This window comes from Mariprofundus sp. EBB-1 (assembly GCF_003665155.1).
In the GTDB taxonomy this organism is placed as follows: Bacteria; Pseudomonadota; Zetaproteobacteria; order Mariprofundales; family Mariprofundaceae; genus Mariprofundus.
Window position 1 is genome coordinate 1 of the sequence record NZ_RCFQ01000007.1, and the last position, 57,671, is coordinate 57,671.

The following is a 57,671-nucleotide window of genomic DNA, read 5'->3' on the forward strand; positions in this document are numbered from 1 at the left end:
CCATCGGCACTTGCTCCTTCTCGCTACGATCCCCATAAGTCCGACAGACTCCTAGTGGGTAGATAAAACGTATTCATCAATAGCATTTATCCCAGTACCATTGTTAAACCTGATTGTTATATCTGAAAATCGGGATGGAAAATCCCTTGCAGTACCTGGCTTAGTTTTTTGACATTAAAGGGCTTTCTAAGCACAACATCGCCATTCCTCGAGATCTGCTTTTTCAATCTATCCCTCACATCGAAACCGGTGATAAACATTATTTTCACATGCGTATTGATCGCACGTATTGCCAGTGCTGCATCAATGCCGCCCATGACAGGCATCACCACATCCAACATCACCAGATCAATATCTGACTGGCTTTCCTGATACCGCTCTAAAGCCTCTTTACCATTTGTAGCAAGCAATACCTCATATCCAAGCCGTTTAAGTACCTTACATGCCGTATCTAGCACCATAACGTCATCATCAACGAGTAAAATGGTTTCACCTTCCCCACGAATAATGCCATTATTTTCTATCTCCAGCCCGGATGGTATATGCTCAAGGTCAGGGAAATACAGATGAACAGATGTGCCAACAGTTTCCCTGCTCACCACCTCAATCGCTCCCCCATATGATTTCATTGCACCATAGGCCATGGATAAGCCCAGCCCCGGACCATCACCAACAGCTTTGGTTGTATAAAAGGGGTCGAAGATATACTCCAAATGTTCATCAGAAATACCGCAGCCATTATCCAACACGGTCAACTTCACCAGATTTATAGATATCAGATCAGGGTGCCTGACCATAAAATGTTCATCAGCCACATATCTGTCCACACTGATAGTGATTTCAGGAAGTTCCACCTGCTCTGTTGCATCAACTGCATTGGTGATCAGGTTTATCAATATCTGAAACAACTGGTTCTCATCCACCTCAACGGTAAAAGCATCTGCTGATGCATGCATGGTCAACTGCACCTGTTTTGATAACGCCTGTCGCTGTGTATCGATGGCCTGTGAAATAACCGGTAGCATATCTATCTTTTGCTTAGAGATAATATCCTGGCTGGTAAAGGCAAGTAGCCTGCGAATAATATCGGCAGCCCTGAAAGCAATTGTTTCAACAACCGTCAATCGATCTATGATCTTGGGAGAAACATCAGGCTCTGATCTGACCAAATAGAGATTACCGGTTATACCAGCCAGCATATTATTGAATTCATGTGCTATACCACCAACCAGCGTATGCAGCGATTGCATTTTATTGAGTTCATGAGCCTGTTGCTCAATCAATTCTGCCTCACTCACATCAGAAAAGATGCCAATATAATTTGTAACATCTGCATGCTCACCCTTGATTGCCGTGATAGACAAGCGCTCCGGATAAAGCTCCCCATTTTTACGCTTGTTTACTATCCGGCCATGCCAGGCACCAGTCTCATTTATCGATTGCCACAACGCCGCATAAAAATGTTTATCCTGACAGTTTGACTGTAAAATATTCGGATTCTTTCCTAAAACCTCTTCTCTACTAAAACCGGTCACACGTTCAAAGGCCCTGTTCACATCGACAATCAGACCACGCTTATCCGTAATCATAATGCCCTCAACCGTATTCGCTAAGGCTTCACTGGATAATTTAAGCCTGAATTCGGCAAGATCACGTGCTTTTTCAGCTTTCAAGATAACCAGACATAACAGCGCAACGATGATAGAAATAACGATCATCAACACCGCCAGCATCAAGTACATACCTTGACGGGAATTTAAATACGCTGTCGATATATCCACCTGCAATAACAGCCTGCCAATTTCATCACCGGATGCATCAATGAATGGGATATCAATCATGCCATATGTGACACCTTGATCATCTTCCACATATAGCCGTTCGTCTGTTGATCTGTTCAAATAGCTCGTGATGATGCGGGTATTCACATCATTTGCCTTGGTGGGGTAAGCAATGACATCATGATCCAGAAGACTCCAATCATTGTTTCGAGCCAATATTTTCTGCCCATCTTGCCAGTCAGTGCTGTTAAATAGTTCTTTTTTTAATATAAGAAAGATATTGAAATCATTATTTGATGCCACAACCTGCAGAATATCTTCTAATTCTATGCCCATCTCCATATAACCGATGCGCTTTCCCTGATAGATCCACGGCATCACAACGCGCAATGTTAATGTGCCCAAAGGGCCTAGTTCCACGCCGGAAGAAACAGCGCCAGTTGCTTCCGCCTCTTTGGCACTACCCCTCTCAATCACATCACCAAAGCGCGCAGGCTGATGCATGCGTAATACCACAGTGCGCTGCATATCCAAAAAATACATATGGGTGATCTTATTTCTCTGTTTCAGCCCCAGATAAAAGTGTTCTGCCGCCTGATAAAGCCTGTTGCGGTCCCGCTGGAGAAACGACTGCGCATATGTTTCAGCATCTCCACTACGTTGAACATGTTCAAACATGCTTATCATCCAAGTTGTTCTTATCGATATGTTGGAGGATATCTCTTTAGTGATCATTTCAGCGTTATTACCAATCGCACTAATCAGTTCCTGAGACTGTTGCCGCTGCATAGCATAATAAAAACAGGCAACAAGAATAATGAAACCGGCGACGGTAGCCGCGACCACTTTTTTTAAAATAGAGTGATTATGTTCAAGCTGCATTGACCCTACCAACCTTCACAAGCCTTCTAATTTGCGAGCTGACTTCCTCGCCAGTCCCACCCCGCTTTTGGTATAAGCATACATCAAGCCAATGATCAAAACAAATATTCATGACTGACACAAACGCGAAGTGGAGGAACAGATCCCCTCAAAATGGCTAACTATCCAGCTGCTGACGAATCAACATACTCAGCTCTTCAATGGCATAGGGTTTATGAATCACCAAATCGTCCAGTAGCTTATTATCTCCTTCATCAGAAAATGTTTTATCATCATAACCGGTTACAAACATCAGCTTAACGGCAGGGTTCATGGTTTTCATTTTGCGTGCGGCTAACGCACCGCCCATTTGAGGCATCACGATATCAAGGAGTACAAGGTCTATCTTATCTTGATGGGATTCATATATATCAACGGCCTGCTGACCATCCATGGCGGTATATACCTGATACCCCAGACTTTCCAACACTTCGCAGGTTGCAGTCAGAAGACTCTCTTCATCATCAGCCAGCAATATACATTCACCATGACCGGATGCGGGACTGTTTTTTACAGCGTCATCAGCGGTCATAACTATATCGATCAGAGGCAGATAGATGTGCATGTGCGTGCCTGCAGGTGTGGATTCGACTTCAATCACCCCTTTCTGGCTGGTGATTGACCCATACACCATGGCCAGGCCAAGGCCGGTACCTTTGCCTACCTCTTTGGTGGTATAGAAGGGTTCAAAAATATGAGGCAGATCTGATTCAGAGATGCCTCGCCCATTATCGCTCACACTAATTCTGGCAAATGCATTGGCGCTGCTCTCATGGCGCTGGTGAAACAATGCATCTGCATTGTAACTTGCTACAGAAATCATAATTTTTTGTTCGGGTAAACCTTCGGTGGCATGAAACGCATTATTGATCAAATTCAGCAACACCTGATGCAATTGAGAAGGGTCACCGTTAACCACCATGTCTTGCTCGGCCACATCATAGTCCAGTTTCACACTTTCAGGCACGGATACCCTGTTCAACTTGATGGCCTCTTTAATAAAAGGGCCAAGCAGTAGAGGCATTGCCTCCACCCTGGTTTTGTGGGCAAAGGTAAGCAGGTTTTTGACAGTCTCGGCGGATCGCAAGGATAATTTTTCAATCCGTTCAAGTCTCTCGATCACATCAGGCTGGGCCAGGGCAGCCTGTTTGGCCAGATAAAGATTGCCATTAATGCCTGCCAGCGTGTTATTGAAGTCGTGAGCTATACCTCCCACCAGTGTGCCGATTGCTTCCATCTTTTGAGCCTGATGAAACTGCTTTTCCATCGATAGGTGCGCTTGATTACTCTCTTCATAACATTTCGCCAGAATGGCTACCTCATCAGGCAAGTGACTTATCAACGCATCTTTATCTTCCGTGCTTAACTCGTCATGCATAATATGTCTGACTTCATCGATCGGCTCAATCAGATGTTTGCGTAAGGAAAAATGCAGCACCAGTATTGAGATGGTCAAAAAGATTAAGAGTACTAACCCCGTCCAGGCCGTTGACGTATAAATAGCACTTAGTAGCGGTGCCTTATCGAGAATTAATACCAGCGACCCCGGATGACCGGGAATCCGTGCTTCAAACAGTGTTAGATTACTTTGCGCATTTACAGCTTCCCTGAGCTGCTGTGCATCCATACCGGATGAGATATTAAGACTGGGAGGTTTTCCATCTCTGAGTGCAATTTGAGCGAGCAGGCCCGATGCATCCACCAGTATAATGCCGGTAATGGCTCCATCCTGAACCAGCGCATCTGATTCTTCGGTGATACTGGTTTGATCTCCCTGAGTCATGTGCTTGGAAAACTCTGCAATCTGATAACGCATACGGGTCTCAGCCATTTCAGTAATCATATAATTTACCAGATTATCCAGTGTGAGAAAGAATATGATAGCAAGCACGCTTAGAAAATATCCAGACCAAATGAGCACATCTTTAATCAGATCTCTACGCAGTGTGTGATGTAACGGTATTTGACGCATGAATCAAATCTCCTTTATCTACGATAAGAGATTTATCCGAAACAGTCAAACCTCTTGATCAGGAGTAACTGAGAAAATGCCCGCCGTTCCCTCTTCAGAATCAGGAAACATGCATCCATGATTAAAGCAGTTTAGCGATGGGAGCGAAAGATTTACGATGAATCGGGCATGGGCCATGAGCCTGTAGCGCATCCATATGCACTTTGGTGCCATAGCCTTTGTGTTTGCCAAATTGATAGCCCGGGTACTGCACATCGTACATAGCCATCATCCGATCACGCACGACCTTGGCGATAATGGAGGCTGCTGCAATTTGCTGCACCGAATCATCACCGCCAATGATTGCTTCTGCCGGCATCGGCAAATCCGGAATACGATTACCATCCACCAACACGCTTGCAGGGCTTACACGTAAGGCCTGCACAGAACGACGCATGGATAACATCGTTGCATGCAGAATATTGAGCTGATCAATCTCTTCAAGCGTTGCCATGCTCACCGAATAGGCCACAGCATGACGTCGAATATGGTGGTATAGCTTCAAGCGCTTCTTCTCTGCTACTTTTTTGGAGTCTCTGTATTGGCCCAGATAGGGATCATCAGGTGATAAAATCACAGCTGCGGTGACCACAGGACCGGCCAGAGGCCCACGTCCTACTTCATCCACACCCGCTACATACGCCAGATCATTTACCATATTCAGCGCCATTTCTTGCATAGTGTTTCTGCCACCGCGACCGCATCAACCAGAAAAACAGTAGCACTTCAGCAACTGCAATCACAAGGCCAACGGCTCCTGCATCTTTGCCCGGCAGCAGCACCATCCTGACCACATCCATATTCAGTGCTGAGAGAATCAATGGCAGCAGGGTATAAGAGATTGTCAGGTACAGCATGGCAGCAAGATCCGGCCGTTTCAGTTGCGATGAAAGGTTCAGCCACAACACAAAACAGATATCCCTGAATACAAACAATATTGCAGTCCACACCAGCATAGGTGATACATAGTCCAAAGCCTGCCCCAGTGGGGCTATCGACACATATGCAGATGGCTTTCCAAGCAAAACCAAGACCAGCCCGGCAGGCACCATCAATAGCATACTCATCAGCCAGCAAGGCATCACCAGCTGTAGCTGAGACCAATCTTTCTTCATCAAAACACGTAACAGATTCCCCATCGCAACAGGATCCTTCGACTCACTAAACAGCATCGAATAGGTCATCAGCATACTTACACTTAATGCAATATAAGGCAGCACAGCCACCACTTCTGAGAGAGGCACAAACCCGGTCAGGTAAATGATGCACCAGAGCACAAAAGCAAACCACATCCAAATCTTATTCGGCGTCTGCAATTCTGAGCGCATCAATTGATGACATCCTACCCATGTCCATATCAGCCATGCCATCAAGCTGATCAGCGTGAATTCCAGCGTGAAAAAAGTGTAGCCGAACCAGTTAAGTGTGCCCGCCCCCTTGCCTGAAACAGCAATAAATTGCCAGGCCGTGAAAGCTGAAATCAGTGTGAAAAATAGTGTATGCGAACGCTGCAAACTAATCTTTTTACGAATATACAATAGTGCCAACAGCATACTCGTTGCCTGAGCCAACAGACCAGCCATAAGATAGAGAAGCATCATTTTTACAGCATGCATGGCATCGAAATCGTTCACGGCAATAAAAAGCAAAAAACAGATGGATGCGCCATACCAGCTGAACAGACTGCTACCCAGCAGTTTACCCCACACCAATCGCCATGCCGGCATAGCCGACATGCGCTGTGCATCCCAGGTATTATCACGCACTTCAGACAACACAGATTCAGCTGTCATATGCGCGCCCCAAACCAGCGTCAGCAGTGCAGAAATGGATAGTGCCTGCATCGCATCAGCATGATTAAACTGATAATCACCCATAACAAACAACAGAAAGAAATAAGCGCCCAACAGCAGCGGCATACTCATCAAACGATGCGGAGTCATCTCCAGCCAGATATTGCGTAAGAGTTCAGGGTTACGGATCATCATGCCTCTTGCCCCTTATGATCCGGGCCGATATTTTGCTCAACATCTTTCGTTTGAACATCTCTCTCCTGTTGCTGCACCTTATCGAGATATTGTCTGTGCATATCTGTTTGTCGTGGTTTGAACGAGACCACAGCCACACCTTGGTCTATCAATTCTTTAAGCAACAGATGTTGTTTTAAAGCATCATCCGGAGCACTAAAACAGATACATTGATCATCACTATATCGTACATCCAGAACGCCATCACAGGCTGATAACAAAGCCATCACGCCATCATCATCAACCACCGTAAGTTGCATGTCACAGCGATCATTCTCTGCCTGCCCCACACCATCTTCGGCAATCAACTTACCATGCCGCAACATCAGCATATGCGAGCAATACTCTTCCAGCTCCGTTAAAATATGGGAGGATACTAGCAGGGTCATGCCCTGGTCACGTAACTGGCAAAATAGTGTTGCCAATGCATGACGTGCTTCAGGATCAAGACCCGAGGCAGGCTCATCAAGCAACAAAATTTTAGGTTCATGTACAATCGCCTGCGCAATCGCCAAGCGCTGCCGTAAACCGCGTGATAGCTCTTTAGCTTTTTGATGCAAGCGATCATCCAAGCCCAGACGCCGGGCGGCGCGCTCTACCGTAGCCGCTATATCTTCACTGTTGATACCATGCGAGCCGGCATGAAAGCGTAAACACTGCGCTACCGTCAGCTCTTCATAGAGGCCAAAGAAATCAGACAAATAGCCAAGCTTTTGATGCACTTCGCGTGGATTTTCGCTGATATCTTTACCATCAAGCAGAATCTGACCCGACACCGGTTGATCCAACGCTGCCAACGTGCGTAACAGGGTAGTTTTCCCCGCTCCATTGGGGCCAACCAGCGCTACAATATTGCCCGCTTTTATATCAAAAGAGACATCATCAAGTGCACGTGTGCCCGGATAATCGAAACATAAATCTCTTACCTTTATCATTCGGGCTCCTGGTCGCAAAAGCTTGCTGGAGAGGGCTGTATCAAGCTCTCAGCATAGCCCCGAAACGTTTATCCATAGCAGCAATAATCGCTTGTGAAGCTGTATCTGAATCTTCCTGCGTGAGCGTACGCTTACCATCCTGCAACGCAAAGCGGATACCCAGACTGACAAACCCATCCGGCACACCTTTACCATCATAACGATCGAAAATGCGTGCATCCGTTAACATTTTTCCTGCCGCACTCTTTACTGCATTGAGGATCGCTTCTGAAGAGACCGTCCGTTCAAACAGGAACACCAAATCACGTTCCACTCCCGGAAATTCCGGCAGTGGTACAAATTTGGCTTGTTTGCCTGTAGTCAATGCATCCAGGTTAATCTCGGCAACAAATACCGGCGTATCGATATCCAGACTTGAAGCAATATCACCATCAACACGTCCAATGCGGCCTGCTTCCGCTCTGCCAACCAGAATTTTTGCACTCTGGCCTGCCTGCAATCCCTGCATGCTGTCATCGGCAATAAAACGCCCTGTCAGTCCACGCAAGGTTAACCATGCATTCACCGCACCTTTCAGGTCAAAGAAATCAGCCTGTCTGGCATTACCAAACCAGTCATCCTGCTCAACATCACCACTCATCAACCACGCAATGACGTTGATTTCATCATGACTATTTTCAGCCTTCTGATTCTTCAGATAGACACGCCCCTGCTCTACCAGCGACACACCGGATTGCTGACGGTTCATATTATAACGCGCTGTATTCAACAACCCCGGCCATACCGAACGCCGCATCACACTCATGGCATCTGAAATCGGATTTTCCAAAGCAATATCCAGATCATCCTGTGGCACAAACAGACGCTGCTCTGAAGCGGAAATAAAGGCGTAATTAATTACCTGTAAAAAACCGGCGCCAACCGCATCATGCACCGATCGATCCTGCCGGGCAGGAGCTGTGGTTGCCAAGGGCGGCAATAGTTCAGGAATTTTATCAAAACCAATCACCCGCGCATACTCTTCGGAAATATCTTCCGGAATCGATACATCATGACGGAAACTAGGCACGCTCACTGTCAGAGCATCACCATTTCGCTGCAATGCAAATCCCATACGCACCAACACATCATCTACAGCCACCGGAATTTCAATGCCCAAACGCGTTTCTATGCGCGATACCGAGGCATTTACCTTTCGGCTTGCACCAGATGCATCGGCATTAACGTTGCCTGCATCGCCACACACGGTGACTGCACTGGCCGAACCACCAAACAGATCGATGATCATATTGGTGGCGCGCTGCATAGCCACTGCCACCATGGCCGGATCAACACCGCGTTCAAAGCGCATCGATGCTTCACTCACCATGGCATACACACGACGCGTTTCACTGATACGGGCTGGACGGAAGAAAGCTGATTCCAATACGATGTTGGTAGTGGTTTCACGTACACCGGTCGGCTCTGAGCCCATAATGCCGGCTAAAGCAATCACACTGGCGTTATCGGAAACCAGCAGATCACCGGCGTTCAATGTCAGTTCACGTCCATCCAGCGCAGAAAATGGTTCACCACCCTGAGCAGAACTCACTGTGATAGATCCTGAAAGTGTGTCTGCATCAAAGGCATGCATAGGCTGACCAAGATCAAGCATAATGGTATTGAGCACATCCACCACACCATTGACCGGACGCTGGCCGGCCTGAATCAGTTTTGCCTGCATCCATGCCGGTGAATCGGCCACAGTGATGCCTTGGATACGTCTGGCCATATAGACAGGACAATCCTGTTCAGCCGAGACCGTAACAACCGCATCAGCGAGTGAAGCATCCAGCGCAACCGCATGCAGGTCGAGATCGTTCAGTGGTAAACCGGCATCAGCAGCCAGATCACGCGCAATACCGCGCACATTCATACAGTCACCACGGTTCGGTGTGATCGAGAGATCAAATACTGCTTCTTCAAGCTCAAGGTAATCGCCTACTTCAGCACCAACCGGAGCATCTGCCGGTAGAATCAATAGCCCGGCCGAGTCTTCAGCCAGTCCAAGTTCAGTTTCAGAACAGCACATACCACAGCTGGTTTCACCGCGAATCTTGCCCTTCTTGATTTTCAAACCATTCGGCAAAACAGTGCCAAGCGTAGCAACAGGGATTTTATCACCCTCATCCATATTGGATGCACCGCAGACAATATCCAATGCTTCCGCATCACCCACATCCACTTTGAGAAGACTCAGTTTATCTGCATCCGGATGAGGCTGTTTTGAAGCAATCAAACCAACACGCACACCAACAACGGCAGCACGCGGCATTTCAACCGCTTCCACTTCATGACCCAAACGCACCAGATCATCGGCAATTTGCATTGGCGTTGCAGTCAACGCCACATGTTCTTTCAACCAGGAAAAAGGAATTTTCATTTGTTCACCCCCATCCGGGACAAGAATCGCACATCATTTTCAAAGAACAGTCTCAGATCCGGTATGCCTTGTTTCAGCATCACCAAACGCTCCACACCCAATCCAAAGGCAAAACCGGAGAACTCTTCGGAATCAATACCGACCGATTGCAATACATTGGGATGAATCATGCCGCTACCCAGCACCTCAATCCAACCACTGCCTTTACAGATTCGACAGCCTTTACCAGCACAGAAAACACAGCCGATATCTACTTCGGCAGAGGGTTCGGTGAACGGGAAATAGTGCGGACGCAGGCGAATCGCCACATCTTTTTCAAAATAGGTAGAGAGGAAATGTTTCAACACACCTTTGAGATGTGCCATCGATACATCGCGATCCACTTTGAATACTTCCACCTGATGAAACATCGGTGAATGGGTAACATCATAATCACAACGGTAAACGCGACCCGGTGCAACAACAGCCAATGGTGGTTCACCACCCTCAGCCAGAAAACGTTTCATGGTGCGAATTTGAACAGGCGAGGTGTGGGTGCGTAGCAACATCGGTTCAGATTTTTCGCCATTGCCCATCTCTTTGACAAAGAAGGTATCGTGCATTGCACGAGCAGGATGTTCAGGCGGAATATTCAGTGCATCGAAGTTATGAAATTCATCTTCAATTTCCGGTCCTTCTGCCACCACAAAACCCATCTGCGAAAAGATCGTTGAAATCTCATCCAGACCGTTCTGTACAGGGTGCAAAGCCCCTTTACCCTTAGTGCGACCAGGTAAGCTCACATCAATGCGCTCTGCTTCAATGCGGGCGATTTTTTCTTTCTCCGCCAGCGTTGTTTCACAGGCATCGAGTCCTGCCGCCAAAGCTGATTTGGTGGCATTCACATGCTGACCAATGACAGGGCGATCTGCCGGGGGCAATTTTCCGACCCCTTTCAATACTTCGGTCAAAGCACCCTTTTTACCCAGGTACTGGACACGCAATTGTTGTAATGCATTCAGATTCTCAGCTGCTGCAAATGCATTCAACGCATCCGCCTGCAATGATTCCAGCTGAGCCTTCAGCGAATCAATCTCACTCATGAGCTAACCCCTCTATCACCGCGGAGGACGCAGAGGACGCAGAGTAAAAGAGATAAAGAAAAATGATTTGACGCTTCAGCCAGCTAGACAAGCAGATGGCCTGGTCAACCCTTTACTTCACTCCTGTATCCCTCTGCGTCCTCTGCGTCCTCCGCGGTAAAAGCCTTTGATTTTTTTCAAGCAAAAAGGCAGGGCTGCGAACAGCCCTGCCTTCGAATTCATTACACTGCTGTTCTAACGCGTAGAACCTCCGATCGAAACCGGAGCGTGCTATTTACTGAATCTGTGCGCGAGCTGTAGCTACCAGCGTCGCAAAACCTTCAGCATCATGTACGGCAATATCTGCCAACACTTTACGATCCAGTTCAACACCAGCCAATTTCAGGCCGTGCATCAAGCTGGAATAGTTAGAACCATTCTGCTTGGCTGCTGCATTGATACGAACAATCCACAGGCTGCGGAAGTCACGTTTTTTAACCTTACGGTCGCGATAAGCATATTGACGTGCTTTATCGACCGCCTGGGTCGCTACACGGAAACAACTTTTACGACGGCCACGGTATCCCTTGGCTGCCTTGATAACACTCTTATGGCGCGCATGCGCCTGAACTCCGGATTTAACGCGGGGCATATTTCTCTCCTAACCTTACTAAACTTTTAATTAACCGCGGCCTGGAACTAAACGTTCCAATGCCTTTGAATCTGCCTGCGAAACTAACTCAGTTCCACGCATATTGCGCTTACGCTTAGGCGACTTCTTCGTCAAAATATGACTAGCAAAAGCCTTGTTACGCTTCCATTTGCCACTACCTGTTTTGGTAAAACGCTTGGCAGCACCGCTGTTTGATTTCATCTTAGGCATTGTATTCTTCCTTAAGTACTAAACTTTAAAACTAAAACTATTTTTTATGCGGGGCGACAATCATAATCATCTGTCGACCTTCCATGTTCGGCATCTTTTCAGGTTTACCAAACTCTTCCAAAAAACCGGCAACATTCTTCATCTGCTCACGTCCGCGATCAGTATGTGCCATTTCACGGCCACGAAAACGCAATGAAACTTTAACCTTGTTGCCCTGTTCCAAAAACTTCTTGGCGTTCCTCATCTTCACTTCCATGTCATGCACGTCGGTATTCGCCCCGACCTTCACTTCTTTAATCTGCATCACATGCTGACGTTTCTTCGCGAGGTTCGCTTTCTTGCTCTGCTCGTATTTATATTTGCCATAATCCATGATCTTACAGACCGGCGGATTACTTTTCGCAGCCATCAGCACAAGGTCAAGACCCTTAGCTGAAGCTCTGGCGACAGCTTCATTCAGTGATAAAACACCTAGCTGTTCACCCGTTGTATCATCAACTACGCGCACCTCTTTGGCGGTAATATCGTGATTGAGTGGCAAATCCTTTTTAATACAAGACTCCCTTTTGTTACCTAACTATTCACGCTACTCGTGATTCTCAAGCTTTTTCTGCATCTCTGCAATCCAGTCATCGATACTAAATGTACCAATATTCTGACCACTTAAGTCACGTACACTGATCGTTCCTTCGTCACGTTCCCGATCTCCGGCAACAAGAATGAACGGCACCCGTGTCAGCGTGTGGGCGCGCACTTTATAGCCGACCTTTTCGTTTCGCAAGTCCGCATCTACTCTAAAGCCCGCTTTTTTCATCCGATTGCAACATTCGGTCACATATTCTGACTGTGAATCGGTAATATTACACATCACAACCTGCACCGGAGCCAGCCAGAACGGGAACTTACCTGCATGATGTTCAATCAGAATGCCGATGAAGCGCTCCATCGAACCCAAGATAGCACGATGCAGCATCACAGGTGTCTGACGCGATGAATCTTCGGCCACATACTGCGCACCAAGTCGCCCGGGCATGGAGAAATCGACCTGAATGGTACCGCACTGCCAAACACGACCCAGACAATCCTTCAGAGAGAATTCAATCTTAGGTCCGTAAAACGCACCCTCACCCTTATTCTCACCATACTCGATGTTTTTCGACTGCAGGGCCTGATGTAGAGAAGATTCGGCTTTATCCCACTGTTCATCTGTGCCCACACGGTTATCCGGACGATCAGACAAGAAGATAATCACATCTTCAAAACCAAAACGTTTATAGACATCATAGGTCAGGTCGATGAACGCACACACTTCATCCTGAATCTGCGCTTCGGTACAGAAAATATGCGCATCATCCTGCACAAAGTTCCGCAGACGCATCAGACCATGCAAGGTACCGGATGGTTCATTGCGATGGCAGGAACCGAATTCGGCCAGACGCAGCGGCAGATCGCGATAAGAGTGCAAGTTCTGATTAAATACCTGAATATGACATGGGCAGTTCATTGGCTTGATCGCATATTCACGGTTATCGGTATTGGTGGTGAACATATCATCACGGAACTTGTCCCAATGACCGGATTTTTCCCACAGCTTACGATCCACTACCTGCGGTGTCTTGATCTCCTGATAACCATTGTCGCGCATCACGGCACGAATCTCGTTCTCGACACTTTGCCATACCGACCACCCCTTCGGATGCCAGAAGATCATCCCCGGCGCCTCTTCCTGCAGATGGAACAGGTCCAGTGACTTGGCCAGTTTACGGTGATCGCGTTTCTCAGCCTCTTCCAGTCGGATCAGATAATCTTTCAGATCACCCTTGGCAGGCCAGGCCGTGCCATAAATACGCTGCAGCTGCTCATTATCGGAATTACCTTCCCAATATGCGCCAGCCACCTTCATTAATTTAAAATGTTTGAGGAAGCTGGTGTTCGGCACATGCGGGCCACGACAGAGATCAGACCACTCGCCCTGTTTATACAGGCTTACTGTTTCACCGGCAGGGATACGACCAATCAGCTTGGCTTTATATATTTCGCCAATACCCTCGAAATGCGCAATCGCATCATCACGCTCCCACTCTTCACGCGTAATTGCCAACTTCTGATTGGAAAGCTGACGCATTTTTTCTTCAATCTTCTTCAAATCTTCCGGCGTAAAGGCGCGCTCAAAAGCAAAATCGTAATAGAAACCGTCTTCAATCACCGGCCCTATGGTCACCTGCGCTGTCGGGAACACACCCTGCACAGCCATAGCCATCAAATGCGATGTGGAGTGACGGATAATATCCAGCCCCTCTTCTGATTTCAGCGTAATCAGAGAAACCTGATCACCGTCATTCAACAGATGCGACACATCTACCTGCGTACCATTCACTGAAGCAGCAATGGTGGCACGCGCCAAACCTTCACCGATATCGGCAGCTAAATCGTATGCAGTTGCGCCCTCTGCAAGGGTGCGGCTTGAGCCGTCAGGCAGTTGAATATTCATGGCGATGGTGTTCCTCCGTACTTGTAGGCGCTGCATCCTAGCGAAGTAACCGCCCACGCCAAGGCTCCTGTAAAAAAAGAGGCCGAACTATGAAAAGTCCGGCCTCAATCTAAATCGACAAATTATTTAATCTGGTAGGCTCGGGCGGTTTCGAACCGCCGACCCCCACCATGTCAAGGTGGTGCTCTACCCCTGAGCTACGAGCCTATGTGGGTAATCCTCTTGCGAGGGCGGCGAACAGTATTCAACCCTCTTCCCCCGGTCAAGATAGTAAACCAAAATAGTATATCTCATTGCCTGCATTTGAAGGTGCAACAGCCTGCTACTTTAGTTTTGTAGATTTCAGCATGGGAATCAACACAAATCAGAGCGCTCTTCTTCGCCAACAGCTTTATTTATCTTTCAGGTTCCAGACACCATCCCAGTCGCGATTGTAAGGGGATTGGGAGAGTGTGTCACAACGGGCAGCCATAACCTTTCCGATGCCCAGGCCAAATTTATCGTACACCTTCTGAAAACCTTCTTTTGCCAGCGACCAATCACGCTGACAGTAAGCTGCATACGCTTCGCTATAATAGGGGATTGAATCAATTTTCTTGCCAAACCGGGGATCATTATCGACCAACAGCTCATAAAGGGTGATCGGCTCATGGAAATTCTTCAAAAAGACTCTGTCGATAAAACGATACGAAAATCGCTCATCCTCATTAATATAGGTCTCCGCTTCTTTAAAAAAATGTTCGGAAACCAGAATACGGGCGTCATAATACTTGGACTTACCTTCGATACGGGCAGCTTCGTGTACCCCCATGCCAATTGGATGCTTGCGACTATCCAGATAATAATAGACCAACGCGATATCACCGGTGGTGATACCAAAACCAATATCTATGCTGGGCCGGCACTTACCCGCACAGGTCGTCTCGTTATAAGCACGCATCCGGTCGGTTAGCCGATAGATATTTTCCATAATATATTTGGTATTGTCTTCCGGGAAAATGGCCATCAAGCCATCCCCGTAAATCTCAGTATGCGTTTTTTTATGGCCCAGATACAGATATTCATAGGAGGTCTTATGCACATCAAAAATAAATTGATCGTAGGTCACTTCTTGCTCGGACTCACCCTCAAGACGATATCTTCCCTGTTCAAAGTTCATCAGAATTTCGGTGGAGTCTCTTAGATCACAGAACATAATGATCCGCTTAGATTTTTCAGCAGCCAACTCATGACCAGACTGAGCCAGCATATCTTCACTGCCTGATATTTCCCCTGCGCCTTCGCTCATTTCACCCATTCAATCAGCTCCCCTGCGACCTTAATCAGCCGCAGCGCAATCTACTACAGTGCCAAAGGTGTACCAAAATCAGCACATACACCAGTATATGATCATCAGTGATAACCCGATGCATCCGACAATGCCAAGATACCCATAAACAGAGCTTACCATCGCAGCAGGCCTGCAGGCAATGAGGATAGCTCCTATAGTCTCTTTTCGTCACATTATGCGGTTCAGAAATTGTTTCTTCAGACTTTTATACGCCCTGACATAAAAACTTTTGATATGCTAGCAGATCACCTTCAGCAGATCACCTTCAGGGCAATCATTGATCAATGCCAATTGTCATGAGCATGATCACACGCCGGATCATAGCAACGTCACGGCATTCAGAATGTCTTCGATTACGCTATTTTAAGCACGTTTACGCTGCAGCCAATCATAAACAGGCATACTTGATGAGATAAGGTGATTAGGGATTTTGCCTTTAATCTGCTCATGCAACTCAGGCAAACGGGACCAGTGCAATCCTTGTTTATGGTGATGGGCAGTGTGATAACCCAGATTACCTGTGGTGATATTATAAAAGCGATTGAGATTATTTCTCGATGCCTCAAATTCATTATCGGTACTAAGACCGGAGTGATGTTTATATGTCGCCCAAGATGTAAGCAGTATTCCGCAAACCATGGGCAACACGAACAGAAACAGTGCTTGCATCGGCTTAAACCAAATTAATATACCGACCACCAAAAGCGTTAACAGGGTATAAAAAACAAATTCCTTCTGAAGTTTTGGAAAGCGTTTCCCTACAAAGAAACTGCGCAGATGAGCTGTAAGCGCCACATTGAATGTGTATTCAATTTTCCCCATTACTTTGCCTGATCTTCGTTTCCAGCGGCTTTCATCCTTGTGTTGATCCAAAAAATTCAAGTGATGCCCTAACACATGATGCTGTACCCACAGGTTAGTTGTGGCTCCGGTATGCAAGGCATAGCAGAACTCCAGCAGACGGTTTAAAGGCCTCTTTTTAAAGGTTGGTGTATGTTGGTGATGGTGGTTCCATGCTCCGATTTTACCTTTTGGTATTATCATCAACAGCCAGAAAGCAACCAGCAACCAGCTTTGCTCCAGCTGAAAATAGAGCGCAAAATCAAGACATGTAAGCGCAACAATAATAGTTACAGGCAGCCGGTCAGCAGGATATCTAAACACAGAGGTAAGTCCTTTACTTCAGTTTTAACGCGACACATTAGCGGTAATTCTCTGCATTGAACAATGATTTAAATTTAACATACACACAATAAGTATAGGTATATCAGTAATTTATAGCTTCTCAACAACGTCCAGCACTGAAAAAACAAACGCTTAAAGTCATTTCAGCGATAGCCACTTATCGACAATGCGTGAGCAAATAATGAGAATCGCCACAATATTTTTTCACTCGGAGTATACTATGAACATTCTAAACCTAATTCTTTCCATCATCCTGCCACCGGTCGGTGCCTTTCTTCAGGTTGGTGCGACTAAGCACTTTTTCATCAATATCGTATTAACCCTGCTTGGTTTCCTGCCAGGCGTGCTGCATGCCCTATGGCTGGTTGCAAGCGACAAAAAATCGTAATCAGGGCAACACCACCCCTGTGGAAAAGACTCTATGAACGGTTCCAGTCAAAAGCTGAGAACTGCTCTGCTACTGCTTCTGCTCAGCGCTCTGTTTTTCGGTGCGTCTTACATCAAACTGCCTGGCGTTGACCGGATTGCAGACGCTTACTTTAGCGAGTCAATCAAAGCAGCAACGATAGCTTATGGCACCACCCGCGGTGTCAATGCTGTAGTCTCGGTGGTCAAAGAGTCTCATTTGGAACTCGCTCCAGCAGGTGTAGGTGTCACCATCGCTGCTGGCCAGATCCTTGATCCGATTGATGACATGACAGAGCGCCTCTCTTCTGTTCTGGTTGCAGCCATCGCCTCTCTTGGCATCCAGAAACTAGGCTTTGAGGTCTCAGAAGCGATCTCCTTTAAGGCCATCTCAATCCTGTTGCTGCTCACCATCCCTCTGCTCTGGACGGGAAGCTCAAGCACGCCACTCATTCAGACCGCCATCAAATTCAGCCTGATCCTGCTGCTCTTGCGTTTTATGCTGCCAGCTTCGGCCATCATCAGTGATGCATTGTATAGCAACTGGTTACAGCCGGACATAGAACATTCGATGCAGAAGCTCTCCGTGATTTCTGATAATTATGATGAGATGAGCAGCATGACGCCTGAAAAAAGTCGGGGCTTCTTCTCATCTTTGACCGCAGGCGCATCAGATAATGTGGAGATGACCCGTCAGGCGTTTCTGAATACGGTAGAGAATGCTGAAAATATTATCGCATCCCTGCTTAATCTGATGACCGCTTATCTGACGATTTTTATCGTACAGGTGCTGCTGTTACCACTATTCATGCTCTGGTTGCTTGTCGCCCTGTTCAAAAGCAGAACATTGGATGCGTTCACAACATCTCTGGCCTGCAGACTTGTGCCCACTCAACAGCAACCCACCAGCTGATTGTAACACTGAAATGAGCCAGAAAGCTCAGTGCTTTATCTCCACCTGCCATTCATAAAAATAACAACGCAAAGCACCCGACCTTACCTTCTCATGACACTCAGACACGAACTCAGCCTCACCACTTTTTGGTGGTGCTTATAATAATGTTTATTGATCGTTTATCGATTGGAAAAGCCGGAATATCCACACCTGACAACAAGACCACTTCACGATGCCATGGCTTGCTTGAGTTCGGTAGATACTGAAAAAAAACATTGCTTCATGAAAGATCTCTATTTAATGCACCAAGCCTGCTAAAGAATGATGCCCATTCTGTATAAATCCATCCCGTCATCCTCATCGGCAAGCGCACACCAAGCCACACGCCCGATCATTTCAATATGCGCCCTACCCCGTTTAAATCCCATGCGAATTTTCTCTCCCTGCTGCAAGCAAGCATTGGATTTCAAGCCAACACCGTTAGCGGAAATATCACATACCTTCTCTACTCTGAAGTATTGACCTGAAATGAGGTGATAAAGCTCTCCGGTTGAAATACCGCGTGTAACATGGCGCTTTTCTGTTCGCATTTCATTTTCCATGACGACCCCTCCTGGAAATTCAGAAACCGACCTTCATCACTAACAAGGTCAGCAGATGCAGTCGAAAAAGACTTCCATGCTATTCGTTGTGCCGCATCGTCCGATCCTCCATGGATCCCAATAACTTTATACTGCGCCCGTTTCTCCAAGTTGTATATCCTAAACTTATAGCCTGTAAAATGACTGCGTCAGCAATCATTCTTCAAAATAAGGTCTAGCACACTTCATGATCTAAAAGAATTCCCATCAACATCCACGCAAAAGGGCCCAGCCATACATGATGGCCGGGCCCTTGATATCCATAAACAATGATAGAACTGAAACCATCCAGGTTTCAGCCCGAAGTAATGCTAGCTGTTATTAGCCTTGGTTCTTTGCAAAGTCATGCATATAAGAGACCAGCGCATCTACACCTGCTTCCGGCATCGCATTATAAATACTGGCACGCATACCGCCGACAGAACGATGACCTTTCAGCGTAATCAGACCGCGTTCTGCTGCGCCTTTTAGAAACGCTGCATCCATATCAGCATCTGGCAGGGTAAATGGTACATTCATCCACGAGCGACCATTCTTAGCCACCGGACTACCATAGAAATCTCCACCATCAATCACGGCATAAAGCTTCTCGGCTTTGCGCTGGTTAATTTCACCCATTGCCGCTAATCCACCTTGCTCTTTAATCCATTCAAATACCAATCCGGCCACATACCAACTGTAAGTTGCAGGCGTATTGTACATTGAATCATTGCTGGCCTGGGTTTCAAGATTGAATACTGCTGGCGTACTGGCTGATGCCTTGCCCAACAGATCCTCACGGATAATCACGATACAGAGGCCGGCAGGGCCAATATTCTTCTGTGCGCCGGCATAGATCATACCGAATTTGGATACATCAATCGGACGCGAAAGAATGGTGGAAGACATGTCGGCAATCAGCGGCACATCACCCGTTTCCGGAATATAGTCGAATTCAACGCCACCAATCGTCTCATTAGGCGTATAGTGCACATAGGCTGCATCGGGATTCAACTGCAGCGATTCCTGTGTAGGCACAGTAGAAAATCCGCCTTCGGAAGTATCCGCAACAACATTCACCGTGCAGTAACGCTTCGCTTCAGCAATCGCTTTTTTCGACCACACACCGGTATTGATATAATCGGCACTATCCTTGTCACCCAGCAGGTTCAACGGAATCATGGTAAATTGAGCAGAGGCACCACCTTGCAAAAATAACACTTTATAATTATCCGGAATCGACATCACGTCGCGCAGGTCTTTCTCAGCCTTATCCGCGATAGACATATATTCCTTACCGCGATGACTCATTTCCATCACAGACATACCTGAGCCATGCCAATCCAGCATCTCCTGCTGCGCACGTTCAATAACGGCCGTTGGTAACATCGCAGGCCCTGCACTAAAATTATAATGTCTTGTCATGGTTATACATCCTGATGATCTGTTATTATTAAAAGACTATGCCTTCAATGACTCTGTCTAAGAAAACGCATGCATGGTAGCGACAGAAGATCAGATGCTCAACCCACGTTTAACTTTCAACAACGCAACCGGATATAAACACCTATACGTTTATCAATTCATTCGGATCATATTCAGTTCTTGCATGAACAATTGTATCGGCCTCTTTATCCCTTCGAATATGCAAACCGGACAATTTATCTTTATCCCATAGCCTTTTCATCAGGGTAATTTGATGTGCAATACCGTTCAGGTCTTTTTCAACAACCAGAGTCTGAATAGCTTTCATCTCACGCCTTGAAGCTCCAGTCATCTTTATGCCACGATTAAATACCAGCGAAAGCAGCATCGACTGAGCGTCGGCAGGCAGCAGCTCTACCCCCGGATATGCCTTTTTTGTTTTCTCAGCATATTTCGGTAACGTTGCCGAGCAATGAACATCACTCGCTACAGCTAGTGGAACGGTGACCGATTTCACAGATGAAAGCGCTACATGCGCTGATTCACCTTTAAGCCCTGCTACATCGATCAGTTTATCTAATTCAACATCGGTGATTTTACCTTGCCAATCTTTTTTGATTTGCGTCTTGTTTTGATAACCCAGGTCATAACCTATTCCAATGGTGATACCGCTCCGCCCCTTTGGCCACGTCGGGTGAGACAGAAATCGTCTATAATACGCCTGAGAAGAGATCTCAAAAAACACAATCTGTTCCAGCCCTTTTCTTGAACATGTCAGACTGTAAGCCTGATCCGCTTTTTCTATACCCAAGGATGCATCAAGTAATGATTCGATGCGTGTAAGCGTATCAGGTCCAAGCATGCCGTCATCATCAATACCAAAACGTCGTTGAATCGCCTTCAACCTTTCAGTCGTTTTTTTTGAAGTCATTATCCCTCCCCTACAACTAAGCTAAACCAAGTGCTTCCTCATGTCGCTGCGCCTCAATAAATATCGGAGCCCAATGCGATATACTCTTATACAATTTTAGCAAGGCCATGAGCAGACCCGCCCAACTAACCAGCCATACCTTCTTTAATAGTCCCAGTAAAATATCAAGAAAAGAAGCCAGGAAATCGCAAGACACACTGAATAATCCGGCTCGAGCACTGACATAATCAGCGATTCGACAAAGATCATCAGGATTACTTTCAGCCCTCACCAACACCCTGTAGTCACTATCAAAATCTCGAGAAAACAACACCAGCGAATCGACTGAAACACCTAAGCTTTCCATCGGCAACTCAAGAACTCGCTTGGAAAAAAACGCGATAGAACCTGCCACACCTTTAATAACAGCTCTCACACCCTCATAAGCTTTTAAAATATACTGGTAAGCGATTCGAGAAAGGTTTTTGACAAAACCAACCATTTTTCCAAGCCCTTTTTTTACCATTGCACTTAACCAACGCCAGGCTCGCTTTATTCCATCCCAAACGCGTGCACCTATGCCAGAGATATGATCCCAAATCTGTTGCAGCAAGGTGTCATTCTTATTTTCATCCATTGCTATATTGAGTTGTTCGAACACATCTTCACTATCGGGAGCCTCTTCTTCTGATTCTGCTAGCAGCGCATGGATACCCTTGAAAAAGTCTGGAAAACTCCATTTTACAAAGCACGTCGCCTTCATCTCAGGTGTAGAGCGTTTATCCTTTCCCAGTCCTTCCCAGTACTGCACAAGCAATGGGTATAATGGATGATTGTCGTGTAAATCAAGCCCCCTACTTTGCTCAAATGTACGATCACCTTCACCATAACCATCCGGTTTAATCTCATAACCCGCCAGCCACAACTCGATCTTCGCCATAGCAATCACAAACGGACGAATACAACGCAAATTCTCCAAGCCTTTAACAGACCCTCCGCCCGCCAAGCGTTCAACGAATCCATCCTGATTGAAAATCAGTTCTAATGTTGCCAAGTCGATATCTCTGAGTGAAGTTTGCAGCCGAAGCTCATCCCATCTCAATACTTTCGCTACTTCAGCAAGATGCCTTAGTCCGGCATTAATAATACTCGGTTTAATATTCCTACCTGGAGGGATTTCTATCAAGCCCAGAGCAAATAGTCGAAGGTGCAGTGCCCGTTTCAGCGCTGGACAGGGCTTGCCATTTTTCATCCACTTTTCAAGATGGGATGGTGCCTCAAAACTGATCAATTCCTGTAGTGCAAGCCACGTATGCTCACCAACCCAGCCGTCCCGCCTTAGTCGCATCTCACCAGATGCCGCCTGTTGAAATTTTTCAACAACCGGTTCCAATGCCTGCCACTGTTCACCACCATCCGTATTTGAGACCTGATAACCGAGCAACGTCAGGCGATCACGGATTGTATTCAACCTTGATTGCGAATAAGCATGCTCTGACTGAGGTTGTTCATCAGGCAATGGCGTAATGACATGATCACCCACTGCCTGACCTATCGCATCTTCCAGACATACGTATTTATCCAACAATTCAACCGTGTGAATCGATTTAGCTTGCCTCCGGTCGAACGCCCGAGGTAATCCACACAAGTTGATTTTCTGAGGAGCGATGACTTACCCCTTTGAAACGCCCAAAGCGCTGGAAAACAGGGCCATAATACCATGTCGTGTTTCAATACCAGCCTTCAAAGCCGATTCATGCACGCGCTGCACATGGCTATCAAAACCAGCCTCAGGAACCAGATTGATCGCATCACCATCACAGTTCATTTTAGTTACTGCGACGAGTTTGAGATTCTCTGGCCGACCAATTGAAGCCTTTAGATAACTTTCAAACTTGCTTACATCAATATCCTTTCCTTCTTTATCTTTGAGCTTCGTAATATCAATACTTCCGGTATATGTCTGCACCTCCAGAGATGCAAGATCAACAAAAGCATCCTTCAATGTTCCAATGGCTTCATTCAATTTACTTGGCATTTTCTCTTCCTCCCAAATACAGCATCATTTTGACCATCCCCATGCCAATACATTTTAATACCGCATGGTGAAAGTTTTTCTGAGACTGTGAACACGCATCCGCATAAGTACTTTGTTCTGTCACCGGATCTCTGTTTATCCAATAACAGCTTGTTATGATCTGACTCGCAGCGAGCTTGTTAAAAAAATGTTCCCAGCTCTTATACTCCAGTTTTTTATTGCACTGCTTATCATTCACCATAGAAAAATAACGATACCAATCCGGATAAAATTGGGCTCCATTTTTTGGAATAGTTTCCAGATCACATACAAATGTTTTCACCTGGGCTTCTTGGCTCAATCCTGTACCAAGGTAAGTTTTCAATGATGACAGTGCCAAATCCAAGCCTCTCATATTGCCACCGATTTGATGCGTGAATTCAATGTATTGGACTCTGAGTGAGAGCATGGCGATAAGAGAGGGCAAACATTCTGAAGATGTTCAAACGTTGGATATATTGTAATTATATCAGATAAATCCATATCTTCCCCCCGGAAAATATTCTTTTATCCACGTCCATGTGCATTACGGGAATGCTCTGTCCCTGACAGGCTCTACCCTAAAGAACTATTTTTCAATACACATCCCCCATATGGGGGATATTTGGTGTTTTATTGAATGCCATTCATCAGTCGCTGAACCTCTGCACTGTCTGATTCATGTGGTATGATACTTCATCAATGACGAAACTATCACGCTTATGGTTCCTCTGTCACAATACGCCGCATGACAGAACAGATCCCATTTCCATCTACCGATAAGCTGCAACTACCTGCGATTTTATTGCCTCAACTTAAAGTGTTGATGCAGGACTGGGGAAAGCCAGCGTTTCGCGCCAAGCAGATCATTGACTGGTGCAATAAAGGCATTCTTGATCCTGATGCGATGAAAAATATTCCGGGTGATGTCCGCGACACACTCAAAGATAAACTCCTCTGTGAACCACTCACGCTGATTCGGCGTGAATGCTCTACAGATGGCACACGCAAATATGTCTTTGCACTTAAACGCGGACGTTTTGCCGGCAAAATGGTGGAAAGCGTGTTTATCCCGGAAGAGAAACGCGGCACCGTATGCATCTCTTCACAAGTAGGCTGCGTGCTGGATTGTCCTTTCTGTCATACTGGCACACAGGGGTTCGAAGCCAACCTGAGTGCGGGCGAGATTGTTGCTCAGGTGCTGGCTATTAAAGCCGACTTACGCACCGAACCGATTTCAGCCCGATCGATTGACGGTGACACACTGCATAGCGATATCACGCATATCGTCTATATGGGCATGGGTGAACCCATGGCCAATGAAGCAGCTGTGCACGAGAGCATTGCCCTGCTGATGGATGAAGATGCACTGCATATCTCACGCCGCCGCATCACAGTATCAACATCCGGGCTAACGCCGCAAATTGAACGCCTTGGCGAACTTCACCCTGTCAATCTGGCTATATCACTGCATTCAGCCATTGAAGAAAAACGGGATACGCTAGTGCCCATTAATCGCAAATATCCTTTGCAAACCCTGCGCGAATGCTTGAACACATACCCCGTTCGCAAACAACGTCACATTACACTGGAATATGTACTGCTCGATGGCATCAATGATCAGCAGGAAGATTTGAACGCCTTAATTGCCTTTGTGAACCCGGAACGCGAACGTGTGAACCTGATTCAGTTCAATGCTTTTCCGGGCAGCCCATACAGTGGTTCATCAAAGAATCACATGAAAGCATTTGCGCAAGAATTGATTTCTAAAGGCATTCGTGCCACTGTAAGGCGCTCGCGGGGGGATGACATTATGGCAGCCTGCGGTCAGTTAAAAGCAAATACAAAGGCGGACACGTAAGAACAATTATGAACACACCGACTTGGCAGGGTCTATGAGCAGACAGCAATCAGGACGCACCGGCATTATTGGCGGCAGTGGTTTGTACGACATTGAAGGCGTCAAAGTGCTCGAAACACTTGATATCGACACACCTTTCGGTAAGCCATCTGACAGTCTGATGCTGGCCGAAATCCATGGCCAGGAAGTCGTTTTTTTACCACGACATGGACGTGGGCACACCATTCCCCCCCACAAAATCAATTACCGCGCCAATATTTACGCCATGAAATTAGCTGGCGTGAATCGCATTATTTCGATCTCGGCTGTCGGCTCCCTGAAAGAACACATTGCACCGGGTGATTTTATACTGGTCGATCAATTTGTTGATCGCACCCACAGCCGTGAAAGCAGCTTCTTTGATGGCCCTATTGTAGCGCATGTATCGATGGCTGATCCGGTTTGCAGCTGCCTGAAATCAGATCTCTCAGTAGCTTGTCAGCAAGCAGATATAAAGACCCATCAACAGGGTAGCTATCTGGTGATGCAAGGGCCACAATTTTCTAGCAGAGCAGAATCAAACCTCTACCGTTCATGGGATATGGACGTCATTGGCATGACCAATTTACCAGAGGCCAAATTGGCTCGCGAAGCAGAAATTTGTTATGCCACCGTTGCCATGAGCACCGATTATGATTGTTGGCACACTGAAGAAGAAGATGTCTCTGTAGCATCGATTGTCGAAGTCATGCACGCCAATGTGGCCAAAGCACAACGCATGTTGCAGCAGTTTTTCTCTCACCCCTCGACGCATGAGACATGCAGCTGCCAGCAAGCGCTTGAGCATGGTATTTTTGCGGATTTGAAAGCACAGGATGATCAGGCTATTCGCCCCATTCATGCCTTGGTAAAACGTTTCCTATGAAGCTACGCAACACATTCATCCGAATATGTGCCTTCATATTTCTGAGTATGATCATGGCTGCATGTGCAACGACTCCTCGCTCAACAATGGATGCAGACACACAGGAAAAACTGGCACATATTCATTATCAGCTTGGCATTGATGCGCTTGGCAAAGAAGGCATGTTACCCAAAGCGTTTGATGAACTGATGAAGTCCAATACGATTCAGCCTAATCAACCCCATGTCTTGGATGCATTGGCTTATGCATGGCTGTTGCGCGGAGACTTGAAAAAATCAGAATCTTACTACATCCAGGCCCTTCAATATGGCCCCCGTGCCAGTATTTACAATAATTATGCCAGCCTACTCAATCGTTTAGAACTCTACAAAAAGGCAGAACAAAATGCGCGCCATGCGTTGGATGATCCCCGCTATCCCAATCAGGATCTTGCTTTTATCAATTTGGGCAACGCTCTGCTGGGGCAACTTAAATATCCGGAAGCCATCAAAAACTTTCAGCAAGCCAAGCTATTTAATCCTTCTAACGCCTTATCCGATTACAGAATTGCTTACACCTATTTCAAACAGAACAAATTACGTGAAGCCCGGCTGTTGTATGAAGCGCTTATTCGCAAACAAGCGGGGAATCGTAACGCCGTAGAAGGAATGCTCGCCGTCCTGAATAAACAACATGACAACCCTCAAGCCCGTGCCGTTTTAAATGCTTTTGCGCAACAGACATCATCGCCATTGGATAAAGCCTGGGCACTCAATCAAATAAAGAGGCTGGACCGCCCATGAATACAAGCCAAGCAAACACACCAGAAGATAACGAAAAACTTATTTCTCCACGCCAATTGCTGCTGCAAGAAATTGCAACGATGCTCGTAGAGGCTCGCACTGCAAAACAACAACCTATCTCTAAACCGGTACGAAAATTAAAAATACCTGCCAATCACCTGCAAGCACTTGAGAGCGGTAAATGGGATTCATTGCCAGATGATGTCTATGTTATCGGTTTCTTACGTCAGTACAGCAAATACCTTGGCATTGATCTTTCCGAGCAAATTGATCGCCTGAAAAACCCTGACTATACCCTGACCCGCCCCCTGACATTTCCCGATCCACCGGTGGCACCATCACGCCTGTGGGCATGGCTGACAGGCGGTGCTTTTGTAGTGTTATTTATCCTGTTTAATGTTCTCAACAACGATGATAATCAGGACGTTCATGTTCAGGCGGATAACACTCCGGCGGCTCCGGGCACTGCACAGACCATCAACAACAGTGATGATACAGCGAACGCAATCACCCCATCCACAGTGAATACAACAGGTTCTGATGCCAAATCCAATGACCCCGCCACTCATAATGTTGCTGATACAGCAACAACTCTGGCCAGTAAACAAATAGCCGAAGCATTAAAAAACGCTGCGGTAGAAAACACTGCCGTTAAACCTGCAAGCAAAACAAACAAACCTGCTTCAGCCAGCGTTAACGCCAAGCTCAAGACCTTGCCGGCACTGCAACAGATTCAACCCAAGCAGCAGGCCAAAACCAAGCTACATGAATTTCGCTTTGAAGCGGTAACGGCCCCCGTTTGGATGCAGATATTTTTACCCAACGCAGCCGGTGATGGAAAAGGACGCCTGTTAAAAGAGATATTATTAAAAAAAGGGCGCGTCTCGACCATCCGCTACGCCACAGAAACCTTGTGGATTACCTGTGGCAATGCCTTAGCACTGCGCATTTATGTTGATCGCAAAACGGTTGTGCATACAGGCAAGCTCGGAGCCGGTAAAAAAGTCTTGCGTGATTACCGCTTTGACATCAGCACGCAATAGCTTCCACGCACTGCATTAAATACATAAAAGCTTTCCTGATTACTTATGAAGCTCAGCCAAGCCGATAACCAATCACAGACATGCTATGGTGACCTTCAAGCATATTGGAGCCTCTAACATTTGATGACCGCCAGATAACTTATTTTTATACGTAATAAAGAATCTTAGCCACTGATTACACGAATACCCCAGGGCACTTTCTCTGCGCCAACGCATTCACCTTGTAAGGCATATCATCTTAGGGTTTTAATTCGTGTAATTCGTGGCTCGCTTGTGTTTCTGTCTTTAGTTAAAGAGATGCGCTGGTATTCCGGGGCAGCAGTGGCAGCATGCCGGCCAATAATTTTAATTCTTTCAAATGGAGCGACAGATGGGTTTCGATGTGTTTGGTGTAGGCAATGCAATTATGGATATTCAGGTGCGTACCGACGATGCATTTCTCTCATCCATGGAAATTGAGAAAGGCATTATGACGCTAACGGATGATGCCCGTCAGAAAGAGATTCTGGATGCGCTTTCCGACCATAAAATTAACCTCTGCTCCGGCGGTTCAGCCGCTAACACGATCGTTGGCATTGCCGATATGGGTGGCAGCGCCGCATACGCGTGCAAAACCGGCCAGGACACATTTGGCGAGCAATATCTTGATGAGATGAAAACACTCGGAGTTGCCATTGAGATTGCCGCAACCAAAGGACAAACAGGCACCTGTGTTGTACTTGTTACGCCCGATGCGCAGCGCACCATGCTCACCAGTCTCGGCATCTCCAGCTCGCTCGATGCTGATGACATTGTAGAAGCGGAAATCGCCAAAGCGAAATATGTCTATATTGAGGGTTATCTGTTCCTCGGCGACAGCACCAAAGCCGCCGCCCTGAAAGCCATTGAACTGGCTAAAAAGAACAATGTTAAAGTTGCCCTGACCATTTCCGATCCTTTTTTGATCGATATCTGCCGGGACCAATTTCAACAACTCATCGAAGGCCCTGTGGATCTATTGTTCTGCAATGAAGATGAAGCCAAAGCATTGACCGGCAAGGAAGATCCCATCGATTGCGCCCAGGCCATTCATCAGCATTGTGAGAATGTTGCACTCACACTGGGTAAAAATGGCTCCATCATTATGCATGAAGGTGAAGCGCTTCCGGTTGAAGGTGTTGAAGTAAATGCTATCGACACGACTGGTGCAGGGGATATGTATGCTGCTGGTGTACTCTACGGCATCACCAATGGCCTAACATGGCAGCAAGCCGGACATTTAGGTTCACACGCAGCGGCCCGCGTAGTGTCTCAACTTGGAGCCCGCCTGCCCAACCCATTGACTGCCGATGAAATCAAGGCACTGCTGGCTTAATACTCCAAACAACAACATGCTCTGAATCCGGCCCTGTTCTCCACGCCAACATATGCTGACGCATTCGTAAACGATCCACCCCGTGTAAACAACACGGGTGATTGCTAACAGATTATGTATCCAGCTTATTGCGGATGGATTGGCTCATTGCCGCAATCGAAAACGGTTTACTGAGGATATCCGCATTGGCAATATCCAAATTGCCGGTCAAAGACTGTTCTTTGTCATAACCGGTGCAGAACATCACCTTGATATCCGGCTTGATCTCGCGCATTCGCTTATATGCAGCGACGCCCCCCATCACCGGCATGACCACATCAAGAAGCACCAGATCAATACTGTCAGGCTGCGCTTTGAATAGATCAACAGCCTCCTGACCATTACTAGCCGTCAACACCCTGTAACCCAGACTGATCAGCACATCACTGCTTATTTCAAGTATCGATTGATCATCATCAACCAGCAAAATGCATTCACTCTTACCCTGCATAGCCTCACCACTTACCACAGTATCGGCTACTGCTGGTGTTTCCAATTTGGGCAGATAGATGTGGAAGCTGGTGCCCTGGCCCAGCTCACTTTCTACTTCGACAAAGCCTTGATGCCCTTTGACTGCACCATACACCATGGCCAGACCCAGCCCCGTTCCCTTGCCCTGCTCCTTGGTGGTAAAAAATGGTTCGAACAGGTGTTCGATCTGATCGCCGGGTACACCACAGCCGTTATCACTAACGCAGATATGCGCGAAATGGCGAGCGTTGATGTGCCACGGGCGCTGTCGCACAAATGCTTCATCTGCATCGAATGACTCCAGGCAAATGCTGATCAACGGATTATCGACGCCTTCGATTGCATCGCGTCCGTTGTTGACCAGATTCATCAGCACCTGGTGAATCTGGGTACTATCACCATAAACAGTCAGTTCATCGTCGCAAATATGTAGTTCGACCCCGATGTTTTCCGGCACACTAACCGACAACAGTTTCATGCTCTCTTTAAGGAAGCTGGTTAACGGCATGGCTTGCATATCCACGGTACTCTTGCGAGAAAATGTAAGTAGCTGACCGATCATCTCCGCCGCTCGAAAAGCCAGCACATCAGCATTATCAAGCATCTGTACCGCTTCGGGTAGCTCATGCGCTTCATCTTTGGCTAGATAAATATTGCCTGTAATACCAGCCAATATATTATTGAAATCATGGGCAATACCACCCACCAGGGTTCCAATTGCCTCCATTTTCTGAGCCTGTTGAAAACGCGCCTCCGCTTCTTCGATTTGCGTCAAATCGGACTGAACGCCGACAAAGTGGGTGAACGTATCAGGGCTGTCCGACTGGTCATGAATCGGTGAAATAGTCAAAAAGCTAGGATAAAAACTGCCATCTTTGCGTCTGTCGATCACCTTTCCCTGCCACGACTTCCCGGCTGTGATGGTCTGCCACATCTCGCTATAAAAGTCGGCACCCTGCTTGCCACTATTGAGGATATTCGGTTTTTTGCCTAATACTTCTGACTCCTGATAACCGGTCAGACGGGTGAAAGACGGGTTGACGTATTCGATATTGCCTTGTCTATCGGTGATCAGCATAGCCTCACCCGACTGTTCTACGCAGCAGGAAAGTTTGCGCAACTGGTCTTCATGCTGCTTCTGTTGGCTGATATCACGCGCAATCGCCTGCAGTACAGGTTTGCCATCCAGTTCCATCGCCGTCAGCCATATATCTGCAGGAAACAGGGAGCCGTCCGCTCTCCTGTGCAACCATTCAAAGCGATCACTACCATGCACAAAGGCTGTATTGATATGTTCATCGGCCAACTGTTGCGAATCTCTGCCGCCAGCTTGCTTGGGCGGGGACAGTGCCGCCGGATGTTTACCCAAAAACGCATCGCGAGCCACACAGCCGAACATCTGCATGGCTGCCCGGTTGCAGTCGATAAACCCATCTTCATCGAGCAACATAATGCCATCGCTGGATGCATCAAACAGCGTCCGGTATTTGGCCTCGGACTGTTTCAGGGCGCGGCGTTCGCGCTCCAATTGCTCTACCTTCTGTTCCAGCTTATGCACCAGCCGAATATTGTGCCCGCGCTCATAAACGGTTTCGCTGAGTTGGGGCGATTCAACGCCGGTAGGTATCGTCCGCTCCCGGGCTTCACCCAACACTTCCGCTATTTCACTGAGTAACGCCTTGTGCTCGGCAGGCTTGATGATGAAACGCGCTGCACCGAGGCTGAGACCGAAGGCACGATCATCCTCGCCTGTGTAGGTGGCAGTGTAGAAAATGAATGGGATACAGGATAGAGCCTCATCCAACTTGCACTGGCGACATAGTTCATAACCATCCATCACAGGCATCAGAATATCACTGATAATCAGTTGAACTGATTCCTGACGCAGAGTTTCCATGGCTAGTTTACCATTTTCTGCGGCATAAACCTGATATCCGGCGCGCTGCAGCAACATCTGCAAGACTACGAGATTAGCCTGAACATCATCAACGATTAGTACACTGGCCTGCCCCTCGCTATTGCTAAAGGTGCTCACTGCCGATCCTCCAATACTTCATGCAGGGCCATATGCACTTCGCTGATGTTGATCGGCTTGGTCAAATAACGCAGGAAACCGGCCGCCAGACCGCGTTTAACATCCTTTTCCATGGCATTTGCACTGAGTGCGATGACCGGAATATGGTTGGTCAGATCATCCTGCTGCAGATGCCGGAGCGCTTCAAATCCATCCATGCCGGGCAGGTTGATATCCATGATAATCAAGTCCGGCTGCTTGCTTTCGGCCAGCTCCAGCCCTAACTCGGCATTGTGCGCTGTGATCAGTTCAATATGGGCCATACGCCCGATGATATGCTCCATCAAACTCATATTGGCCGGATTATCTTCGACATAGAGCAGTGTTTTTGCTCTCCCTTTTGCCCCAGCAGTGCTTTCGACTGCGGTTGTTCCTGTTGCAGCTGCATGCGCTGCATGGTGGTGATGATCATCCGCCAACGGAAACTCCACCCAGAAGGTGCTGCCAACACCCGGTTCACTATCGAAGCCAATATTACCTCCCATCAACTCCACCAGCTGTTTGGCAATGGTCAGACCGATACCGGTACCCTCGATGGCGCTACCTTCCGCCCCCAACCTGTTAAACGGAGCAAATACCTCAGCCCTTTTCTCTGCCACGATGCCCAGTCCGCTATCGCGTACCGACAGGCGCAACATATCGGCCTCAGCCGGCTTGCACTGCAGCCATATCTCGCCGTTTTTGCGGTTATATTTAACGGCATTGGAGAGCAGGTTAAGCAGTACCTGCTTGAAGCGCGTATAATCAGCACGCACTGCAGGCAAGTCGCGCCCGCTCGTCTGGTCATGGATCTGAATGCCTCGTTTATCCGCCATGCTGCCGATCATCTCCAGACAGGCATCAACAAACGGACGAGGGTGCACCGCTTCGATGGATACAGTCACCCGACCCGCTTCGATCCGGGCCATATCCAACACCTCATTGATCAACTGTAACAGGTGATTGCCCCCCTTGAGAATGTGGCGAACACACTCCGCCTGCTCCTCGCTCAACTGTTCATCCGGATGGCTCTCCAGCAACTGGGCAAAGCCCAGGATGGCATTCATCGGAGTGCGCAACTCATGGCTCATGCTGGATAAAAATTCAGATTTGGCCGCATTGGCCTTTTCTGCCGTATCCTTGGCCTGCTGTAATGCTGCCTCCGCCAGCTTGCGCTCCGTGATATCACGAATAATACCGACAAAGGCCGAATCACCATTCAAATCCATTGCATTTACAGCCAGATCCAGAGGGAAGACTGAGCCGTCCTTACGACGCCCCTCGACCTCACGTCCAATGCCGATCACCTTCTTAACTCCGGTATCATGAAAATGTTTCAGATAGCCGTCATGCTCACTGTGATACGGTTCGGGCATCAGCATTTTTACGTTCTGGCCAATTACTTCACCCTCTGCATAACCAAAAATACGCTCGGCGGCCGGATTAAAACTTTTCACCGAGCCTAGATTATCAATCGTGATCAAACCATCCACCAGACTATTTACAACGCTGCTCAGATGGGTGGTTTTGTCTGTAACCTCATGTTCCAGTCGCTCCGTAGCATGCTGCTGGTTTTCGGCAAAGGCATTAAGTGTCTGATAGAGCTGTCGGAACTCATCACGAACCTCATCTTCTGCCAGCCTAAAGGAGAGGTTTCCCTTGAGCATTTTATCTGATGCTTCCGCCAAATGAACCACCGGTGTAACAATATAATGACTGACCAGCCAGGTAATAAGCACCAGCGCGATTAAAATAATCACCAGAATGGATAGCAATAGTGGATTAAAGCTTGCGCGCACCGCGCTAAAGACCACCTTATCGGGAATCACGGCAATCAATGTAAAGCCATGATGATCAAAGAGCAGCTTGTGAAATGCCTCCACCTTGCCGTCCTCGGCATCATAGGCAACATGCTCATTCTCTACAGACAACAGTTCAGCCAAAAGGGGAAATTCATTCCTGACGGTGTAATCGAAGCCGAGATCAAATCCAAAGGATTTAGCCGCATCAGGATGGTACAGGAAATAACCATCATTGTTGATCACATAATGATGGATTCCGTTTTTTCCGTCACCGAGCTCTGCGAATAGCTGTTGCCCGAGCAAGTTGATTATCAGCATACCGCGACGATTACCGATATCGTCAAACACAGGTGTGGCAATACGTAGTACAGCCCTGTGTGGCTCCTCAATCTTCCCTTGCTCCCGATTCAGATCCATATGAGAAAAATAGATTTCACCATTGGCAACCTGCATGATCTCTTTGAAATAGCTGCGCTTCATCTTGTTTTGCAAGCCGGATGCTGGAATAACATAAGCATGCCCATGATTACTATCCACACGCACCAATTCGTTGCCCTTATCATCGAGATAGTGCAACTGCTGGATTTGCGGAAACTGAGTTATGAAAGAAGAGAAAATTGTCTGCAGGCGCTGCTCCCAGAGCAACTGCTTGTCGCCGCTGAGTGGATCTATACCGTCATTAGCCCGACTGCGAATAATGGCCTGCACTGGCGGTGTATCCCTGATCACCATCAGCGCATGTTTGCTTTCGTTGACCGTTGTTTCGATCTGGCTACCCAAGCTGGCAACCTCAGCCAGTGCACGTTGCATCGCTGCCTTCTCGGCCAGTTGCAGGCTTTGCCAGTAAGCCACGCCACCGGTAGCCAGCAGCGCCAGCAATAGCAGACCACCTAGGCCGAGTATGGCCTTACCTCGCAAACCGAAGGTGAACTCTTTTTTACGCTGACCCGCGTTTTTTGCCGCCCCCATAGCACCCTCCTGCATAGATTCGCCCCATAGAGCGATTGCTGATGCCGGTACAACTACCATGAGAGCCTATAAAGCATGATAATGCTGCATACATAGCCATCAGATGCATGTTCACATGCGCAATCAAACCACTCTCAAATATAGCCCAATTTAAAAAACTATCAAACAGCGGTGAGTTCATTGATGCGTTCGCACCATTCATCATCCCGTCCATAGACGGGTTTTTAACGTTTTATTAAACCGATAATAAAAATAAGAATGACCGCACCGGATACTGCTGCCATCAGCGTGCCTATCATGCCTGCGAATGCAAAACCGAAAAAACCAAACAGATATTTCCCTACAAACGCACCAACAACACCAACGACCATATTCCCGATCAGGCCAAAGCCGTTACCTTTCATGACATTACCGGCAATCCAACCTGCAACAGCCCCGATCCCCAAAAAAATTAATAAATCCATTATTCGCTCTCCTGTTCAGATGGAATCATCTCATGAATCAACAAGGACAGCTCTTCAATCATCACCGGCTTACTGATCACACGACAGTATTTGTGATGCAATTCACCATCCAGAAGCGACTCCTGATCATAACCTGTATAGAAAATAACAGGCAGTTCCGGTTCAACCTGACGAATCCGTTTACTGAGTTCAGCGCCCCCCACATGCGGCATCACCACATCGAGAATAGCCAATTGAATCTGCCCCACGTGCTCTTCAAATAACTTCCATGCCTGAGCCCCATCTGATGCACTTAAAACACGGTAGCCCATCTGTTCCAGTGTCTCCACCATCACTTCGCGCAGCATATCTTCATCATCCGCCAACAGGATCGTTTGTGCGTGACCGGGAGCAATCACCGACGGCTGTTGTGATCGCTGCAATTTTGCCGGAGTAGATAACACCGGTAACAGCACCTGAACCGTTGTCCCCTTACCCGGCTGGCTCTTGATAGAAACACTTCCACCATGCGACTGCACAGCCCCATATACCATCGACAACCCCAGGCCTGTCCCTTTGCCAACCTCCTTGGTGGTAAAGAACGGCTCACAGATACGCCCCAGCATCTCCTCATTTATACCAACCCCGTTATCCATCACCTCAAGACAAGCCGCTTTAGTACCATCATCTTTTTCCTGCGTATTCAGTACTATTGAAATTCTTGGGCTTCTGACCAATTCGACTGCATCCCGAGCATTAGAAATCAGATTCAATAGAATCTGTTGAATCATGCCCGCATCTCCATTCACAGTGATATCATTCTGATGCAGCTGTATATCCAGTTCGATATTTTCAGGCACAGCCACCTTGTGTAATTTCATTGTCTCTTTCACCAATGTCGTGAGCGGTAAAGACTTAAACGCCACACGGCCCTTACGTGCAAAGGTCAATAGCTGTTCGATGATTTCTGCCGCCCGAAATGCCTGACTTTCAATGGCTTCTATGCGCTGCAGTGACGAGGGCAGCGCTGCGACCTCTTTCCTGAGCAGATAAAGCTGCCCTGTCATACCGGCCAGCATATTATTAAAATCGTGGGCAATGCCACCTACCAATGTACCCACAGCTTCCATTTTTTGAGACTGCCGTAACTGCTCTTCGAGATGTTCATAGTGCGTCAAATCTTCATATACAGCCGTCAGCTGGGTCAAACGCCCTTTTCGATTACGAATGCCGGCAACGGAAACCTGAGCCGTGTATTCCTCGCCATTCTTGCGTTGGCATCGTATCCGTTTTTGCCAGGCTTTACCGTTAAGCATATGTCGGAACATATCCTTGTAAAACACCTCATCCTGACTATCCGCCTTCAACATCACCGTGCTTTTACCTTTCACCTCATCGGCGGAATAACCGGTAATGCGGGTGAATGCCTGATTAACATACTCAATACGATTTTTTGGGTCTGAAATAATAATTGCCTCAGCAGCATGTTCAACCGACTGCGTTAACTTTGTTACGACTGCATCGGCCCGAACATATTCAATGGCCAGCGCCGCCAGTTTCGCCGCTTCCTCAATGGTCTCAATTTCCCGCGCATTGGGGCAGCGTTCTTCAGAACAAAGCATGGCAAAGGTGCCCAACACCTTGCCATCGGCACCAATAATCGGTTCTGACCAGGCTGCATTCACATGCAATGGAAGCACTTGTGCGCGATATCTGTCCCACAACGGGTCACAACGCACACTTTCCGAGATCACACGTTTACCATAAAAAGCAGCCGCACCACATGAGCAGTTATCAGCGCCAATCAACATACCATCCATTACTTTTCTAAATTCCATAGATAATGATGGATATGCCTTAGGAAACAGCTTATTCCCCTTCTTCATCATCACCGATATACGCAAATCAACGTGCATCGACTCACAAGTTTCAGCCAGTATATTAAGGCTATTGACCAAGGGCTGCTTAGTGGTCAATGATTCAAGCACCCTGTGATGCAAGCTTGCCATCATTTCACTATGTTTGCGCTCACTCACATCTCTGAGACTCACGACAATGGCCGGCGCGCCATTAAAACTGGTCACGGCACTGCGTACTTCCGCAACAAACGGCTCTCCATTACTTCTGAGCAGCGTTTGTTCAGCAGTCGCATTCAATACTCCGCCCTGCATAAGCGCTTCGACTCTCTGCATAGCCAGAGGCAAACTGTCGGGGTGAACGTGGGTTCTAAAATCAACACCTAAAGCTACCTCTACATCATCATAACCAAACATCTGCGCCGCTTCGCTATTGGCAAACACAACATGGCCAGCCTGATGAATGACCAGCGCATCCGGCAACACTTCGACCAAGTCTCTGTAGCGCTTTTCGCTGGCCTGAATGGCGGCATCATGGGCTTTGATTTCACTCAGGTCATAAAATGACGCAATCACGCATTGCTCACCATCAAATGCCATCAAACGCAGGGATGTCGATACCCAAAACCTTGTTCCATCTATTTTTTGAAGATACAGCTCATATTGATCGACCTGTCCTTTCTCCACCAGAGTTTCCATCACCTGTTTTCGATCATCCGGATTAACGAAACTCGACATTGTCTTTTGACCAATCAAATCGGCGATAGGCACACCAAACATATCAGCAGTCGCCTGATTGCCATAAAACAGTGTGCCATCAACCAGCCGGGTCACAATCGTTGCCACAGGATTACAATCGAGAATACGCTTCAAATCACCAGAGCTGTTATGAATGTGCTCTTTCATCCATTTTAATTCGGTAATATTGCTGCCATACACATACACCACACCGAGCTCTTCAACACCCTTGATGGTCCACTGGTAAACACTGCCATCCACCTCACCGGTGCGCATAACCTGCTGATTGTTCCGGATATATCTGGGCAGATTCAGATCACCCAGACCAGGCACCTGCTGCACTGCCTGCCCTTGAAATTCACTGCCAAACAGCGTCAGAGCAGCCGGATTCATATCATGCACGCGCCCGTCTTCGTTCACCCTTATCACCGGAGCAGGATTATTCGCTGCAAATGCGGCTTGTTCCCTCAGTTTGGTTTCATTGCGTCTGCTTTTCGATACATCACGAAAACTCCATACACGCCCGACAATCTTTTCACCCAGCCGCTGCGGAATTGAATAACGTTCAAAAATCCGCCCATCTTTAAACAGCACTTCATCATAACTGGATGCATCGGGTGTGGCATACAACGCCATGAGTTTTTCAACAAATGCATTTGGATGCACTAACTGCCCCAGCACATGGGCTATCGCACCCTGATCATCTCCCGCTTCCACAAGTGCTGAGGGTAAATTCCACATCTCTACAAATTTATTATTGTAACAGTTCCACTTGCCATCGCTACCGACATCCAGAATACCATCAGCTGTAGATTCCAGAGTAGCACGCTGCAATGACAGGCTGGCATTCAACGCTTCTCGACTTTCATGCAACTGCGTGATGTCCCGGCTAATGCCGATCAGACCAAGCTGACTGCCATCATCAGCGTAATAAAGGGTTTTCAGCGTATCAAGCAACACCCTGCTACCATCGGGATAATCCACCCACTCTTCATTACGGCTGGTCTCACCTGAGGCCAACATCTCCCGGTCTTTCTGGCGAAAAAAATCAGCCACATCTTTGGCAAACAGATCTATATCTTTTTTTCCCACAATCTCATCTCTTGCAAGCCCAACGAACACTTCAAATGCTCTGTTGCAACCAAGATAAACGCTTTCTTTATCCTTAAAAAAGATCAGATCCGGAATCGAATCAATTAATGCTTGTAGTAGTAAATGTTGTTGACCTCTATTCAAACTCTCACCCCCCCGCCCAAGATAACGTTCAAAAGGAATGCGATTATTGCGATTAAACCGTATGCATCCCTTCAAAGAAATTTCACTATGGAAGGATAGCACAATATTTAAAAAAGTCTGGTTTCAATTTTAATGAATTAAACTAAATCAGCGCAATAATTCAAACCATATCACAGGCCTTTTCCCGTATCCCCGACACCGCCAATCTGTAGCGTAATCGCATTATAAAGTTCACCATTTACTATCACTATTCTTATCGTTTAGTGCCCAGGATAAATTCTTACAGAAGGATTTCAGTGCAAAACTTTAAACTTTTCAAGTTAATCACCCTGCTCCCATCAGAAGATTTCTTGCAATCACTCCATTAGTTCTTATGATGCGGCGCCACTGCATGGGAAACTATGTAGAAAATACCTTGCTCCGGACGCGCTAAATCGTACCGGGGCGTACGTTAGTACACCTAGAGGAGCGCCGTTTTGTATTACGAAACTATTTTTATCGTTAATCCTGATATCTCTCAGGAAAACACCGAAGCACTTACCGATGATCTCATCGCTAAAGTCGAAAAAGTCGGTGGCCGCATTGTTAAACGCGAAAATTGGGGTTCACGTCCGTTGGCATATTCTATTGCTAACCGTAAACGTGGTAACTACATTCTTCTCGTTACTGATGGCAGTGCTGAAGCCCTTAAAACATTGGAACATGCAATCAGCCTTGAAGAACGCATCATCCGTTGCCTGACCACCAAACTTACTGAACTTTCTGACAAAGCATCTCCATTGCTACGTCGCGCTCAAGCATCAGCTCAAGCCGCTGCTAAGCGTGAAGAAGCTGCTGCTGAAGAAAAAGAAAGTGAAGCATCCGCTGCTGCAGAAACAGCTACTGTAGAAACTGCTGCTGAAGAAGCACCTGCAGTTGAAGAAGCTGCAGCTGAAGCAACAACGGAAAAGGCTGATGGAGCAGAAGCAAGCGCCTGATTTTAACCGTGTCCGCGTTGCGGGCCGGCTTGAAAACATGTGCCAACGCTGGACACCTGATGGTTCTCTAGCACTGACCGCTGACCTGTTTACTACGCGCCCCAAGCTGGGACCAGCTCGTGACGAAGTACAAGAGGAACAGCCAATGCCACTGCGTAGTAATGGCGATATTGCTCAAACGCTGTTGGCCTTAGAAGGTCAAAACGTGATGATCGATGGTTGCTTACGCAGACGATTTTATAGCAAGGACAACAACCCTTGCTGGGGACAGGTAGAAATCTGGGTAGATGCATGCAGGGTTTTAACGTAACCCGCTCTCACCACAGATGAATGCCTCAAACAGAGAGATTAAGGAGTTAGATATGACTGAAGAAGTAAAAAAAGCTGCACCAGCTGCGACGACTGACCGTCCACAGAGTGCTCGTCCACAAGGTGATCGTCCTCAGGGCGACCGCCCACAACGCCCACAGCGCCCACAGCGTAGCGGTGGTGCTGGCGGCCGTTTTCAGCGCCGTCGTAAATTTTGTAAATTTTGTGCAGACACAACCATCCTTATTGATCACAAAGACCCGGACATGCTGCGCGGTTTCATCACCGAGCGTTACAAGATCCTGCCTTCACGCGTGACTGGCACTTGTGCAAAACACCAGCGTTTCCTGACTACTGCGATTAAGCGTGCACGCGTACTGGCACTGGTTCCATTCACCCCACTGCATCACGATTGATTCAGCAAGGGTCTACGTTACACACTGAGCTGACAGGATCATGATTCAACAGCAGTCACCTGCCCCACAACCCATGCCTAAGATGGTCGCTTTTGTACTGACGCATCGTTTACCATGTGCAGTTTTAATGCTGGTAATGTTGATGAGTGTTGTGTGGCTGCCATTGTTCTCACAGGGGCTTGCGCCCTTCCTGTTATTGGTTGCCACCATGATCGGACTGACGATTCATATGTTTGTTCCTGCCGTGGTAGCCCTGGTGACATTTGGCGGCGGATTAATATTTGCCAGCCATGTCAGTGCCATCACAGCCATTGCAGTCATGCTGATCACAGGCTTTGCCTTTGTGCCCGGACTGATTGTATTTGTAGCCTACGGTTTGTTACCCATGGTTGGCGCTCTGTTCATGATGCGTCCGAATGGTGTCAAACAGAGTGCTGAGTGGTTAGCACTTGGCTTGGGTTGCATGAGCTTCATTGCACTTGCTATCGCAGCCATGATGCATGATGTTGGCATGAAGGAATGGGTAAATCAGTTGCTTGCACCAATGTTTGAAGGTGTAGAGCAACAGATTACGGCAAATGGGCAGATAGTTGCCGGTGATCATGAGGCGGCTCAAATGCTTGAGCAAGGTCGTGAAATGATGGTAGCTATACTACCTGGTTTGATGGCTTTCGGCATTTGGCTAACCTGGTGGAGTAATCTTGTATTTGCACGGCATTTTGCCAGCAAATACGGTTTTTATCAGGGTGATACGGCAACGTTATTAACGTTGCGATTTGGTAAGCCAATCGCTTATGTGTTTTTGGTTTTACTGCTGTTGATGAACTTCACTGGCGCTGGCGATTTGCAATATATTGCCAGTAACGCGGCCATCCTTACCGGTGGTATGTTAGCGATGCAGGGTGTTGCAGTTGGACATAGCTGGTTGAAAGCAAAGGGTATGATGCTTTCAATCGCCATGATGTATTTGATGTTACTAATCTGGTCGGTCATGATCATCCCCTTTGTGATCATTGGCCTACTGGATATTTGGTTTGATTATCGCCGGAAAATCCCGGTAGTTGGAGGATAAAATGCAATTAATTCTTTTGGAACGTGTTGAAGGTTTGGGAAATGTTGGTGATGAAGTCAACGTTCGCGCTGGTTATGGTCGCAACTTTTTGCTACCACAGGGTAAAGCAAGTGTGGCTGATGCTGGCAACCGCAAGACCTTTGAACGTCGTCGCGCTCAGCTTGAAGCAAAACAGGCTACAGTACTGGAAACTGCCAAGGCTGAAGCAGCTAAGCTTTCTGAACTCACGCTGGAAGTTGTTCGCGCCACTTCAGATGGTACACATCTGTATGGTTCTGTGACCACACACGAACTGGCTGAGCTCATGAACGAAAATGGCCAGAGCATTGAGCGTCGTAACATTCTGCTTGATGAGCAGATCAAAACCGTTGGCGATCATAGCTTCCGTGTACGTCTGCATCCTGATGTTACTGCTGAAATCAGCATCAAGGTTGAATCAGAAAAACACTGATCGCTGAATAGATCGCATTGAGTCAACTGATTCCCCTCCGTACTGATACGCTCAGAGAGCGTATCCCGCCCCACGCACACGATGCAGAGCGGGCGGTACTGGGGGGAATCATGCTTGACCCTGAAGCACTGGAGCGTCTGGAAGGCACACTGCAACCTGAACACTTCTATGTTGAAGCCAATGCACGCATCTTTTTTGTCATTCTTGAACTCAATGGCAAAGGTCAACCTGTTGATGCGCTAACGATTAAAGATCATCTCGAACGTCGTGATGAGCTTGCTTCCTGTGGTGGTGAAGCCTATCTGGCTGAACTGGTTACGGCTGTTCCTACATCGGCAAATGTTAAACACTACGCCAGCATTATTCGCGAACGCTTTGTGTTGCGCGAACTGCTCTCTGTCTGCAGCACTGTATCTCAGGATGTATATCAGGAGAGCGCGCGCGAAGTAAACGAACATCTCGATACGGCCGAGAAGAATATTCTCGCAATCGCGGAATCATTCAATCGATCACGCCCCTCATTTGCCAAAATGAGTGATCTGATGCTCGAAACATATAAGGAATTGGAAGACCGCTACGCCCAGAAAAAGGTTGTTACCGGCATCCCCACCGGATTTACAGATCTCGATATCCAAACTGCTGGTATGCAGCGCGGTGATCTGATCATTGTCGCGGGTCGTCCAAGTATGGGTAAAACCGCCTTCTCCATGAATCTGGCTCAAAATGCAGCCATGCGTGGTGACGATGACAACAGCGGCGTAGTCGGCGTATTTTCTCTGGAAATGTCGAGTCAACAGATTGCCATGCGTATGCTGGCCTGTGAGGCACGCGTGGATATGTCCAACCTGCGTACCGGCCGTTTCTCTGCTGAAGACTGGCGCAAACTGGCTGCGGCCAGTGGCTCTTTGGCAGAATCCAATATTTTCATTGATGATACACCAGCTATTTCTGTGATGGAACTGCGTTCCAAGTGTCGTCGTTTGAAACGTGAAAACAAAGGCCTTGATATGGTGCTCATCGATTATATCCAGCTGATGTCCGGGCGCAGTAATTCAGAGAACAGAGCGCAGGAAGTCTCTGAGATCAGCCGTTCACTCAAAGGCCTGGCAAAAGAGTTAAGTGTGCCTGTTATTGCCCTCTCCCAGCTCAACCGTTCACTCGAGCAACGTGCCGACAAACGTCCGGTGATGTCTGATCTACGTGAATCCGGTGCAATCGAGCAGGATGCCGATGTGATCATGTTTATCTATCGTGATGAAGTGTATAACAAAAAACCTGAAAACGAAGGTTTGGCAGAGATCATTATTGCCAAACAACGTAACGGCCCGATTGGTGATGTGAAACTAACCTTTGTGCATAAATTCACGCGCTTTGAAAATCATGCCTCTGCGAGTTTCGACGACTAGTCTTCCCCCTCTGTCTGTGCCCGGATAAACGTACACACATCAACAACAAACCACTCATCATCTGGCATCTTGGATACGATGCCGGGAGGAATTATGCTCACTGCCAACATGCAATTACCGATGTCGATTCACCTGCTTGATCTATTCGGTACTGCCGTATTTGCACTGACCGGTGCGCTGCGCGCATTGACCAAAAAACTGGATCTCATGGGCGCGGTAGTGCTGGCCATCGTCACAGCTCTCGGTGGTGGCATGATGCGCGACGCACTACTTGGTCGCCACCCGCCGGCTGCCTTTGTGGATGAAGTATATCTTCTGATTGCCATTTTCACCGGCATCGCAGCTTTTTTCTGGGGCCGTCAGATTCGTGAACAGGAATCCTGGTTAATCATCTTTGATGCTATTGGACTCGGTGTCTTTACCTTGGTCGGTGCATGGATTGCTGATCAGGCCGGACTCGGTGTTACCGGCATCATTTTCATTGCCATGCTGACCGCAACCGGTGGCGGTGTATTGCGTGCCATGTTGGTGGCAGAAATCCCCTTTATGCTTAAAAAAGAAATTTATGCCTCTGCCAGTCTTATCGGCGCAGCTTCCTTTCTGCTGTTTGATTACTTGAACTTTTCTATTGGTCTCATCATTTGGGCTGTTGTGCTGATCACTATCGGTATCAGACTGATCTCCTGGCGCTATAACTACAATCTGCCAAAATAATGGATACCGAACAACGCCAGGCAATGGTTGAACGCCATCGCCAAAGCCTGATGCATTATGGTTATGGCCCTGAAACACTGTTCTGGAGTACACGCGGCATTCAAAAACAGCGCTTTAAAGTGCTATCAGAGATCGGCATTCAAAATGGTGATTCCCTGCTCGATGTTGGTTGTGGTTTTGCTGATCTGCAAAGCTGGTTGAATGGTCAGGCCATTCACGTGAACTATACTGGCATTGATCTTTCGCCCGATATTCTCGACACAGCCAAAACCATGAACCCTCAATTAAAATTGCAATGCGGTGAACTATTCGATTTCAACTGGCCGCAAAAATCCTTTGATTGGCTTATCTTATCCGGCACGCTGAACTGGAACCTTCACGATGATGGTCATTACGCCAAACGCATGATCCAGCACATGTTTGAACTATGCAGCCAGGGCGTGGCATTCAATATGCTCAATGCACAATATTGTGACCACGCACTACTTGGAGAGATGGTTGCTTTTGATCCGGAACACATGCTTGACTGGTGCAGATCTATCACACCGCAGAGCCAGTTGCGCACAGATTATCTGGCCAATGACTTCACAATTTATATGCATCGAATGTGTTAATTCAACTCTAAACGCATTTCTTTCACCATCTGCAGCATCCCGCAAGTCTGATGCAATGATGTAATAGAGCTACTTTATTATCCATCTGATATGCTGTGTTCTCGACTATTCACTTTCCTCTTTCACTGTTCTGTTCTTTGCGTATGGTTTCCGGCAGGGGAATTGATGCAATAACCACGGCTTACGGTTATTTCATGCATACAGAGAGGAGTCTGCCGGACTTAGGGTGATCGTAGCGAGCGAGCGGGAGAGCGAGTCAAAAATAGCATGATTTTGAAGAGCATAGTGTTAACTATGTGGCGATAAATCAGGATGTTTTGGGCCGCTATCTCTGCCGCGCAGTAGATCTCTTATAAGTCCGACAGACTCCTAGATAGATGAGGGGATTCCTACAAATATACAACGTGGTTTTTCATGGACAAAAAAGATAACAACGAACCAATCACTGAAGAAGATTACGATCTTTTTTACGGCTTTGTAGATTCGGTTTTTGAAGAGAAGAAACAATTCGAAGGTGACAATCAAAAAACCTCCGCAGCTCTCACGAATTCTGAGTGGGTATCGGAACCCTTTGAAGAGTTTATTGTCGGCATGCCACAGCAGGATGGCGGAAAATACTATTCACTCAACATCATCTCCCCTGATTTAGATCCCTCACCAGTTAGCGAGATCCACCCCAACCACTACGGCACCATCAGTGGTATGATAATAAGCACCACGATCTGCATCGCAGTGGTGTTCTCTCTTTATTTTTTCACTACTCCAGATCGGACTCCAACAGAAGATATGGCCAAGCTTCACAACATTGAAAACAAACTGAATGCCATAGAATCAAATATGGCTGCAGCAGAACGTATAGACATACAAATACAAGCGATGACTTCGAAACTAAATAAACTCAACACGCTCATTGCATCATCCCAACAACAACGTTCAGCGGCTCCAGTTCAGGCAGCGCCAAAAGTGTCCATGCCAAGCGCAACAATACCGAAAGCAGTAGTGTCAGCCCCGGCGATTCAAAAGGTAGCCGCTTCAGCCCCGGTAACGCGAAAAAAAGCAGTGTCAGCAGCAATAATTCCAAAAGGAGTAGATACAATTGCAGCCGCCCCGAAAACGGCCGTGAAGGTCAGCCATAGCCTTGACAGCACATTCCCCGGATGGGTTATTAACCTGGCTTCAGTTCGCGGAACTGAAGGCGTTGATCAGCTGCTTTCCCGGGTCAAAGGACTCGGTATCCCGGCAGAACCATTCACTACCTATATAGAGGGGAAAGAGTGGACGCGAATCCGAGTGACTGGTTTTAGTAATAAAGCGATTGCATTACAAGCCATGCAAGAATTACCGAAACTTAACGTTTTCTCACACAGTTGGGTGGGGCCCCTTTAACTACGATGGAATATATTTAATGATACGCGTCAATTGATGCGGAAGTCTCAACAGTCATCAATCAAGGCACCAGAACAGATAAAGCATTAATCTTTGCTGGCAGTCATACCCGACAATACGTCCTGATACCCTTCCCGCTTGCCAAGCCACATGCGAGCAACAAAAAATGCTACGGATTGCAGACGAAACAGCATAGCCACAATGACAACGCTGGATATTCCCATCGCCCAAAGCACATTCGTTAAACCCTTATCTGTCACCATCGCATAAGTGAAGAAATAAACAGATAGCGTCATTGCAAAGATCACGCCAATCGTCAACGCGATATTTTCCTGTTTCTTCCTGATGGATACAACAATCTCTGATTGATCTTGATTCGACATGCTAAGGTTCTCCTAGAATATTCCGGCGGAATGATTGGACTACACCCGCATAAAGTCAATTGAACGCAGCATCTTATTCAGGGTAATCGCATCAAAATAGCCAGTGTGTTTATCACATTTAATCCTTCAGCATCATAGGGCAAGTGGGTTTGGTCGTGCCCTGCTGCATTTGTCATAACTAACGTCACAGTTCGCAACCTGATTATTGTTTCAGGTTTTCAGTCTCTAAGTTTTCATGCCACTGGCCGTGCCGTATAAATGCCAACCATAGAAATGCCAACACTTCATTCCAACAGATAAGCAGGTTATACTTTAGTGATGGTGATGAAGATTGAATAAAAGCGATTGCATTCCATTCCATGACTCCAGGCTCGGTACACTGGGTGTAGAGATGGAGTGGATGACAGTGGATACTAACTCCGGTGAGCAAATCCCTGCTGCACCGGATATATTATCGCGGATCAAAGCAACGCCACGCATTAAGCCCGAACTGTTTAGCTCTATTATTGAAATCAATACCGACATCCACGAGAGCACGCCTGCTGCCATGCAGCAGTTACTGGATCTGTATCGTCACATTCATACCGTATTAGAAGATCAGCCAACCGCTCTGCTCAGCACCAGTACACATCCTGTTTCGCACTGGCGTGATCAGAGGATTAGTGATGATCCGCGATACGCACAACTACTCAACCGTCTGCGTTGGGTGGCGCGTCGCTTTAATATCTGTGGTATCCATACCCATATCGGCATGCCTGATGGTGATACCTGCATCCATGCCATGAATCAGCTCTTACCCATCATGCCCATGTTTTTGGCCATCTCAGCCAACTCGCCCTTCTGGCATGGTGAAAGGACTGGGCTGGCATCCAGTCGAATCAAGATATTCGAAGGTTTAAGTCAGGGAGGCATGCCATTTTATTTCAACGACTGGCAAGACTTTGAACATTGTGCCTCCCGCCTCAAAGCTACTGGCAGCATCGATTCGGTGCGCGACATCTGGTGGGAAATGCGTCCTCACCCGAACTTTGGTACCTTGGAAGTGCGCATCGGTGATATGCCCGGCAATATAGATGATACAGCAGCTTATATTGCCTATGTACGGGCAGAAGCGATTGCTGCAGCAGGCAGTCTCCATGAAGCACAGCTACCGCGTGTACACCCCTCTCTGATTCGGGAAAACCGTTGGCGCGCTTGCCGTTATGGTATGCATGCCACCATCATTGACCCGCTAACTGAAGAGCTGATGCCGCTGCTTGACTGGTTAGAGCAACGGCTTGATAGACTGGCCAAACAGGGCGCCGACAGCGCTGAATTGGATATAGTTTTTGCACGTCTTCCACACTGGCGTAAACATGGTGGTGGTGCAGAAATGCAACGGCAATTGTACGAAACAACAGATGATTTTCCCGCCATGGTAAAAGCAATGCGGGAACAGGACGGATGGACCTTATGAGTTTCGAATCAATCAATATCAACAACATCGCAACAGGCACAGACGACCTCAAACATCTGAATGCCACACAACTGGAGGCAGCGATTGATACGCTGCTGCCCGAAGTCATTCGCACTCGCTGCCTTATTCATCAACAACCTGAACTTTCAGGACATGAAAAAGAGACGGCTCAGTTGGTGGCAACCGTGTGTCGCAATGCAGGTTTAGAGGTTCGCGAACATATTGGAGGTCACGGTGTTCTGGCCTGTCTGCATATTGATGAAAACAAGCCGTGGATCGCTTTTCGTGCAGATATGGATGCCCTGCCTATTCAGGATGGCAAAAACCAATCCTACTCATCCCCAGTAGCCAATGTATCGCATAGCTGCGGGCATGATGCACACACCTCCATACTGCTGGGTACCGTCTGCCTGCTCAGCCAGTGCAAAGAGGCCTTGGATTATAATATTGCGTTTATTTTTCAGCCGGCTGAAGAGACATGTCAGGGGGCTGCCGCCATGCTTGCCGATGGTGTCTGCAAAGAGCTTCGACCCGAACAGATTTATGCGCTGCATGTCTATCCATATCTACCAGCCGGTTCCATTGGTTTAAGAAATGGCCCCATGTGTGCCGCCGCTGATATGTTTGACGTTGAGATTCATGGTCGGGGTGGCCATGCCGCCCGCCCGCATGAATGTATCGATGTGATTCTGGTTGCCAGCCATGTGATTCAGGCGCTGCATCATATTGTCAGCAGGCGGGTGAATCCTCTGCATCAGGCCGTCCTCACCATTGGTCAAATTCATGCCGGTCACGCCGGTAATGTTATTCCAGATCACATCAGTTTTTCAGGCACCTTCCGCAGCCTGCACCCGGAAGTCCATGAAGAGATCCGCACCTGTATGGATCACATTATTCGTCAAACATCTGAAGCCTGGGGGGCAAGCAGTAAATTTGTGCTCAAACAGGCTACACCAGTGCTTACAAATAACCCCACCCTCTTGCAACGTGCTTCAGATATATTTCAGACACTCACTCCAAATATCAAATGCCTCGACATTCAAGAACCGTCCATGGGTGGAGAAGATTTCGCCGAATTCATGCGTGAGATACCCGGCTGCCTGTTCCGTCTCGGCACCGGCGGCAGTCCTGAAACCCGCTACCCCTTACATCACCCTAATTTTGATATTGATGAATCATCCATGCATTCCGGCATTTCCGCTTTCGCAGCATTGGCTCTATCCGCTAAATAAGCGATTGGCCAAAGCATAACCGAACCAACAAACTTGATTAAGAGACTTGTGGGTTATCCATAGATTTCGCGTATTCATCGAACATTCTGGCAATCGTATGGCGCGTAATCCACGTTTCACCTTTAGCAACGCTCTCAATCACATGTTTGAGCATATGCTCTGGCATATGATCAGGAATATAAGCAAGCGCTCCCGCTTTAGCCGCCGCATACTCCTGAGTGTCTGTTATCGTAGCGCTCATCAATATGACATGTGCCTTTGAACCAATAAAACCATGTGGAGGGATTTGATTCCAGAAAACAAGGTCACCTTGATGCACTCTTTCTTCTAAATCTCCATATCGTATCGTTGCAGGATAGGATTCAACTTCATGGCCAAGCTTTTGTAATAAAGCGGCAAGATCAGTCTCTGTTTCCTGTACAAAGATTTTCATAATAACACCTCTACCGCTTCCACTGGCAATGCACTGACACGCTTTCACCTGCACCTAACATGCTTTCATTTTCAGGACGGCCGACATCCGATCCTTCACGCCAAGTTTGTCATATATTTTATAGAGATGGGTCTTCACCGTACTTTCGGAGATAAAGAGTGTCTCTGAAATCGCTTTGTTTTTCATACCGCGTGACACACACTCCATCACTTCCATCTCTCTATCCGATAACAGTGGATGACTGGCAGAATAATTGGCAGCTGCACTTTGCCCGATAAACATCGCCAATACCTTGGCTGACACTTCCCGATCAAACCACACTTCGCCCTGATGCAATACCTTGATGGCACGTTTTAGCAATTCCTCAGAGATATCATCGCCCAGATGACCTTTTACACCGAGCTGGATATATTCGAAAATCACATCTCGATCATTCACTCCGGTAATCACGACTTTAAGCTTTGGATAGTGATGAATGATATTTCGTACATGTTGCAATTGATTGGCACTTGTCACATACGCAATCAACACATCAACCCGTTTATTTTTCAGTACTTCATCGGCTTGGAAAAATGAATTATCGCACTCGAACACCCTGAACTGCATCTCACTTAACATGCAGAGCGCAACCTGATCAGACAGTATCTCGCTCAAATGATGCGTAGATGCGATGGTTATTTTTGCCATTCATTGAATCTATTACTTTCATCCTCTGAATCAATAACGGATTAATCACCACAGATTCAGCTTCATTTCAGTTTACCTTATTATTGTTCGCCACATGAACAACACCAAACAGATACTGATCTGGGATCCTCTACTGCGTATTTTTCATGCCTTATTGGCAGTGTGTTTTCTTGCCGCATATTACGTGGAAGATGACATGCTCAAACTGCATGTCCTGCTCGGAAGTATTGTGTTCGGCCTGATCATATTCAGACTATTCTGGGGCATATTCGGTACAGAACACGCACGATTCTCTGATTTCATCTATTCGATCACACAGATCAAAAATCACCTGCTCAGCCTGGTTTTCTGGAAACCTTCGCATCATTCTGGCCATACCCCCGCAGGTGGCGTGATGATCTTCTTTCTACTGGCAGGTCTGCTGATACTCACAATCAGCGGTATCATGCTCTATGGTCTTGAGAATGATGTTATTCCCTTCGCACATCGAATGGCCGACATGAACTTGGATAGCATCATATTCATAGAACAGTTGCACAGTCTGATCGCAGATACACTGATATTGGCGGTTCTGTTGCATATCGCAGGCGTGCTCGTTGAGAGCATCCTGCAACAACAAAACCTGATGAAAGCCATGATTACCGGCTATAAAAAAGTACGGAGTCAGCATCATGAACGTTGATTTACATCATTTTTCCACGCTGTTAATGGATCAGATCTCACACCGCCGACAACTGATAACAACCACACTAAAACCATATAATACAACACAAAAGGAGAGCAGATGAAATACCTTACCATCATCATACTATGCATGTGCAGCTGGAGCGCTCAGGCATCTGAAGCCGTCATCACAGGCTTACAGGACAGTTATCGCAATGAAGGAGCGACTGCATTCTCCTCCTCTCGCGGACAATCCATGTGGACTCAGACATTTACCCAGAAAAAAACAGGCCAGCAGGTTAATTGTGCCAGCTGTCATACCACCACACTCACAACATCAGGATCGCATATCAAAACGGGAAAAGTGATTGCGCCGATGGCCGTGTCGAGCAGCCCGGATCGATTCAACGATCCTGTAAAAATTGAAAAATGGTTCTTACGCAACTGCAAATGGACCATGAATCGCACCTGCACCGCACAAGAGAAAGGTGATTTTCTGGCCTACTTCCAGAGCCAATAAAAACAACATCAAATAACAAAAGGAGCAAACAATGAATAAAACAATATTAGTCGGAGCCATTGTGATGGTATCCAGCATCATATTATCAGTTTCCAATATCGCATTGGCCGACAAAGATAGCGAAAGCCACTGGGGTGGCACATTTGAACGCACCTCTACTGTACCAGCGATAAACAATGCCCTATATGCCACCGAATGCAGCGCATGCCACTTTGCCTATCAGCCCGGCTGGCTACCTGCCCGCTCATGGAAAAAAATGATGCGTAATCTGGATGATCATTTTGGTGAGAATGCTGAATTGGATCAGATGAGTAACGACACCATCACCAGCTATCTGGTAGCTGAGTCAGCAGACCACCAAGCCAATCGAAAAAGCACTAAAATACTACGCTCAATCAGAGCTAACGATGCACCACTGAGAATATCAACATTGCCCTATATACTGCGTAAACACGATGAAATTCCGCAACGCATGATTCGTGACAATACCAAGGTTGGATCAGCTGCGAATTGTATTGCTTGCCATACAGGTGCTGCAGAGGGACAGTTTAATGAACATGGCGTCACTATTCCGGGTTATGGCGCGTGGGAGGATTAAACAAACAGTATGAAAATAGTGCGACTGACATGGACCATGATACTGCTGTTGATCATTTCTACGGCCTCCACGGCATGGGCGGATGATGACCATGAACGCGCTCGCCAGTTGCTTGAGCAGGGTAAAATTCTGCCTCTATCTGACATCATCAAACAGGCCAACGCACTTTATCCAGGCAACGTGCTGGAAGTTGATCTAGAGGAAAAAAGTGGCGAAATTGTCTATGAAATTGAGCTACTGGGGGACGACGGTGTCATTATGGAAATGCTCCTTGATGCACGAAGCGGACGTATGATTTCATTAAAGAGGGACTAAATGCGACTATTATTGGTTGAAGATGACGAAATGCTGTCTGCCAATCTGACCATGCAGCTCAAACAACATGGTTTTGCCGTGGACACAGTATTTGATGGCACCGAAGCACTTTTCATGGGTGAAAACGAGCCCTACGATGTGATTATTCTTGATCTCGGTCTGCCCGAAGTATCGGGTATTGATGTACTCAAGCAGTGGCGCAGTAAACAGGTTTCTACGCCTGTGCTCATCTTAACCGCACGCGATGCATGGCATGAAAAGGTAGATGGTTTCCGCGCTGGAGCCGATGACTATCTGAGTAAACCATTTCATATTGAAGAGCTTCTTGCCCGCATCGATGCATTAATTCGTCGCTCAAAAGGCAATGCCGGAGGACAGATAGAATCCGGTAACTTCAGGTTGGATGAGGCAACACAAAGCGTATCGAAATTGATTAATCATCAACCTGTCACGATTAGCCTGACAGGCGTGGAGTTTCGATTACTGCGATATCTGATGTTACATCCTGGCCATGTCTTCAGTGACTCTCATCTGCTTGAACATGTGTACAACTATGACTCAGAAAAAGAGAGTAATGTCATTGAGGTTTACATTAGTAAATTAAGAAAAAAATTGGGTAAAACGTGTATCCTGAATCGCCGTGGTCAGGGTTATCTGTTCAATCCGGACCAAGCATGACATCTCTAAGCCGGCATCTCTCCTTATCTCTTGCCATTAGCCTAATCTGCGTTTTTCTGTTTCAGAGCGTGCTTGTTGGCATCGAAATGCGAAAGTTGACAGAGAATGGTGTGGTTTCGCGTCTGGACGATGATATGGAAGGCATTCTTGCAACACTTTCCGTGCAATCAGAACAGCCTCCGGTGATCGAGTGGGATCATATCCCGAAGATATTCATGCGCCCTTTTTCCGGCCACTATTTTCAGCTTCGACAGGAACAACAAGCAGCCATTCGCTCCAGATCATTATGGGATATTGAACTGGATAATTATCAGGATGGTATCGACCACGCTGTCATCGGACCAAAAGATCAGCAGCTTATTATTCTCACCCGCTCTTTCACGCTACACGGTCAACATATCGTGCTCAGTGTTGCAGAAGACACATCCCAATTGGAAGCTACATCACTCTATTTTCAAAAGCGCCTGCTGATACTTTCGGCCGGAGCATTATTTGTGTTGCTGATCATCCAGTTATGGGTCATTCGGCGTGGTTTAAAACCGTTGATTGGTCTGAGACATGAACTGCAGCAACTGGAAGCTGGAGAGATTGATAAACTGGAACAACCGGTTCCCTCTGAAATTCAACCACTGGTTGAAGAAGTAAACCGACTATTGATGGTGATGCAACAACGTTTGCAACGTTCACGCAATGCCATGGGTAACCTGTCTCATGCATTAAAAACCCCGTTAACACTGATCTTTCAGATTCTCGAACATCACAAGGGAGATGATGATTATCAACAGGTGCTTGAACAGGCTCAACGCATAGAAAGCCATATTAATACACAGCTCTCGCGAGCCCGAACCGCAGGCCATACAATGGGCAACACATGGCCAGAACCTGAACAGGATCTGCGTGACCTCATCTCCACGCTGGAAAATATTTACCAGCATCGCATTGCCATCGCATTGGATTTTAAACAGATAGCAACCATCAGCGCAGACAGAGAAGATATGATGGAAATGATTGGAAACCTGATAGATAACGCCTGCAAATGGGCTGAGCAGCAGGTCATCATCACACTATATGATCAGAACGGCCTACATATTGTGATTGAAGATGATGGCCCCGGCATGAGCCAGCAAGAACAATCATTGGTGCTCGAACGTGGCATACGTATCGATGAATCAAAACAGGGGCACGGACTCGGGCTGGCAATCGTTAGTGAAATGATAGAAGCCTACAGCGGCAAACTTGAACTTGGAAAATCAGACAAATTGGGCGGATTGCAGGTCAATGTGATATTCCCTTCATCCATGGCCAATTAAAATTGCTAAATATCTTCTGACAAATACTTACTCAAGCCAACCACGGCGGCCGGAATCACCAGTAGATTCACAATTGGCACCATCATCAACAGCGTTGCCAAGCCTGCAAAGCCAAGATAAAACCAGCGTTTCTCAGTCAGTCTGGATTTACGTTGTTTATAATCCCAGCCACGTCGTGATGCTGAGGTATCGATCAACTCAAAGCTCAAGAATCGTACCGCACCATAGGTCCAGATGGCTGTCGCTAATGGTGGAACCCAGAAAAAGGCCAGCGCAATTGCGCCCCACAGAAGCAGCCCCAACAACGGACGCACAGAATTGCCCAGGCTCTGCATAATCATAGGTACCCACGGCGATGTTTGTTCGGTCACTTCACGACCAGAAAGCCTTTCTGTACGCACGGCCAACAGATCCAGCCACGGTGCTGATACAGCAGACCCCAACGTTACAAAGCTGACAATACCGCACACCACTGCCAGCACAAAAGCCATCGCCCAAGCCAGCCACGATAGTATCTGCCAATACCATGCATCTCCGCTAGGAATCCATAAAGTCGCCAGATAATCCACCAACCAGAACACGCCAGTTCCCAACACCAGCATCAGCACTATTAACAGCGCCAGCATACGCCATAACACAGCTCTTAATTCCGTCCGGGCCAGCAGCAGAGAGATCCCCTTCAATAAGGTCATCGCACCATGAATCATTGGTTTAGCTCCAGATCCTGAATAATCAAGTCTGCTGCCATTTTATCGTCTTCAGCAACCATCACGCGCGCATCCATCACCGTTGGCAATGGCATCAACGCATTCATGCCAGCGTTATCAATACGAAATATAATCTTTCTTGATTCCAGCGCGTCGCGCAAAATCTGGATCGTGACAGGATCGGATAGTTTAATAAGTTCAATCATGTGCAGAACCTAGAAAATTTATTGCATAGCGTCACGTTGAAAATCCAAACCTTTCACCACGAAGGCACGAAGACACAAAGGAAAGCCAAAAGAATATTAACACATAAAGTTTATTTCCAGGTGTATGAATAGGACGATTGAGAGGGTTTCAGACCTTCAATGCTACATTGCGTTGTTATTTTAATTTTTTCTTCGTGCCTTCGTGGTAAAGAATGACTTAACAATGATCAATTGCCCTTGACACCTGAGTACCATGTACGACGATTGCCATTATGCCGACACCATCGAATTACCCTACCCCTGACTCTGAACTCCCCATCGCCATTGAAACCCTTCAATCGGTACTCTCTCAGATGTTACCCGCCCAGGCCGATGACGGTGATCTGTATATTGAACACAGCGTGTCTGAATCACTGGCACTGGAAGAGGGTCGGGTGAAGCACGTATCCGCCTCCACCCATCAGGGCATGGGCGCACGCGTTATCAAAGGTGAATCGGCCGGGCATGCCTATACAGACAGATTTGATCATGCCGCGATTATGCAGGCGGGCAAATCTGCCCGCGCCATTGCCGAGCATGCGCAGAACATTGCTCCAGTCTCCATTCATCAGGGTGAAAACCGGCCAGCATCCCTCTATCAAGCCATTAATCCAGCAGATGGAGTTAACTTTCTGCAACGCAAACTGCTGCTTGAAGAGCTTGATACACTGGCTAGAAGCCTTGATCCACGGGTTGTGCAGGTCTTTGCGAATATATCATGCTCTTTTTCTGACATTCATATTATTCGCATGGATGGCTGTCATATTCAGGATGCCCGTCCACTGGTGCGCTTAAATATTTCAGTGGTAGTTGAGCAAAATGGAAAGCGTGAAACTGGCTCTGCCGGTGGTGGCGGTCGTTTTGCGCTAACACGCCTGACGGAAGGTGACGAAGCCAAGCGCCTTGTCCATGAAGCTGTACGGCTGGCACTGCTTAATCTCGATGCCCACGACACTCCCGCTGGTAATATGCCGGTGGTATTGGGGCCGGGATGGCCGGGTATTCTACTGCACGAAGCCATTGGTCATGGTCTTGAAGGTGATTTCAATCGCAAGGGTAGCTCTGTGTTCTCCGACAAAATGGGGCAACGCATTGCAGCCAAAGGCATTACTGTAGTTGATGATGGCACCATTTCTGATCGTCGTGGCTCACTGACTGTAGATGATGAAGGCACAGAAACCAACCGCACTGTATTAATCGAAGATGGTATTCTAACCGGTTATCTAATGGACAGGCAGAACGCACGCCTGATGGGCATGAAAGCGACCGGTAATGGACGGCGTGAATCCTATGCGCACCCTGTACTCCCGCGAATGACCAACACCTTCATGTTGGCCGGTCAAGATGATCCTAATGATATTATCAGTTCACTGGATCGCGGCATCTATGCCGTGAACTTTGGTGGTGGTCAGGTAGATATTACTTCGGGCAAATTCGTGTTCACCACCTCTGAAGCCTATTACGTTGAAAATGGTAAGATCCAATATCCGGTGAAAGGGGCAACTCTGATTGGATCAGGTCATGAAGTACTGCAAAAGGTTTCAATGATCGGCAATGATCTCGCACTCGATCCCGGCGTAGGCACCTGTGGCAAGGGCGGTCAGTCTGTACCTGTTGGTGTCGGGCTACCGACTATTCGCATTGATGAATTGATTGTCGGAGGTACTGAGGCATGAGCACAATTGTGAAACACAGCGCCCAAAAACATATCTCAGGGCAATCCCTTCAGTTACTTGAAGCAGCCAAAAAGAATGGTGCTATTCATGCAGATGCCGTGGCAATTTGTGATACCGGGGACTCGATCAGTATCCGCAATGGTATCGTTGAGTCGGTGGAGCGCGAAGATGCGCAGGGCATTGGACTGCGTGCGTTTGTAGAAACACCGAAAGGGTTAGCGTTTGCCACAGCCTCCACATCGGATGTATCTGAATCCGGTCTGAGCAAGCTGGCTGAACAGGTTATCAGCATGGCGCGTATCTCCGAGCCTGATCCGGATGCCGTGCCACCGGTTGGTGCTAACCACCCGAGTGCGAATGAAATGCAAGTCTGGGCAGACGAACATGATCGCACCGACTGCGGTTGGAATCTGGAACAGGCCAAATCCGCAGCCCTGGAATGTGAAGATATTGCACGCAACTATTCCGATCTTATCAGCAACAGTGAAGGTGCAGATGCCAGTTTTGGAGGCAG

General features: G+C 47.3%; 54 protein-coding genes and 1 tRNA gene (1 of these 55 running past the window's edge). 26 read left to right on the forward strand and 29 right to left on the reverse strand.

The genetic code is table 11. The features are described 5' to 3' along the window. Window positions 1-116: 116 nt before the first annotated feature. The 14 genes from D8Y20_RS04255 to D8Y20_RS04320 form a co-directional block, all read right to left on the reverse strand. Window positions 117-2,663 carry an ATP-binding protein gene (locus D8Y20_RS04255; protein WP_121541804.1) on the reverse strand — a complete coding sequence of 849 codons (2,547 nt, stop codon included), beginning with the start codon at window positions 2,661-2,663 and terminating at the stop codon, window positions 117-119. A gap of 157 nt (window positions 2,664-2,820) precedes the next feature. Further along, on the reverse strand, window positions 2,821-4,674 hold the full coding sequence (locus tag D8Y20_RS04260) for an ATP-binding protein (protein ID WP_121541805.1): 1,854 nt from the start codon (window positions 4,672-4,674) through the stop codon (window positions 2,821-2,823). Window positions 4,675-4,795: 121 nt separating this feature from the next. Further along, a complete protein-coding gene (gene rnhB / locus D8Y20_RS04265; RefSeq protein ID WP_121541888.1) occupies window positions 4,796-5,383 on the reverse strand; it encodes a ribonuclease HII in 588 nt (195 codons plus the stop codon). Then, complete coding sequence (locus D8Y20_RS04270) at window positions 5,361-6,701, reverse strand: hypothetical protein (protein WP_121541806.1); 1,341 nt, start codon at window positions 6,699-6,701, stop codon at window positions 5,361-5,363. The genes rnhB and D8Y20_RS04270 overlap by 23 nt, the downstream gene beginning before the upstream one ends. Then, on the reverse strand, window positions 6,698-7,675 hold the full coding sequence (gene ccmA, locus D8Y20_RS04275; RefSeq protein WP_121541807.1) for a heme ABC exporter ATP-binding protein CcmA: 978 nt from the start codon (window positions 7,673-7,675) through the stop codon (window positions 6,698-6,700). The genes D8Y20_RS04270 and ccmA overlap by 4 nt, the downstream gene beginning before the upstream one ends. 40 nt (window positions 7,676-7,715) lie before the next feature. Next, window positions 7,716-10,097, reverse strand: coding sequence for a phenylalanine--tRNA ligase subunit beta (gene pheT / locus D8Y20_RS04280; RefSeq protein WP_121541808.1), 2,382 nt, complete (start codon window positions 10,095-10,097; stop codon window positions 7,716-7,718). Continuing rightward, complete coding sequence (gene pheS / locus D8Y20_RS04285; protein ID WP_121541809.1) at window positions 10,094-11,179, reverse strand: phenylalanine--tRNA ligase subunit alpha; 1,086 nt, start codon at window positions 11,177-11,179, stop codon at window positions 10,094-10,096. Before pheS ends, pheT begins: the two co-directional genes overlap by 4 nt. 274 nt (window positions 11,180-11,453) lie before the next feature. Then, window positions 11,454-11,810, reverse strand: coding sequence for a 50S ribosomal protein L20 (gene rplT / locus D8Y20_RS04290; protein ID WP_121541810.1), 357 nt, complete (start codon window positions 11,808-11,810; stop codon window positions 11,454-11,456). 30 nt (window positions 11,811-11,840) lie between these two features. Then, window positions 11,841-12,041 carry a 50S ribosomal protein L35 gene (rpmI, locus tag D8Y20_RS04295; RefSeq protein WP_121541811.1) on the reverse strand — a complete coding sequence of 67 codons (201 nt, stop codon included), beginning with the start codon at window positions 12,039-12,041 and terminating at the stop codon, window positions 11,841-11,843. A gap of 37 nt (window positions 12,042-12,078) precedes the next feature. Next, complete coding sequence (infC, locus tag D8Y20_RS04300; protein ID WP_121541812.1) at window positions 12,079-12,582, reverse strand: translation initiation factor IF-3; 504 nt, start codon at window positions 12,580-12,582, stop codon at window positions 12,079-12,081. 45 nt (window positions 12,583-12,627) lie between these two features. Continuing rightward, on the reverse strand, window positions 12,628-14,532 hold the full coding sequence (gene thrS / locus D8Y20_RS04305; protein ID WP_121541813.1) for a threonine--tRNA ligase: 1,905 nt from the start codon (window positions 14,530-14,532) through the stop codon (window positions 12,628-12,630). 132 nt (window positions 14,533-14,664) lie between these two features. Next, a tRNA-Val gene (locus tag D8Y20_RS04310) sits at window positions 14,665-14,739 on the reverse strand. A 184-nt stretch (window positions 14,740-14,923) separates the two neighbouring features. Continuing rightward, on the reverse strand, window positions 14,924-15,829 hold the full coding sequence (locus tag D8Y20_RS04315; RefSeq protein ID WP_236075245.1) for an adenylate/guanylate cyclase domain-containing protein: 906 nt from the start codon (window positions 15,827-15,829) through the stop codon (window positions 14,924-14,926). A 396-nt stretch (window positions 15,830-16,225) separates the two neighbouring features. Further along, a complete protein-coding gene (locus tag D8Y20_RS04320) occupies window positions 16,226-17,026 on the reverse strand; it encodes a fatty acid desaturase (protein ID WP_121541814.1) in 801 nt (266 codons plus the stop codon). A 241-nt stretch (window positions 17,027-17,267) separates the two neighbouring features. On the opposite strand from D8Y20_RS04320, the gene D8Y20_RS04325 reads away from it, so the two are divergent. Together D8Y20_RS04325 and D8Y20_RS04330 are read left to right on the forward strand one after the other, a co-directional pair. Then, entirely contained in the window at window positions 17,268-17,435 is a 168-nt protein-coding gene (locus D8Y20_RS04325; protein ID WP_121541815.1) for a YqaE/Pmp3 family membrane protein, read from the forward strand. 33 nt (window positions 17,436-17,468) lie between these two features. Then, complete coding sequence (locus D8Y20_RS04330; RefSeq protein WP_121541816.1) at window positions 17,469-18,365, forward strand: hypothetical protein; 897 nt, start codon at window positions 17,469-17,471, stop codon at window positions 18,363-18,365. A gap of 296 nt (window positions 18,366-18,661) precedes the next feature. Here D8Y20_RS04330 and D8Y20_RS04335 read toward each other — a convergent pair whose 3' ends face one another. The 6 genes from D8Y20_RS04335 to D8Y20_RS04360 form a co-directional block, all read right to left on the reverse strand. Further along, window positions 18,662-18,949, reverse strand: a complete 288-nt coding sequence (locus D8Y20_RS04335; protein ID WP_121541817.1) for a PilZ domain-containing protein — start codon at window positions 18,947-18,949, stop codon at window positions 18,662-18,664. Between the two features lie 360 nt (window positions 18,950-19,309). After that, window positions 19,310-20,392, reverse strand: coding sequence for a 3-phosphoserine/phosphohydroxythreonine transaminase (gene serC, locus D8Y20_RS04340; protein WP_121541818.1), 1,083 nt, complete (start codon window positions 20,390-20,392; stop codon window positions 19,310-19,312). Window positions 20,393-20,534: 142 nt separating this feature from the next. Continuing rightward, window positions 20,535-21,323 (reverse strand): hypothetical protein, encoded by a 789-nt coding sequence (locus D8Y20_RS04345; protein ID WP_121541819.1) that lies wholly within the window; start codon window positions 21,321-21,323, stop codon window positions 20,535-20,537. A gap of 16 nt (window positions 21,324-21,339) precedes the next feature. Further along, complete coding sequence (locus D8Y20_RS04350) at window positions 21,340-22,887, reverse strand: peptidoglycan-binding protein (RefSeq protein ID WP_147434015.1); 1,548 nt, start codon at window positions 22,885-22,887, stop codon at window positions 21,340-21,342. A gap of 87 nt (window positions 22,888-22,974) precedes the next feature. Then, on the reverse strand, window positions 22,975-23,340 hold the full coding sequence (locus D8Y20_RS04355; protein WP_121541821.1) for a hypothetical protein: 366 nt from the start codon (window positions 23,338-23,340) through the stop codon (window positions 22,975-22,977). After that, window positions 23,330-23,734 (reverse strand): hypothetical protein, encoded by a 405-nt coding sequence (locus D8Y20_RS04360; protein ID WP_121541822.1) that lies wholly within the window; start codon window positions 23,732-23,734, stop codon window positions 23,330-23,332. Before D8Y20_RS04360 ends, D8Y20_RS04355 begins: the two co-directional genes overlap by 11 nt. A 372-nt stretch (window positions 23,735-24,106) precedes the next feature. On the opposite strand from D8Y20_RS04360, the gene rlmN reads away from it, so the two are divergent. The 5 genes from rlmN (at window position 24,107) to D8Y20_RS04385 (ending at window position 29,302) form a co-directional block, all read left to right on the forward strand. Then, window positions 24,107-25,219: a 23S rRNA (adenine(2503)-C(2))-methyltransferase RlmN gene (gene rlmN, locus D8Y20_RS04365; RefSeq protein ID WP_121541823.1), complete on the forward strand. Its 1,113-nt coding sequence runs from the start codon at window positions 24,107-24,109 to the stop codon at window positions 25,217-25,219. A 34-nt stretch (window positions 25,220-25,253) separates the two neighbouring features. Beyond that, window positions 25,254-26,123, forward strand: coding sequence for an S-methyl-5'-thioadenosine phosphorylase (gene mtnP / locus D8Y20_RS04370; protein ID WP_121541824.1), 870 nt, complete (start codon window positions 25,254-25,256; stop codon window positions 26,121-26,123). Between the two features lie 53 nt (window positions 26,124-26,176). Then, a complete protein-coding gene (locus D8Y20_RS04375) occupies window positions 26,177-26,905 on the forward strand; it encodes a hypothetical protein (protein ID WP_236075246.1) in 729 nt (242 codons plus the stop codon). Then, window positions 26,902-27,948, forward strand: a complete 1,047-nt coding sequence (locus D8Y20_RS04380; protein WP_121541826.1) for a helix-turn-helix transcriptional regulator — start codon at window positions 26,902-26,904, stop codon at window positions 27,946-27,948. The genes D8Y20_RS04375 and D8Y20_RS04380 overlap by 4 nt, the downstream gene beginning before the upstream one ends. A gap of 370 nt (window positions 27,949-28,318) precedes the next feature. Next, window positions 28,319-29,302: an adenosine kinase gene (locus tag D8Y20_RS04385; protein ID WP_121541827.1), complete on the forward strand. Its 984-nt coding sequence runs from the start codon at window positions 28,319-28,321 to the stop codon at window positions 29,300-29,302. Between the two features lie 112 nt (window positions 29,303-29,414). Here D8Y20_RS04385 and D8Y20_RS04390 read toward each other — a convergent pair whose 3' ends face one another. The 4 genes from D8Y20_RS04390 to D8Y20_RS04405 form a co-directional block, all read right to left on the reverse strand. Continuing rightward, window positions 29,415-31,847, reverse strand: a complete 2,433-nt coding sequence (locus tag D8Y20_RS04390) for a response regulator (protein ID WP_121541828.1) — start codon at window positions 31,845-31,847, stop codon at window positions 29,415-29,417. Further along, complete coding sequence (locus D8Y20_RS04395) at window positions 31,844-34,696, reverse strand: PAS domain S-box protein (protein ID WP_121541829.1); 2,853 nt, start codon at window positions 34,694-34,696, stop codon at window positions 31,844-31,846. Before D8Y20_RS04395 ends, D8Y20_RS04390 begins: the two co-directional genes overlap by 4 nt. 164 nt (window positions 34,697-34,860) lie before the next feature. Continuing rightward, entirely contained in the window at window positions 34,861-35,100 is a 240-nt protein-coding gene (locus D8Y20_RS04400; RefSeq protein WP_121541830.1) for a GlsB/YeaQ/YmgE family stress response membrane protein, read from the reverse strand. Beyond that, window positions 35,100-38,909: a PAS domain S-box protein gene (locus tag D8Y20_RS04405; protein WP_147434016.1), complete on the reverse strand. Its 3,810-nt coding sequence runs from the start codon at window positions 38,907-38,909 to the stop codon at window positions 35,100-35,102. Before D8Y20_RS04405 ends, D8Y20_RS04400 begins: the two co-directional genes overlap by 1 nt. Before the next feature lie 476 nt (window positions 38,910-39,385). On the opposite strand from D8Y20_RS04405, the gene rpsF reads away from it, so the two are divergent. The 9 genes from rpsF (at window position 39,386) to D8Y20_RS04450 (ending at window position 46,254) form a co-directional block, all read left to right on the forward strand. Further along, complete coding sequence (gene rpsF / locus D8Y20_RS04410) at window positions 39,386-39,886, forward strand: 30S ribosomal protein S6 (protein WP_121541832.1); 501 nt, start codon at window positions 39,386-39,388, stop codon at window positions 39,884-39,886. Next, window positions 39,864-40,196 (forward strand): hypothetical protein, encoded by a 333-nt coding sequence (locus D8Y20_RS04415; RefSeq protein ID WP_236075248.1) that lies wholly within the window; start codon window positions 39,864-39,866, stop codon window positions 40,194-40,196. Before rpsF ends, D8Y20_RS04415 begins: the two co-directional genes overlap by 23 nt. A 52-nt stretch (window positions 40,197-40,248) precedes the next feature. Beyond that, window positions 40,249-40,611 carry a 30S ribosomal protein S18 gene (rpsR, locus tag D8Y20_RS14010; protein ID WP_121541833.1) on the forward strand — a complete coding sequence of 121 codons (363 nt, stop codon included), beginning with the start codon at window positions 40,249-40,251 and terminating at the stop codon, window positions 40,609-40,611. A 40-nt stretch (window positions 40,612-40,651) separates the two neighbouring features. After that, the gene (locus tag D8Y20_RS04425) at window positions 40,652-41,683 is read left to right on the forward strand and encodes a DUF2232 domain-containing protein (RefSeq protein WP_121541834.1); all 1,032 of its coding nucleotides are present in this window, start codon (window positions 40,652-40,654) and stop codon (window positions 41,681-41,683) included. 1 nt (window position 41,684) lies between these two features. Further along, complete coding sequence (gene rplI, locus D8Y20_RS04430; RefSeq protein ID WP_121541835.1) at window positions 41,685-42,134, forward strand: 50S ribosomal protein L9; 450 nt, start codon at window positions 41,685-41,687, stop codon at window positions 42,132-42,134. A 17-nt stretch (window positions 42,135-42,151) separates the two neighbouring features. Then, window positions 42,152-43,540: a replicative DNA helicase gene (dnaB, locus tag D8Y20_RS04435; protein ID WP_121541836.1), complete on the forward strand. Its 1,389-nt coding sequence runs from the start codon at window positions 42,152-42,154 to the stop codon at window positions 43,538-43,540. A 93-nt stretch (window positions 43,541-43,633) separates the two neighbouring features. After that, complete coding sequence (locus D8Y20_RS04440) at window positions 43,634-44,254, forward strand: trimeric intracellular cation channel family protein (RefSeq protein ID WP_121541837.1); 621 nt, start codon at window positions 43,634-43,636, stop codon at window positions 44,252-44,254. Beyond that, on the forward strand, window positions 44,254-44,868 hold the full coding sequence (locus tag D8Y20_RS04445; RefSeq protein WP_121541838.1) for a trans-aconitate 2-methyltransferase: 615 nt from the start codon (window positions 44,254-44,256) through the stop codon (window positions 44,866-44,868). Before D8Y20_RS04440 ends, D8Y20_RS04445 begins: the two co-directional genes overlap by 1 nt. Window positions 44,869-45,282: 414 nt before the next feature. After that, window positions 45,283-46,254 carry an SPOR domain-containing protein gene (locus D8Y20_RS04450; protein ID WP_121541839.1) on the forward strand — a complete coding sequence of 324 codons (972 nt, stop codon included), beginning with the start codon at window positions 45,283-45,285 and terminating at the stop codon, window positions 46,252-46,254. A gap of 86 nt (window positions 46,255-46,340) precedes the next feature. Here D8Y20_RS04450 and D8Y20_RS04455 read toward each other — a convergent pair whose 3' ends face one another. After that, window positions 46,341-46,637, reverse strand: a complete 297-nt coding sequence (locus D8Y20_RS04455; RefSeq protein ID WP_121541840.1) for a hypothetical protein — start codon at window positions 46,635-46,637, stop codon at window positions 46,341-46,343. Window positions 46,638-46,968: 331 nt separating this feature from the next. Here D8Y20_RS04455 and D8Y20_RS04460 point away from each other — a divergent pair, with 331 nt between their 5' ends. Both D8Y20_RS04460 and D8Y20_RS04465 read left to right on the forward strand, forming a co-directional pair. Then, a complete protein-coding gene (locus D8Y20_RS04460; protein ID WP_121541841.1) occupies window positions 46,969-48,093 on the forward strand; it encodes a YbdK family carboxylate-amine ligase in 1,125 nt (374 codons plus the stop codon). Beyond that, window positions 48,090-49,325, forward strand: coding sequence for a M20 family metallopeptidase (locus D8Y20_RS04465; protein ID WP_121541842.1), 1,236 nt, complete (start codon window positions 48,090-48,092; stop codon window positions 49,323-49,325). Before D8Y20_RS04460 ends, D8Y20_RS04465 begins: the two co-directional genes overlap by 4 nt. A gap of 37 nt (window positions 49,326-49,362) precedes the next feature. Here D8Y20_RS04465 and D8Y20_RS04470 read toward each other — a convergent pair whose 3' ends face one another. Both D8Y20_RS04470 and D8Y20_RS04475 read right to left on the reverse strand, forming a co-directional pair. Next, on the reverse strand, window positions 49,363-49,758 hold the full coding sequence (locus D8Y20_RS04470) for a hypothetical protein (protein ID WP_147434017.1): 396 nt from the start codon (window positions 49,756-49,758) through the stop codon (window positions 49,363-49,365). Window positions 49,759-49,812: 54 nt separating this feature from the next. Beyond that, window positions 49,813-50,445: a response regulator transcription factor gene (locus D8Y20_RS04475; protein ID WP_121541844.1), complete on the reverse strand. Its 633-nt coding sequence runs from the start codon at window positions 50,443-50,445 to the stop codon at window positions 49,813-49,815. Window positions 50,446-50,539: 94 nt separating this feature from the next. On the opposite strand from D8Y20_RS04475, the gene D8Y20_RS04480 reads away from it, so the two are divergent. The 6 genes from D8Y20_RS04480 to D8Y20_RS04505 all read left to right on the forward strand — a co-directional run bounded on the left by D8Y20_RS04480 (window position 50,540) and on the right by D8Y20_RS04505 (window position 54,529). Further along, a complete protein-coding gene (locus tag D8Y20_RS04480; protein ID WP_121541845.1) occupies window positions 50,540-51,127 on the forward strand; it encodes a cytochrome b/b6 domain-containing protein in 588 nt (195 codons plus the stop codon). Window positions 51,128-51,229: 102 nt separating this feature from the next. Then, the gene (locus D8Y20_RS04485) at window positions 51,230-51,628 is read left to right on the forward strand and encodes a DUF1924 domain-containing protein (protein WP_121541846.1); all 399 of its coding nucleotides are present in this window, start codon (window positions 51,230-51,232) and stop codon (window positions 51,626-51,628) included. A gap of 31 nt (window positions 51,629-51,659) precedes the next feature. Next, entirely contained in the window at window positions 51,660-52,226 is a 567-nt protein-coding gene (locus D8Y20_RS04490) for a diheme cytochrome c (protein ID WP_121541847.1), read from the forward strand. 9 nt (window positions 52,227-52,235) lie between these two features. Then, a complete protein-coding gene (locus D8Y20_RS04495) occupies window positions 52,236-52,541 on the forward strand; it encodes a PepSY domain-containing protein (RefSeq protein ID WP_121541848.1) in 306 nt (101 codons plus the stop codon). Further along, a complete protein-coding gene (locus D8Y20_RS04500) occupies window positions 52,542-53,219 on the forward strand; it encodes a response regulator transcription factor (protein ID WP_121541849.1) in 678 nt (225 codons plus the stop codon). Window positions 53,220-53,305: 86 nt separating this feature from the next. Then, entirely contained in the window at window positions 53,306-54,529 is a 1,224-nt protein-coding gene (locus tag D8Y20_RS04505) for an ATP-binding protein (RefSeq protein WP_161957576.1), read from the forward strand. 5 nt (window positions 54,530-54,534) lie between these two features. On the opposite strand, the gene D8Y20_RS04510 is transcribed toward D8Y20_RS04505, so the two are convergent. Together D8Y20_RS04510 and D8Y20_RS04515 are read right to left on the reverse strand one after the other, a co-directional pair. Continuing rightward, a complete protein-coding gene (locus D8Y20_RS04510) occupies window positions 54,535-55,236 on the reverse strand; it encodes an EI24 domain-containing protein (RefSeq protein WP_121541851.1) in 702 nt (233 codons plus the stop codon). Further along, window positions 55,233-55,442: a putative signal transducing protein gene (locus D8Y20_RS04515; RefSeq protein WP_121541852.1), complete on the reverse strand. Its 210-nt coding sequence runs from the start codon at window positions 55,440-55,442 to the stop codon at window positions 55,233-55,235. Before D8Y20_RS04515 ends, D8Y20_RS04510 begins: the two co-directional genes overlap by 4 nt. 272 nt (window positions 55,443-55,714) lie before the next feature. Here D8Y20_RS04515 and tldD point away from each other — a divergent pair, with 272 nt between their 5' ends. Together tldD and D8Y20_RS04525 are read left to right on the forward strand one after the other, a co-directional pair. Continuing rightward, window positions 55,715-57,157, forward strand: coding sequence for a metalloprotease TldD (tldD, locus tag D8Y20_RS04520; protein WP_121541853.1), 1,443 nt, complete (start codon window positions 55,715-55,717; stop codon window positions 57,155-57,157). Further along, on the forward strand, window positions 57,154-57,671 hold the start of the coding sequence (locus D8Y20_RS04525) for a TldD/PmbA family protein (RefSeq protein WP_121541854.1). 877 nt of this gene lie beyond the right edge of the window; 518 of the gene's 1,395 nt are visible here — the first part of the coding sequence; its start codon is at window positions 57,154-57,156; its stop codon lies off the right edge, out of view. The genes tldD and D8Y20_RS04525 overlap by 4 nt, the downstream gene beginning before the upstream one ends.

Bases quoted from the DNA above. Each gene is read 5' to 3' on its own strand.
- pheT (WP_121541808.1), bottom strand. From the start codon at position 10,097: ATGAAAATTCCTTTTTCCTGGTTGAAAGAACATGTGGCGTTGACTGCA.
- D8Y20_RS04345 (WP_121541819.1), bottom strand. From the start codon at position 21,323: ATGACTTCAAAAAAAACGACTGAAAGGTTGAAGGCGATTCAACGACGT.
- D8Y20_RS04455 (WP_121541840.1), bottom strand. From the start codon at position 46,637: ATGTCGAATCAAGATCAATCAGAGATTGTTGTATCCATCAGGAAGAAA.
- D8Y20_RS04335 (WP_121541817.1), bottom strand. From the start codon at position 18,949: ATGGAAAATGAAATGCGAACAGAAAAGCGCCATGTTACACGCGGTATT.
- D8Y20_RS04355 (WP_121541821.1), bottom strand. From the start codon at position 23,340: ATGCCAAGTAAATTGAATGAAGCCATTGGAACATTGAAGGATGCTTTT.
- tldD (WP_121541853.1), top strand. From the start codon at position 55,715: ATGCCGACACCATCGAATTACCCTACCCCTGACTCTGAACTCCCCATC.
- rpmI (WP_121541811.1), bottom strand. From the start codon at position 12,041: ATGCCTAAGATGAAATCAAACAGCGGTGCTGCCAAGCGTTTTACCAAA.
- D8Y20_RS04480 (WP_121541845.1), top strand. From the start codon at position 50,540: ATGAACAACACCAAACAGATACTGATCTGGGATCCTCTACTGCGTATT.
- D8Y20_RS04395 (WP_121541829.1), bottom strand. From the start codon at position 34,696: ATGGTAGTTGTACCGGCATCAGCAATCGCTCTATGGGGCGAATCTATG.
- D8Y20_RS04465 (WP_121541842.1), top strand. From the start codon at position 48,090: ATGAGTTTCGAATCAATCAATATCAACAACATCGCAACAGGCACAGAC.
- rlmN (WP_121541823.1), top strand. From the start codon at position 24,107: ATGACAGAACAGATCCCATTTCCATCTACCGATAAGCTGCAACTACCT.
- D8Y20_RS04270 (WP_121541806.1), bottom strand. From the start codon at position 6,701: ATGATGATCCGTAACCCTGAACTCTTACGCAATATCTGGCTGGAGATG.
- D8Y20_RS04490 (WP_121541847.1), top strand. From the start codon at position 51,660: ATGAATAAAACAATATTAGTCGGAGCCATTGTGATGGTATCCAGCATC.
- D8Y20_RS04360 (WP_121541822.1), bottom strand. From the start codon at position 23,734: ATGAGAGGCTTGGATTTGGCACTGTCATCATTGAAAACTTACCTTGGT.
- D8Y20_RS04330 (WP_121541816.1), top strand. From the start codon at position 17,469: ATGAACGGTTCCAGTCAAAAGCTGAGAACTGCTCTGCTACTGCTTCTG.
- D8Y20_RS04315 (WP_236075245.1), bottom strand. From the start codon at position 15,829: ATGGGTGAAATGAGCGAAGGCGCAGGGGAAATATCAGGCAGTGAAGAT.
- serC (WP_121541818.1), bottom strand. From the start codon at position 20,392: ATGACAAGACATTATAATTTTAGTGCAGGGCCTGCGATGTTACCAACG.
- pheS (WP_121541809.1), bottom strand. From the start codon at position 11,179: ATGAGTGAGATTGATTCGCTGAAGGCTCAGCTGGAATCATTGCAGGCG.
- D8Y20_RS04515 (WP_121541852.1), bottom strand. From the start codon at position 55,442: ATGATTGAACTTATTAAACTATCCGATCCTGTCACGATCCAGATTTTG.
- thrS (WP_121541813.1), bottom strand. From the start codon at position 14,532: ATGAATATTCAACTGCCTGACGGCTCAAGCCGCACCCTTGCAGAGGGC.
- D8Y20_RS04415 (WP_236075248.1), top strand. From the start codon at position 39,864: ATGGAGCAGAAGCAAGCGCCTGATTTTAACCGTGTCCGCGTTGCGGGC.
- D8Y20_RS04445 (WP_121541838.1), top strand. From the start codon at position 44,254: ATGGATACCGAACAACGCCAGGCAATGGTTGAACGCCATCGCCAAAGC.
- D8Y20_RS04510 (WP_121541851.1), bottom strand. From the start codon at position 55,236: ATGATTCATGGTGCGATGACCTTATTGAAGGGGATCTCTCTGCTGCTG.
- rplT (WP_121541810.1), bottom strand. From the start codon at position 11,810: ATGCCCCGCGTTAAATCCGGAGTTCAGGCGCATGCGCGCCATAAGAGT.
- D8Y20_RS04260 (WP_121541805.1), bottom strand. From the start codon at position 4,674: ATGCGTCAAATACCGTTACATCACACACTGCGTAGAGATCTGATTAAA.
- D8Y20_RS04325 (WP_121541815.1), top strand. From the start codon at position 17,268: ATGAACATTCTAAACCTAATTCTTTCCATCATCCTGCCACCGGTCGGT.
- D8Y20_RS04475 (WP_121541844.1), bottom strand. From the start codon at position 50,445: ATGGCAAAAATAACCATCGCATCTACGCATCATTTGAGCGAGATACTG.
- D8Y20_RS04505 (WP_161957576.1), top strand. From the start codon at position 53,306: ATGCGAAAGTTGACAGAGAATGGTGTGGTTTCGCGTCTGGACGATGAT.
- ccmA (WP_121541807.1), bottom strand. From the start codon at position 7,675: ATGATAAAGGTAAGAGATTTATGTTTCGATTATCCGGGCACACGTGCA.
- D8Y20_RS04500 (WP_121541849.1), top strand. From the start codon at position 52,542: ATGCGACTATTATTGGTTGAAGATGACGAAATGCTGTCTGCCAATCTG.
- D8Y20_RS04380 (WP_121541826.1), top strand. From the start codon at position 26,902: ATGAATACAAGCCAAGCAAACACACCAGAAGATAACGAAAAACTTATT.
- D8Y20_RS04440 (WP_121541837.1), top strand. From the start codon at position 43,634: ATGCTCACTGCCAACATGCAATTACCGATGTCGATTCACCTGCTTGAT.
- D8Y20_RS04450 (WP_121541839.1), top strand. From the start codon at position 45,283: ATGGACAAAAAAGATAACAACGAACCAATCACTGAAGAAGATTACGAT.
- D8Y20_RS04375 (WP_236075246.1), top strand. From the start codon at position 26,177: ATGGCTGCATGTGCAACGACTCCTCGCTCAACAATGGATGCAGACACA.
- rpsR (WP_121541833.1), top strand. From the start codon at position 40,249: ATGACTGAAGAAGTAAAAAAAGCTGCACCAGCTGCGACGACTGACCGT.
- D8Y20_RS04400 (WP_121541830.1), bottom strand. From the start codon at position 35,100: ATGGATTTATTAATTTTTTTGGGGATCGGGGCTGTTGCAGGTTGGATT.
- rplI (WP_121541835.1), top strand. From the start codon at position 41,685: ATGCAATTAATTCTTTTGGAACGTGTTGAAGGTTTGGGAAATGTTGGT.
- D8Y20_RS04485 (WP_121541846.1), top strand. From the start codon at position 51,230: ATGAAATACCTTACCATCATCATACTATGCATGTGCAGCTGGAGCGCT.
- rnhB (WP_121541888.1), bottom strand. From the start codon at position 5,383: ATGGCGCTGAATATGGTAAATGATCTGGCGTATGTAGCGGGTGTGGAT.
- D8Y20_RS04385 (WP_121541827.1), top strand. From the start codon at position 28,319: ATGGGTTTCGATGTGTTTGGTGTAGGCAATGCAATTATGGATATTCAG.
- mtnP (WP_121541824.1), top strand. From the start codon at position 25,254: ATGAGCAGACAGCAATCAGGACGCACCGGCATTATTGGCGGCAGTGGT.
- D8Y20_RS04425 (WP_121541834.1), top strand. From the start codon at position 40,652: ATGATTCAACAGCAGTCACCTGCCCCACAACCCATGCCTAAGATGGTC.
- D8Y20_RS04255 (WP_121541804.1), bottom strand. From the start codon at position 2,663: ATGCAGCTTGAACATAATCACTCTATTTTAAAAAAAGTGGTCGCGGCT.
- D8Y20_RS04495 (WP_121541848.1), top strand. From the start codon at position 52,236: ATGAAAATAGTGCGACTGACATGGACCATGATACTGCTGTTGATCATT.
- D8Y20_RS04470 (WP_147434017.1), bottom strand. From the start codon at position 49,758: ATGAAAATCTTTGTACAGGAAACAGAGACTGATCTTGCCGCTTTATTA.